The organism is Caballeronia glebae, assembly GCF_001545035.1.
GTDB classification, from domain to species: domain Bacteria; phylum Pseudomonadota; class Gammaproteobacteria; order Burkholderiales; family Burkholderiaceae; genus Caballeronia; species Caballeronia glebae.
This window is the reverse complement of sequence record NZ_FCOJ02000002.1, coordinates 1-57,671: the sequence shown is the minus strand read 5'-3', so window position 1 is coordinate 57,671 and position 57,671 is coordinate 1. Positions and strand designations below refer to the sequence as shown.

The window sequence follows — 57,671 nt, the reverse complement described above, 5'->3', positions numbered from 1 at the left end:
TGATGTCGTCACTTTCCGGGAAGTTGAGGTTGAGGCCCTTCGGCGGGATCGGGCTTTCGAACCACTTCTTGTAGATCTTGTCGGCGTCGCCCGACGTTTCGACCTTGGCGATCGCGTCGTCCACCACCTTCTTGAACTCGGGATCGTTCTTGCGGATCATGCAGCCGTACGCTTCATGCGATTGCGGCGCGCCGACGATCACGAAATCGTTCGGGTTGTTCGACTTGGCGCGCTCGCCGGCGAGCAGCGCATCGTCCATCATGAACGCGACGGCGCGGCCCGTCGACAGCGTCAGGAACGACTCGCCGTGATCCTTTGCGCTGATGATGTTCATGCCCATGTTCTTGTCCTGATTCATCTTGCGAAGCAGGCGCTCGGACGTGGTGCCGGCAGTCGTCACGACGGTCTTGCCCTTCAGGTCGGCCCAGTCCTTCACGCCCGAATCCTTCTTGGTCATGAGGCGCGTGCCGATCACGAAGATCGTGTTCGAGAAGGAAACTTGCTGCTGACGCTCGGCGTTGTTCGTGGTCGAGCCGCACTCGATATCCACCGTCCCGTTCTGCACGAGCGGAATGCGGTTCTGCGAGGTGATCGGCGTGAGCTTCACCTTCAGGTCCTGCATGCCGAGCTTCTGCTTGACCGCTTCCACGACCTTCAGCGAGAACTCGTGCGAGTAACCGACGACATTCTGCTTGTCGTCATAGTAGGAAAACGGAATGGACGATTCGCGATGCCCCAGCGAGATCACGCCCGTATCCTTGATCTTCTTCAGCGTGCCCGCGTCCTGAGCGTATGCGCCAGTGGCGAGAAACCCGAGCGCGGCGACGAGCAGCGCAGCCTTTTTAACCTTCATTTGTTCGATCTCCTGTGGCGAAAAACCGGGCCAAGTTTAGCAGGGTAATTATTCTGAAAGAAATGGCTGTTAACCCACGCCGTCTTATTTTTGACACTGGCAGTGCAACCCGGTTGCGACGCGCAGTGTAATGCAGTTTCAAAAAAAAGCGGGAGACATTCTTATGAATATCTCCCGTTTGTCCTATAGAGCACGAAGGCGGATTACGGCTGGCGATTCGCGCGCCTGCCAGGGCTCACTTGCTTGCCGCAACAACGAATGCTTCCACGCGCTCTGGAAGCAGCGCTGCCGCGATCAGCGCATTGCCGTTGACGCTAACGATTCCCGTGAAGGTCTGGCCGGCATTGGGACATTTGTCGTCGAAAGTAATCGCCGTGCCGTAGACGTTCCTCGCGTCGTAAACCTTCAAGTTGCCCGCGAAGGAGCAGCCGCTCGGCCCCGATCCGCGCACTTGGCCGTCGGCGCTGATAACGAACGTGACGGTCTCTTTACCGCGAAACGTTGCGCCCAGGCCGGTGTACGTTCCCGCGATCACACTGAGACTCAGCGGCGGTTCGTAAGGCGTGCTGTAGGCCATCGTGAATGAGGTGTTCCCATTGGCCACGGACGCGAACGTGCCGTTCAGATTCGAATGCGGAACGTAATTGGCCGCGATCGATCCGTGCATCGCGAGACTGCTGCTCGCCAGGAAGTCTGTGGCGTCAGAGGAACTGAACACGCCATGGGACGCTGTTGCCGTTCCCTGCACGAGACCGATCCTGTTCTCCGCCTGATTCACGTACACGAAGTAATACGTCCCGTTGTCCAGCACGACGCCGCTGACCGTGTCATTGTTCGAGTTGGTGCCGTTGTATATGCCCCGCGCATCGATATCGATATCGGCGGGCGGCGGTACAGTCGCGTTGTTCGCTGCTTTATCGCCATCGCTGCCGCCACCACCGCCGCATGCGGAAAGCACGAGTGCAGCCAGAACGCTCGATAAGACGATCTTCTTCATTTTCTCTTCCTCTTGATCACGCTCCTTGTCGAGGAGCAAGCTCTTCCCCGATCGGCATCGCGCTGAACGGCCTCGCCGGGAAATCCGCGCGGAGTATAAGGAAAGGAAGGAAAACGAAATGTCAGGATTTGTGGATCGTCAGCATGGACCGCACTTTGACGATTGCTTCGGGCAGCACGAATGCAAACAAGCGCGTGGCTCTCGCGAGCCACGCGCTCAATCACTGCTCACGCGCAACTGATTAGATCAGGGGTACAGCCCGCGCATCTCGCGCGCCTGCAAAATCCGCGTACACGCGACGATGAACGCCGCCGTGCGCACCGAAACCTTATGCTCGCTCGCGACCTGCCAGACGCCTGCGAACGCTTCGCGCATCACGCGTTCGAGTCGCTGATTGATCTCGTCCTCGGTCCAGAAGAAGCTCGAAAAGTCCTGCACCCACTCGAAGTACGACACGGTCACGCCGCCGGCATTCGCGATCACGTCCGGAATAACGAGAATGCCCTTGTCGTTCAGGATGTCGTCCGCCGCGGTCGTGGTCGGGCCGTTCGCGCCTTCGACGACGATCTTCGTGCGAATCTTCGACGCGTTCTTCTCGGTGATCTGGTTTTCCAGCGCGGCCGGAATCAGGATGTCGCTTTCGATCATCCAGAATTCTTCCGCCTGCACCGGGTCCGCGCCCGCGAAACCACCGACGCCGCCGTTCTTCGCGACGTGATCGAGCAGCGCGAAGGTATCGATGCCCTTCGAGTTATGAATCGTGCCCGTGTGATCCTGCACGGCGATGACCTTCGCGCCCGCTTCCTGGAACAGCTTGGCCGCGATGCCGCCGACGTTGCCGAAGCCCTGCACCGCGATACGCGCGCCTTCGATCTCCACGCCGATCCGCCGCGCCGCTTCCGTGCCGGCGACGAACACGCCGCGTCCGGTCGCTTCCTTGCGGCCGAGCGAGCCGCCGAGCGAGATCGGCTTGCCGGTCACGACGCCCGTTGCCGTCTGGCCCTGGTTCATGGAGTAGGTATCCATCATCCACGCCATGATCTGCTCGTTGGTGTTCACGTCGGGCGCGGGAATGTCCGTATTCGGCCCGATGATGATGCCGATCTCGCTGGTATAGCGACGCGTCACGCGCTCCAGTTCGCCTCGCGAGAGCGTGCGCGGGTCCACGCGGATGCCGCCCTTCGCGCCGCCGTAAGGCACGTTCACCGCCGCGTTCTTCACCGACATCCACGCGGACAGCGCCATCACTTCGGAAAGCGTCACGTCCTGGTGATAACGCACGCCGCCCTTGCCGGGGCCGCGCGACGTGTTGTGCTGCACGCGATAGCCTTCGAAATGCGCGACGGTGCCGTTATCCAGCTCGATCGGGCAATCGACGATGAGAATGCGCTTCGGGCGCTTGAGGGTTTCGAGCCAGCGGGAGAGAGAACCGAGATACGGGGCAACGCGATCGACCTGCTGCAGATAGTTTCCCCACGGACCGAGATCGTCGGCGTGGAGATACGACGGGATAGCGTGTTTTGCGTCCGGCGCTTGCACAGGTTGCTTCGAGGCAGACATTGATGCTCCAGCGGTGAAGGGATGCATGCATTGTCGAAAAACGCCGTTACCAAATCCAATGCCGTTTCCTTATCTCATCATGCAAATCCTGCATAACGTTGCGCAGCCTTACGGCGCAGGTCTCCCAGACGACGCATTCTGCAACTCTTCCCCGACCGCATTCCACAGCGCGCGCATCAATGCCTGACGCGGCTCTTCGCCAAGCGCGGCAAGCTTGTCGCGATAGAGGCGGATTTCCATCGTCAGCGTGAACTGACCGGCGGGCGTGCCCCGCGTTCCGCGATCGAGGCGAACGAGCCGCCCTTCCTCCACCGCGTCCTCCACCGCGCTGTGCGGCAGGAACGCGACGCCGTGGCCCGCGAGCGCCATCGCTTTCAGGCCTTCGGCCATGTCGGTTTCATAAACCTTGTCGAGATGCAGGCGCGTGGGCGCCGTCGCGATGATGACTTCCGTCATGCGCCCGAGATACGCGTTCGGCGTGTAAGACAGATACGGCACCGGCGATTCGGCCGTCGCGGGCAGCGTGAAGCGCGCGCGTCCGCCTTTGGTGACGGCGGAAAACGGGCTGATCGGCTCCGCGCCGAGCGTGAGCATGTCGTAACGCGCAGGATCGAGTGCGACCGGATGACTCGGATGGTGATAGCCCATCACGAGATCGCAGCCGCCTTCGACGAGCGAGAGAACCGCATCGTGGACGTTGAGCGCGCGCAGCCGCGTGCGGATGCGCCCAAGCCGCGCCTCGATGTGTTCGAGCCAGCGCGGAAAATAGGTGAGCGAAAGCGTGTGCGGCACGGCGAACTCGATGGTCGCCGACGGCACGCCGCCCTGCCCGCGCAAGAGCGTGCGCGCTTCGTGGAACTGCGAGAGCATCGTGAGCGCCTGCTCGTAGAACACGTTGCCGGCTTGCGTGAGCCGCGTCGGATACACCGATCGGTCGATGAGCTCCGTGCCGAGCCAGCCTTCGAGCGCCTGGATGCGCCGCGAGAACGCGGGCTGCGTGATGTGCCGAAGCTCAGCCGAGCGACTGAAGCTGCGCGTCTCCGCGAGCGACACGAAGTCTTCCAGCCATTTCAGTTCCATGCGTTTTCAGGCGCGCGCGGCGCTTCTTGGCAAAGAACGCATTCTAGCGGGCGCATGAACCGCGCGAAGGCGCAGCGCACCATTCGCATGCGGTCACGCACGGGCGCGGTGCCGGCGGCCCCGCGCATGAATGCCGGTCAGCAACGCTCGTGCATGCGCCCGAGCGCCGCGCCCACGCTCGCTCGCGCGATGCATCGATTAAATATGCATTCCATTGGCATGATGCTTGCAAATTTCGGGGCCGTCGCGTGCTCATTCGACGGCACGCGCATTCCCGGAACCCACAATGTCCAATCTGATCGCATCGCTCAAGAGCGGCAACTGGCGCTCGCTCGTCGCCTGCTTCCTCTACTTCGATACGGGTTTCACCGTCTGGGTGCTGTATGGGCCGCTCGCGCCATTCATCGGTCGCGACGTGACGATGTCGGCGGCGCAGCAAGGCTTCCTCGTCGCGGTTCCGGTGCTGGCCGCCGCCATTTTGCGCGTGACGCTCGGCAACCTCTATCAATCGACCGATGGACGGCGCGTCGCGCTGATGGGCGTTGTGCTCTCGTCGATTCCGTCGATCGTGCTGCCGCTTTTGCCCGGCGTGCCGTCGTATGCGTTGCTGCTCGTGCTCGGCGTGTTCCTCGGCATGGGCGGCGCGAGCTTCGCCGTGGCGCTGCCGATGGCCGGCAGCAACTATCCGCCGAAGGTGCAGGGTCTCGTGCTGGGTCTGGCCGCGGCCGGCAACATCGGCGCGGTGCTCGACGGCTTCCTGTTCCCGCATCTCGCCGATGCCTTCGGCTGGCAGGTATCGACCGCCGCCGCGCTGCCGTTGCTCGCCATCACGGGTGTCGCGCTCTTCGCGTGGGCGTCCGGTGCCGGCGTCAAGACCGGCAGCACCATGCGCGCGCTTTCGAGCTTCGCGATCACGCTCGCGAGCCTGATCGTGCTGGTGCTCGCGGTGAACGCCGGCGTGTTCGGCGGCGGCAAGGCAGGCGTGCTGCTCTTGCCGGTGATCGGCGCGCTCATCGCGATCGCCGTGCTGCCGCGGCATTATCGGTCGGTGCTCGGCGAGCGCGACACGTGGGTCATCATGCTGATCTACAGCATCACGTTCGGCGGGTTCGTCGGCATGTCGTCGTATGTGACGCTACTGCTCACGTCGCTTTATCAGATGCCGAAGCTCGAAGCCGGTCTCTTCATGTCGCTGCTCGCGTTTCTCGGCGCGATCGTGCGTCCGTTCGGCGGCTATGTCGCGGATCGCGTCACGGGTGTGCGCGCGCTGCTCGTGCTGCTCGCCGCGATCGCCGTCGGCGACTTCGCGTTCGCGATCTGGATGCCGCCGGTCGCGGGCGGTGTGGCGATCCTGATCTGCCTGTATATCGCGTTCGGTCTCGGCAATGGCTCGACGTTCCAGCTCGTGCCGCATCGCTGGAAGGGCAAGACGGGGTTGCTGTCGGGGATCGTCGGTGCGGCGGGCGGGATCGGCGGGTTCTATCTGCCGGTGATCATGGGCATCGCGAAGGAAAGCACGGGCAGCTATCAGATGGGCTTCGCCACTTTCGGCGTGCTCGCGACTTGCGCGTTCGGCGCGTTGTTCCTGCTGCGCGGTCAATGGCTGCGTTGGTCGTCGACGGCTTCGCAAGCGCACGATGGCGTCGCGATCGGCGGCGCGCACGCGATGGAGTGATGCCGTAGCTTATGACCGGCGGTCGCCGTCGATCGCCGGCCAGCGCACGAATGCAAAGACATACAACGCAATCAGCGACAGCGGCGACATGAACGCGAGTATCCACCATCCGGAACGCCCCGTTCGGCGGATAATTCGCACAAACGGGTAGATCATCAGGGCGAACGCCGCGACGGCAACGAGCAGGTCCTCAAAGGTGATATCGCTCATTCGCTTTCTCCGCATACTTACAAAGGAATCCGAATTTATCAGGAAGCGAAGAAGCGATTTGTTAAATTGAGCGCCATCGCGCCTGCTTACAACATGCGCGCAAACGCTCAAACCCCCGCCGTATCCCGCTGATCCCGCTGATCCCGCTCCGCTTCCTCCGCGCGCTGCTGCTGCAACGCCCACATCTGCGAGAACAACCCGCCCGCGCGCAGCAACTGCGCATGCGTTCCGCGCTCCACGATGCGCCCGTGATCCATCACGATGATCTGCTGCGCGTGCACGACCGTCGATAGCCGATGCGCGATGATGAGCGTCGTTCTCTCGCGCGCGATCGAGTCGAGTTCGTGCTGGATCGCGCGCTCCGATTTCGAATCGAGCGCGGACGTGGCTTCGTCGAAGATCAGAATGGGCGGGTTCTTCAGCAGCGTGCGCGCAATCGCGACGCGCTGCTTTTCGCCGCCCGACAACTTGAGGCCGCGCTCGCCGACCGCCGTGTCGTAACCCGCCGGCAACGTCTCGATGAAGTCGTGAATATGCGCCGCGCGCGCCGCCGCGATCACTTCGTCGCGGCTCGCCGAAGGCCGCCCATACGCGATGTTGTAGTAGATCGAATCGTTGAAGAGCACCGTGTCCTGCGGCACGATGCCGATCGCCGCGCGCAGCGAATCCTGCGTGACGTCGCGAATATCCTGCCCGTCGATTCGAATGCTTCCGCCCTGGGCGCGATCGAGATCGTAGAAGCGAAAGAGCAGCCGCCCGAGCGTCGATTTGCCCGAGCCGCTGTGCCCGACGACGGCCGTCGTCGTGCCCGCGGGAATCGTGAAATCTACGCCGTGCAGAATCGGCCGCGCCTTTTCGTACGCGAAGCTCACATTCTCGAAGCGCACTTCGCCGCCACGCACGGCGAGCGCTTGCGCGTCCGGCGCATCGGGCACTTCGCGGCCCGCGCCGAGCAGCGTGAACATGCGATCCATGTCGGTCAGCGCCTGCTTCAGTTCGCGATACACCACGCCGAGAAAATTCAGCGGAATGTAGAGCTGCAGCATGAACGTATTGATGAGCACGAGATCGCCGAGCGTCAGCCGCCCCGCCATCACGCCTTGCGTCGCGCGCCACAGAATGAAAACAAGCCCGAGCCCGATGATCGTTTGCTGCCCGAAGTTCAGCATCGACAGCGAGCGCTGCGACTTGATCGCGGCCGCGCGATAACGCCGGAGATTCTCGTCGTAACGACGCGTTTCCCACTCTTCGTTGCCGAAGTACTTCACGGTCTCGTAGTTGAGCAGCGAATCGATCGCGCGCGAGTTCGCCTTGGAATCGAGATCGTTCATCGTGCGGCGAAAGTGCGTGCGCCACTCCGTCACTTTCACCGTGAACACGATATACGTGACGAGCGCGATGAACGTGACGATCGCGTAATACGCCTCGTACTTCGTCACGAAGAACGCGAGCACGAGTCCAACCTCGACGAGCGTCGGCAAGATGCTGTAGAGCGAATAGGAAACGAGTTGCTGAATGCCGCGCGTGCCGCGTTCGATATCGCGCGACATGCCGCCCGTCTGCCGCTCCAGATGAAAGCGCAGCGACAGCGCGTGCAGATGGCGGAACACTTGCAGCGCGAGTTGCCGCACGGCGCTTTCCGTGACCTTGGCGAAAAGCAGTTCGCGCAGTTCGGTGAAGAGCGAGGTCGAGAGCCGCGCGAGCGCATACGCGATCACGAGCAGCCCGATGCCGCCGATCAGCACGACGCCCGGCGCGTCGTTCGCGCGTCCGAGCGCGGTGAGATGCTGCACGGATGCAAGACCATCGACGATGCGCTTCATCACGATCGGCACGCCGAGGTTCGCGACCTTCGCGCCGATCAGGCATGTCAGCGCGAACGCGACGCGCCATTTGTACGTGGTGAGATAAGGCAGCAGCGAGCGGATCGTCTGCCAGTCGTTGCGCGGGCCTTGCTGCACTGGCCCGGGCTCGGCGTTGGGAAAGCGGCGCATGAGTTCGTATCGTTCGAGCGCGACGCGCGAGCGGAGTCGGGCGCGGCGTGGGGCGTGTTTTTATCGGCTAAATGGGCGCACGTCTGGCTGCATGCTTTCCCGTACAATTTACTGCAAGCCCGGCGCGAGCGAGGTCTTTACCTCGTGCGCAATCGGGTGCATCCATAACTATGCATTGTCGCAGAAGGTTCGAGGGGCCGCTCGCGCCCGCCTGCCTTCTCCCCGCCTTGCAAACCGGAACTCCTTCCATGACCGACCATTCCAGTCTTCCCGAAAAGCACGTCGCGCTGCGCGTCGTGCCGCAGCCTGCCGACGCCAACGTCCACGGCGACGTCTTCGGCGGATGGATCATGGCGCAGGTCGATATCGCCGGCTCCATTCCGGCGAGCCGCCGCGCGAATGGCCGCGTCGCGACCGTCGCGGTGAACTCGTTCCTGTTCAAGCACCCGGTGTTCGTCGGCGATCTGCTGAGCTTCTACGCCGATATCGTCAAGACCGGCAATACGTCCATCACGGTGTCCGTCGAGGTCTGGGCCCAGCGCATGAACCTCGCCGAAGAAGTCGTCAAGGTGACGGAAGCGACGCTCACCTACGTCGCGACCGACCGCGACCGCCGCCCGCGCGTGCTGCCGTCGCTCGACTGACAGCGCGCGATCAGTGGGGCAGCACGCCCTGCTGCAGCAGTCCCGGAATCGCGTCGTGCGGCATCGGGCGCGAGAACAGATAGCCCTGCATTTCGTCGCAATCGCGCTCGCGCAGAAAGTCGTGCTGCGCGTGCGTTTCGACGCCCTCCGCGATCACCTGCAACTCCAGCGAATGCGCGAGCGCGATGATCGCCGACGTGATGGTTTCATCGTCGCCCGACGAACCGATATCCGCGACGAACGAGCGATCGATCTTCAGCCGATGCACCGGAAAGCGCTTGAGATACGACAGGCTCGAATAGCCCGTGCCGAAGTCGTCGATCGCAATGCCGATGCCGAGCGCCGATAGCTCCGAGAGCATCGTGATGGCTTCCTCGGCGTTGCGCATGATCGCGCTTTCCGTGAGTTCGAGTTCGAGATAGCGAGGTTCGAGCCCCGTCTCTTCAAGCACGGAAGTGACGAGCCGGGCGATGTCGCGCTGCTGGAAATGCCGCGCCGACAAATTCACCGACACGCGCGCCGGCGGCAATCCGGCATCCTGCCATGCCTTGTTCTGGCGGCACGCTTCGCGCAACACCCATTCCGACAGCGGCCCGATCAGCCCGCTCTCTTCCGCCACCGGAATGAACGACGACGGCGACACGAGCCCTTGCTCCGGATCGCTCCAGCGCACGAGCGCTTCGATGCCGACGATCTGGCGCGTCGACATATCGACCTGCGGCTGATAGTGCAGCAGGAATTCGCCGTCGCGCAGCGCGCGCCGCAAGCGCCTTTCGAGATTCATGCGCGCGCCGACGCTCGCGTTCATCTCCGGCTGATAGAACTGGTACGTATTGCGGCCCATGTCCTTCGCGCGATACATCGCGAGATCGGCCTTCTTCATCACGGTTTCAGCGTCGTCGCCGTCCTGCGGATAGAGGCTCGCGCCCATGCTGCAACCGACGTACAACTCCGTATCGTCGAGCCACACCGGTTCGGAAATCGCTGCGCGCGTGCGCTCCATCCACGCGATGAGCCCGGCTTCGTCCGTGAGATCGGGCAGCACGACGACGAACTCGTCGCCGCCGTGACGCGCGACCGTATCGCTGGAACGCGCCGAGCGCGCGAGCCGCTCCGCGATCACCGCGAGCAGGCGGTCGCCGACGCTGTGGCCGAGGCTGTCGTTGACGTTCTTGAAGCCGTCGAGATCCATGAACACGACGGCGATTCTCGTCTCGCGCCGCCGCGCGGTCTCGATCGCATGTTGCAGGCGGTCCTTCAGCAAGTTGCGATTCGGCAGACGCGTGAGCGTGTCGTAATTCGCCTGATATTCCAGTTCTTCCTGATAGCGCATCAGGTCGGTCACGTCGTTGATGATGCCGATGTGATGCGTCGTCATGCCCTGCGCGTTCGGCACCGGCGCGACGAAAAGCTGATTCCAGAAGAGCGCGCCGTCCTTGCGATAGTTGCGCACCACGACGCTCGCCTCCATGTTCGCGGAGAGCGCGCGGCGAATCGACGTGAGCCCTTCCTGCTCGCCGTCCGGCCCGTGCAGGAAGCGGCAATCCTGGCCGATCACCTCGCTCGGGTCGTAACCCGTGATGCGCTTGAACGCCGGATTCGCGTACTCGATCACGTTCGCGCCATCGACCACGCCCGTGATGAGAATCGCGTTCACGCTCGCGTCGAGCGCGCGGCTTTGCAGACGCAGCGCGAGTTCGGCGCGCTTGTGATCGGTGACGTCGTGATACGAACCGAGCACGCCGATGGTCTGCCCTTCGCCGTCGAGCAGCGGCAGCTTGCTCGTGACGACGGTGCGCAACTGGTCGCCCATCACGATGTCGCGCTCGTGATGCATCTTCGGCACGGTCGTGACGATGACCTCTTCGTCGTCCGCGCGCACGAGGTCCGCGAGCGCGCTCCACGGCAGCTCGAAATCCGTCTTGCCGATAACCTGCTCGTTGTACGCGAGACCCGCATCGCGCGCGAACGCGTTGTTGCAGCCGAGATAGCGCAACTCGCGGTCCTTCCAGAACACGCGCTGCGGAATGTTGTCGATGACCGCTTCGAGCATCTCGTTGGATCTGCGCGCCTCGGCCTCGGCGTTGATGCGGTCGGTCACGTCGTTCGCCAGCATGAAGATGCCCGGCCGGTTCGAATACGTGAGCGAATGATGCGACACGTCCGCGCCGACGATCGCGCCGTCTTTGCAGCGATAGCGCCACACGCCCGCCGAGCCCTGCCGCGCCGTCGCACGTTCGCCCGTCTCGCCGCCGCTGCGCGCGAGCCGTGCGGCGAAGCTGTCGAAGTCGTCCGCGTGATGCAGATCGCGCAGCGTCATGTTCATGAACTCCAGCTCGTTAAAGCCGAAGTGCTCGATCGCGGCCTGATTCACGGCGACGAAGCGCATCGTCTCGCGATCGACGATCCACATCGGCACGGGATGCGCCTCGAACATGCCGCGAAAGCGCTCGTTGCTGCGCTGTCGCTCGCGCACCGCGCCGAGCTTCTCGCGCGATTGCCGCTCGTGGCTCGCGAAGAGATAGATCAGCACGGCGCTGCCGGCGAGCATCGTGAAGACGAGCAGCAGCATCGCGCCGCCCGATGCCTGCGCCGAATGATCGAGCGCGTCGATCGTCGCGTCGTCGATGCGCGAGCGCACGGCCGCAAGCTCGTCGTCGACGCCTTGCTGGTCTTCGCCGAGCGTGACGAACGCGGCGTCGGCCCATGCGCGGGATTCGTCGGCGCTGGCGTTTTTCGCGTGCGCGAACGCGAGATCGTCGTCATGGCGCATGACCGCGGCGCTGGCGGCGAGCGCGTCGAATGCGCCTGTCATGCCGGGCTCCATCGCGATCTGCGCGCGCAGCCCGCTTTCGAGCGCGTCGAGATGCGCCAAGCGCGCCTGATGCAGCGCTTCGGTTTCCGCGACGCCGGTCGCTTCGAAGCGGCTCAGTTGAGTGAGCGATTCGCCGAGCGTGCTGCGATAAGCCGCGAGATCGCGCAAGAGGCTCATTGAGCGCAGCGTGCGCGCGTCGCTTTCGCGCAGACCGCCGATCTGTTCGCACGCGACGAACGCGTTCGCGCCGAGCGCGGCCAGTACCACGGCAATATTGACGAGCAAACCTCTGGAGAGGAACCGAGTCATGAAGAGCGGGCTTATCCCTTTGATGCGCGCCGGACGCACATCGAGAACAATGCGCGGCGTGGCAAACGGCTCCACGCCCGATTAATGGATAACGCCCATTAACGGCACCGCTCGCCCTACATTTAGGGTTGGCCCGCAAATAAACTGACTAAAGCGCCCGCTTAACGTTTGCGAGCCGCCCGCTCACTCAGCGAGTCCGAACTCTTTCATCGCGGGCAGGAAGTCGTGATTGACCTTGTCCGTGTTGCGCGAGAGCTTCGCGAGTGCGTAACGCTGAAAGCGGTCGAGCTTGCCCCAGCGATCGAGACTCGGCGCGCTGACCCCGGAAAGGCTGCTCTGACGGATCACGGTTTCGGGCACGGCGTCGGCGTGCATCCAGACCGGATCGGGATCGCGTTCGATTTTCTCGGGCGCGGCGTTGGCGTGCGTCTTCATCATCTCTTCGAGCGCGAGGTCGAAGTTCTTTTCGAGCTCGGCCTCTTCCTCGATCGGAAAGCGCGCCAGCAACGCGCGATCCTCGTAAGGAAGCTGCTGCCACTCGTCGAGCGAGATACGCATGCCGAAGCGGTCGAGATTGAAGCGCACGGCAAGCGGGATGAAGCGCAGATTGTCAGAGGATTCGACTTCGAATCCGAAGAGACGCGCGGCGTCGTAAAGTCCCATGGCGAAGCCTCGTTGGATTAAAGAGGCGTGCGCGACGCGCATCGCCCGCTTAAGTTATTGTAGGGCCTTGGATCTGGCTGGAACCATTGCAATCTAGCCGCTGTTCGCGTCGCGTTGCGTGCGAACAGTAACGATTGGCAGCAAGTCATATACCCGACTTTACTCGAAGTGAGCGGTCAGGAGCATTGAAGTGAATCAACTAGAAACCGATGATCAACCTGGCTTCGTCGAACGCCAGGTGCGCAGGCATCGCAAGAACGAAAGCACGATCGCCGCTGACAACGTCGGACAGGAATGGCCCGTCGCACTCGTGTACAACGGCATCTCGCACGCGGTCATGATGTGTACGCCGCGCGATCTCGAAGCCTTCGCCGTGGGCTTTTCGCTGACGGAAGGCATCGTCGCGCGCGGCAGCGACATCCACGACATCGAGGTTTATTTTCGCGACGACGGCGTCGCGTTGCCGCATGCCGAAGTGCATTTGCAGGTCGTGCAGGAGGCGTTCATGTCGCTGAAGGGCAAGCGGCGCGCGCTCGCCGGGCGCACCGGATGCGGCGTGTGCGGCATCGAAAGCATCGAACTGCTCGATCTTGAACCCGAACAGGTGCCGGACTCGGGCTTTCTCGCGCGCCTCGCGCCCGATGCAATCGAACGCGCCGCGCGCGAATTGCCCGCGCATCAAAAATTGACCAAGCTGACGGGCGGCCTGCACGCCGCCGCGTGGTGCGACGAAACCGGCGCCGTGCGCTACGCCTTCGAAGATGTCGGGCGACACAACGCGCTCGACAAGCTCATCGGCCAGTTGATCCTGCGTCGCGAAGACGCGACGCAAGGTTTCGTGTTCCTGTCGAGCCGCGCAAGCTATGAACTCGTGCGCAAATCGGCGCGCGTGGGCGTGCCGATGATCGCGACGATCTCCGCACCGACGTCGCTCGCCATCTCGATCGCGAAGCAGGCGGGCTTGCGGCTCGTCAGCTTCGCGCGCGAGAACAGCTTCGTCGAATACGACGTCCAATGATGCGCGCTAAGCGAACTTGCTGAAGTCCGGCTTGCGCTTCTCGAAGAACGCCTGGAACGCTTCGCGCGCTTCGGGCCCGACGAGCAACCGCGCGAAGTGCGCGGCTTCGTCTTCCATGCGCGCGCTCACTTCATGCGCCTGCCCGCCCTTCATGAGCGACTTGGTCACGCGCAGCGACGACGCCGGCAGCAACGCCAGCCGTTTCGCTTTCTCGAACGCGTAGCCGTCGAGTTCGGCGGCATCGATCGCGCCGTTGACGAAACCCATGCCGATCGCTTCGTTCACATCGAACGCTTCGCCGAGCAAGAGCTTTTCCGCCGCGCGCTGATAGCCCGCCGTGCGCGGCAGCAAAAGACTCGACGCCGCTTCTGGACACAAGCCGAGCTGCGAGAACGGCAGCGAAAACTTCGCGGCCGGACTCGCGTAGACGATGTCGCAATGCAAAAGCATCGTCGTGCCGATGCCGACCGCCGCGCCCGTCACCGCCGCGACGATCGGCTTCGGAAAACCGCTGATGCGCCGCAGGAACTGAAACACGGGCGCGTCGATTCCCGTCGGCGGAGCGTTCAGGAAGTCGTCAAGATCGTTGCCGGCGGAAAACGTCGTGCCGTTCGCGCGGATCAGCACCGCGCGCACGGTCGGGTCCATCTCGGCTTCGTAGAGGCCGTCGGCCATTTCCTGATACATCGCCGCGGTGATCGCGTTCTTCTTCTCCGGACGATTGAGCACGATGCTCAGCACGCCGTCCGCGCGTTCGATCTGAATGTCCATCCGCTGTCTCCTTCGTGGCGGTCCGCGAGCGACGACGCGCGCGGACCATCCGGGATCAAAGCCGCTCGATGATGCCCGCCGCGCCCATGCCGGTGCCGACGCACATCGTCACCATGCCGTACTTCAGCCCGCGCCGGCGCAAGCCGTGCACGACCGTCGATGCGCGGATCGCGCCCGTCGCGCCGAGCGGATGGCCGAGCGCGATCGCGCCGCCGAGCGGATTGATCTTCGATACATCGAGACCGAGATCGCCGATCACCGCGAGCGCCTGCGCCGCGAACGCTTCGTTCAGCTCGATCCAGTCGAGGTCGTCCTGCTTGAGCCCCGCCGCTTTCAACGCGGCCGGAATCGCTTCTTTCGGCCCGATGCCCATGATCTCGGGCGGCACGCCGCGCACGGCGAAGCTCACGAAGCGCGCGAGCGGCGTGAGGTTGAACTGCTTGAGAATCTTTTCCGACACGACGATCAACGCGCCCGCGCCGTCCGATGTCTGCGAGCTGTTGCCCGCCGTCACCGAGCCTTTGTTCGCGAAAACGGGACGCAACTTTGCGAGGCCTTCAATAGACGTCTCCGCGCGCGGACCTTCGTCGAGCGCGATCTCGCGCGCATTCACGCGCACTTCGCCCGATGCGAGATCGGGAAAGCGTTCGTTGAGCGTGTAGGCGGCGATCTCATCGGCGAATTCGCCCGCCTGTTGCGCCGCGAGCGCACGGCGATGCGACTCCACCGCGAACGCGTCCTGCGCCTCGCGGCTCACCTTCCATCGTTCCGCGACCCGCTCGGCCGTCAGCCCCATGCCATACGCGATGCCGACGTCTTCGTTGCGATCGAAGATATGCGGCGACAGCGACGGCTTGTTGCCCATCATCGGCACCATGCTCATCGACTCGCAGCCGCCCGCGATCATTGCATCGGCTTCACCGACGCGGATGCGGTCCGCCGCCATCGCGAGCGCCGTCAGCCCGGACGCGCAGAAGCGGTTCACCGTCACGCCGCCGACGGTATTCGGCAAGCCCGCGAGCAGCGCGCCCATGCGCGCGACGTTCAGCCCTTGCTCGGCTTCTGGAATCGCGCAACCGACGATCGCGTCTTCGATCACGCTCGTGTCGAGTCCCGGCACCTGGGCGACGGCCGATTTGATCGCGTGGACGAGCAGCTCGTCCGGGCGCGTGTTCCTGAACACGCCGCGAGGCGCCTTGCCGATCGGCGTGCGGCTCGCGGCGACGATGTATGCGTCTTGAACTTGTTTGCTCATGTTTTGCAGCTCCAATATGTCGCGCGCCTTAGTTGCGAACCGGCTTGCCGGTCTGCAACATGCCCATGATTCGCTCTTGCGTCTTCTGCGTGCCGAGCAGTTCGACGAACGCGCGCCGCTCCAGCGCCAGCAGCCATTCCTCGTCGACGAGACTGCCTGCCTCGATATCGCCGCCGCAGACTGCTTCCGCGATACGGCTCGCAATCAGAAAATCGTGATCGCTGATGAAGCGCCCGTCGCGCATGTTGACGAGCGACGCCTTGATCGTCGCGATAGCCGAGCGGCCCGCGACCGGCACCTGCTTCACGCGCAGCGGCGGACGATAACCCGATGCGCTCAACGCGCGCGCTTCGTTCTTCGCGATGTCGAGCAACTCGTGCACGTTGAAGACGATCGTGTCGGTCGGCTTCAGATAGCCCATCGCGCGGGCATCGAATGCGGAGGACGAGACTTTCGCCATCGCCGCGTTTTCGAAGGACTTCTGCAGGAACTTGAGCAGATCGCTGGTTGCGTTGACGGCGCTCGCCGCTTCCGCCGCGCGCAACGCCGCTTCCTTCAGGCCGCCGCCCGCCGGCACGAGACCGACGCCCACTTCCACGAGACCGATATAGCTCTCGACATGCACGACGCGTTTCGCCGAATGCAGCAGCAACTCGCAGCCGCCGCCGAGCGCGATGCCCGATACCGCCGACACCACGGGTACGCTCGCGTACTTCACGCGCATCATGCCTTGCTGAAACTTCTTCACGAACGGCTCGATGCCCTTCGCGCCGCCCATCATGAAGGCGGGCATTGCTTCTTCGAGATTGGCGCCCGCCGAGAACGGGCCGCCCGGCGCGCCGAGTTGCAGCGAAGTCGGCTGCCAGATCACGACGCCGCGATATGCCTTCTCCGCGAGTTCGATGGCTTGCGTGAGGCCGTCGATCACGCCCGGGCCGATGGTGTTCATCTTCGACTTGAACGAGACGATCACGACGTCGCCTTGATCGTCATCGAGCCACGCGCGCACGTTCTCGGTTTCGAAGAGCGTCTTGCCGAAGGTCTTCGGATCGGCGCCGGTGACGCCTTCGAGCGGCGCGCGGAAAACCTGCTTGTTGTAGACGGGCAGCTTCGAGCGCGGTTCGAAACGGTGAGCGGAAGGCGACCACGAGCCTTCGTTCGTGTGCACGCCGTTCTTCTCGGCGACCGGGCCGTCGAGCACCCACGCGGGCAGCGGCGCGTTCGAGAGCGCACGGCCCGCATCGATATCTTCCTGAACCCACTTCGCGATCTGCTGCCAGCCCGCCGCCTGCCAGCTTTCGAACGGTCCCTGATTCCAGCCGAAGCCCCAGCGAATCGCGAGATCGACATCGCGCGCGTTGTCCGCGATCGATTCCAGATGCACCGCGATGTAATGGAACACGTCGCGGAAGATCGCCCAGAGGAACTGCGCCTGCTTGTTGTCCGTTTCGCGCAGCAGCTTGAAACGCTCGGCCGGCGCACGCTTCAGAATGCGGCCGATGAGCTCGTCGGCTTTTGCGCCGCCATCGACATAAGAAGCCGTCTTCGGATCGAGAACCTTGATCGCGCGGCCTTCCTTGCGGTAGAAACCGGCGCCCGTCTTCTGGCCGAGCGCGCCGTTCTTGACCAAGGCTTCGAGCACCGGCGGCGTCTTGTAGACGGCGAAGAACGGATCGTCGGGCAGGTTGTCCTGCATCGTTTTGATGACGTGCGCCATCGTGTCGAGACCGACGACATCCGCCGTGCGGAACGTCGCCGACTTTGCACGGCCGAGGCGCGAACCGGTGAGATCGTCGACCTCGTCGAAGCGCAGGCCGAACTTTTCGGCTTCCGCGATCACCGCGAGAATCGAGAACACGCCGACGCGGTTCGCGATGAAGTTCGGCGTATCTTTCGCGCGCACGACGCCCTTGCCGATCACGCTCGTCAGGAACGTTTCGAGTTGATCGAGGATTTCGGGCTTCGTGGATTCGGTCGGGATCAGCTCGACCAGATGCATGTAGCGCGGCGGATTAAAGAAGTGCACGCCGCAGAAACGCGCCTTCAGTTCATCGGAGAAGCCGTTCGACAATTCCGTGATCGACAGGCCCGACGTGTTGCTCGCGAAGATCGCATGCGGCGCGATGTGCGGCGATACCTTCTTGTAGAGATCGTGCTTCCAGTCCATGCGCTCGGCGATGGCTTCGATCACGAGATCGCATTCCTTCAGCTTCTCGATGTCGTCGTCGTAATTCGCTGGCTCGATGAATTGCGCGTCGTCCTTCACGCCGAACGGCGCGGGCGACAGCTTCTTCAGGTTCTCGATGGCCTTGAGCGCGATACCGTTCTTCGGGCCTTCCTTCGCGGGAAGATCGAAGAGCAGGACGGGCACGCGCGCGTTGATCAGATGCGCGGCGATTTGCGCGCCCATCACGCCCGCGCCGAGCACGGCGACTTTGCGAATGTTGAGGGTGCTCACGGTTAAGCCTCCGGGGTTCAATTGGTGCGTTTTGTTAGTGCGCTAATTCGATTACTTGGGCTTTCGTTCATGAAATCCGGTGTCCGTGTCGATCTGTTTGCGCTGTGCGGAACGGCAGTCACATTCTTTGGCTAGAAGCAATTGCCGAAGGCCGGTTTCCCTTGCATACCCGGCGGCAGCGCGTAGCGCTGTGCCGAAGCTGTTTGGTGCTGAACCGGCGCGCTAAAACGACTAGCTTGTCAGACCGTGCGCGAGCCAAGCCCGGTAATTCCTATGAGGGCGACACTTAGGCGAGTGCCGCCTTGAACGAGAAAAGTGGCCAACGTGCGTATGACCGCGGGCGTGACGAGCTGCTTTCTTTGGTTACTTTCTTTGCTGCTGCAAAGAAAGTGACTGCCGCCCCGCACAGGGGCAGCGCCAATAGACCGACACGAAAACGGAATCCGGCGAAAGGCCCAACCCAAGATCAGAACAACGCTTCGTCGTAATCCATCATAGGCTTGGCTCCGGCACGAGCGGCACGAATCGTCGAAGCGGTCTCGGGCAGCAGCTTGGCGAAATAAAACCGCGCGGTGGCCAGCTTGGCCTTATAGAACGCATCGCCAGAATCGGCACGATCCAGAGCGACACGCGCCATACGCGCCCAAAAGTACGAGAACACGAGATGCCCCACGGTACGCAGATACGGCACCGCCGCCGCGCCCACTTCATCGGGATTCTGCATGGCCTTCATGCCGATCTCCATCGTGAGCTTCTGCACCTTCTCGCCGATATCCGCGAGCGGATTGATGAACTCCTGCATCTCCGGCTTCACGCCTTCCTGCTCGACGAAGTCGGAAACCAGCTTGCCGAAGCGCTTAAGCTTCGCGCCCATGTCGCCGAGAATCTTGCGGCCAAGCAGATCGAGCGCCTGAATGGAATTCGTGCCCTCGTAGATCATGTTGATGCGCGCATCGCGAACGTACTGCTCCATGCCCCATTCGGAGATGAAGCCGTGCCCGCCATAGATCTGCATCCCCATGTTGGCGCCTTCGAACGCGTTGTCCGTCAGGAAGGCCTTGATGACCGGCGTCAGCAGCGCGACGAAGTCGGCGGCTTCGGCGCGCACGGCCTCATCCGCGTGCGACAGCTCCTTGTCGATATTCAAAGCCGCCCAGTACGTGAACGCGCGGCCGGCTTCGGCATACGCCTTCTGCGTGAGCAGCATGCGGCGCACATCCGGATGCACGATGATCGGATCGGCGGCCTTCTCCGGCGCCTTCGGTCCGGTGAGCGAGCGCATCTGCAGCCGCTCCTTCGCGTACACGAGCGAATTCTGATACGCGACTTCAGTCAGCCCGAGACCCTGCATGCCGACGCCCAGACGCGCCGCGTTCATCATCACGAACATGGCGTTCAAGCCCTTGTTCGCCTCGCCGACGAGCCAGCCCTTCGCGCCGTCTAGATTGATCACGCAGGTCGCATTGCCGTGGATGCCCATCTTGTGCTCGATCGAGCCGCACTTGACGTCGTTGCGCGCGCCGATCGCGCCGTTCGCATCGGGCACGAACTTCGGCACGATGAAGAGCGAGATGCCCTTCGTGCCCATCGGCGCGCCCGGCAAACGCGCGAGCACCAGATGAACGATGTTCTCGGCCATGTCGTGCTCGCCGCTCGAAATGAAGATCTTCATTCCGGTGAGCGCGTAGGAGCCGTCGGGATTCGGCTCGGCCTTCGTGCGCAGAATGCCGAGGTCCGTTCCGCAATGCGGCTCCGTGAGGCACATCGTGCCGGTCCACTCGCCCGAGACGAGTTTCGAGAGATACGTCGACTTCTGTTCCGGCGTGCCGTGCGCGTGCAGGCATTCGTACGCGCCGTGCGACAAGCCCGGATACATCGTCCAGGCCTGATTCGCCGAGTTGAGCATTTCGTAAAGCGCGTTGTTCACGAACGCTGGCAAGCCCTGTCCGCCGTACTCGGGATCGCATCCGAGCGCCGGCCATCCCGCATCGATGTACTGGCGGTAAGCCTCTTTGAAGCCGGCGGGCGTCTTCACGACGCCATCGCCCTCGTAAGTGCAGCCTTCGCGGTCGCCGCTCTGATTGAGCGGAAACACGACTTCGGAGCAGAATTTGCCCGCTTCTTCGAGCACTTGATTGATGGTGTCGGCGTCGAGATCGGCATGCTTCGGCATGCTCTTCAATTCGGCTTCGACGTTCAGCACTTCGTGCAGCACGAATTGCATGTCGCGAAGGGGGGCGGCGTACTGTCCCATGAGTCTCTCCAGTTTCTTCAAGCTTCTGGTTGCGCGCCGCCGAACCCTTTTTTTCGATTCGAACGGCGCCGCTAACGGCTGTCGGTTTGTTGCGATGTCAGATTCGTGGTCGCGGCCGGAGTCGGTTGCGAGGCATTTCCATTCGCGCCCGCATTCGACGTCTGATACGACTGAATCGTCTTTTCCAGCGCGTCCCGCGTCAGTTGCACGGCTTCCGGCAGATGCAGAAAGCGCGCGTCGTGATGCAGGCCGAGCGTAAAGCTGTACAACTCGAAAAGCATCAGATGCGGATCGGTCTCCGCCTTCAGATGCCCTTCGTCCTTCGACTGGCGGATCGCGCGCAACAACGCCTCGCGCCACATGCTCACGCTATGCACGAGCTGCTCGCGCACGGCGCTCGCGGCGCGGTCGTCGTACTCCACCGCCCCGCTGATATAGATACAACCCGTGGTCACTTCCTGGATGCGTTTCTCCATCCAGCGATTCATCATTGCTCGCAATCGCGGCAGACCGCGCCCTTCGCGCAAGCTCGGAAAGAACACCTCATCTTCGAAGCGCCTGTGGTACTCGCGCACCACCTCGACCTGCAAGTCCTCGCGTGAACCGAAATGCGCAAACACACCGCTCTTGCTCATTTGCATCCGCTCGGCCAGCAGGCCGATCGTCAGCCCTTCCAGCCCGTCTCGACTTGCCAACTCCAGCGCTGCGTCGAGAATCGCGGCCCGCGTCTGTTCGCCTTTTCGCATGATGTCCCTACCGTTCTTATGTGACCCGTAAAATCGAACGGCCGTTCTATTATTGTGGCCGAACGCTAGTGATACAAGCAAATTTTTAGATACGCGTTTCTAAAACGCCAAGACATGTATATAGGATAAATCTCAACAATGTCCGGGCCCATTGTCGCGTTTTATGTACGGACTGCCTGTAAGTGACTGCCCGAGTTACCGGATCGTGGGGAGCCTTGTCCGGCGATGGTTGCCGACCTGTATTCTTGCGCAATCGCTGCTAAATGGCAGGTTAATCGTATTGCCCGATGGTGATCACCTTCATCATCACTCGGTACGTGTTATAAGCCAGCCAATTAAGCATTCGCTCCGTTATAGGCCGCGACGCATAGTGTTTTTCATCGATCGGGCGGCCTTCGTCAAACGCCTGAAGAATGGCGTCGTGCAGTCCGGCGATTTCGGGATGATTGACGAGCACCATATTGGCCTCGTTGTTGAGCACGAGCGAGAGCGCATCGAGATTGGATGAGCCGATGGTGGCCCAGTCCGCATCCACCACCGCAACCTTGCCGTGAAGCATCGTCTTCTCGTATTCGGCGATTCTCACGCCGTGCTTCAGCAGGTTGCCGTAGAGGAACGGCGTGGCGTAGTCCAATGCTACGAATTCCTTACGACCTATCAGGAGCGACACGCGCACGCCGCGCTCGGCCGCGTTGACGAGCGCGCGCCTCAACTTGCGCCCCGGCATGAAATAAGGATTGGCGAGCAACACTTCGCTCTCGGCGTGGGCGATTGCCCGTAGATACGCCTTTTCGATCGCGCGGCGATTGAGCAGGTTATCGCGCGCGACGAATGCAACGCACGGGCGCTCGACCGCGTGAATCTCGCCGAGACGCGCGCGCCGCCGCGCCAGCATCGCGCGTCGCGCGTTCCATCGGCTGGGCGCGCGTTCGCGGTCTTGCGCTTCACAGCCCGGCTGCGACGGCTGACGCGGCTTCACACCGAGCCGGATGCGTTGCCATTGCAGGTCGAACGCTTCACGCACGTCCTTGACGACGGGGCCTTGCGCCTCCATCGCATAATCCCAGCGCGGCCGTTCGAGGCGCGCGCCATTTTGCTCGTAGTCGTCGACGATATTGATGCCGCCACAAAACGCAAAGGTCTCGTCGATCAGCGCGAGCTTGCGATGCGTGCGCGACCAGCCTTGCGGCCCGAACAGCAGATGCGGGTTATAGATGCGATGCTCGACGCCGCGTTCCTGCCAGAGCTTGAACATCGGCAGATTGCTTTCCGTGCCGATGCCATCTGTGATCACGCGCACCGCGACGCCGCGTTCGGCCGCGCGCACGAGCGCATCGGAGACGGCGCGGCCGATGTCGTCGTTGGCGAAGATATACGTTTCGAGCGACACCGATTTACGCGCCTTGTCGATACGCTCGATCAATGCCGGGAAGAACTGCACGCCGCCCTTGAAGAGCCGCACGCGATTGTCGGTCGTGAAGCAGAAGCGCGGCGGCCGGCGGCCCGAGGACAGCGCCTGGCGCAGCCGTTTGAAACTGCGCTGCGGCCGCAGTCCGATCATCGGCTATGCGCCGCGAGGCGTTCGGGCAATTGCAGGATCGCTTCCCGGTTCGACCACGAGAAGCAGCGGTCGGCGGCCTCGCGAAACGGCAGCCACAGATTCGCGGTGTGCTCGCGCGGCGCGAGCGTCACTTCGAGGTAATGCGGCACGAGCAGGCTGAACTGATGCTCCGTGTTGCGCGTGATGCCTTCGGCATAGCGGTGCCGCCATTGCGGGTAGATCTCGTACTGAATGCTGTGATGCCAGTCGAGCAGCGCGTTCCCGGGCACGAGCGCGCTGCCGATCACGATGCCAGTCTCTTCGCGCACCTCGCGCGCGGCGGTCTCGGAGAGCGGCTCGTCGATGTGATCCTTCGAGCCCGTCACCGATTGCCAGAACCCTTTGTGATCCGCCCGTTCGATGATGAGCACGTCGAGTTCGGGCGTATGAATGACGACAAGCACGGATTCGGGAATTTTGGGCGGCTTCTGCATGAGCTTTGAACGGGCGTTTCTTTATCTGTTTATGCCCAAAGACTGTAACGCAAAAAATGAAAAAGGCGCACTCGGCGCCTTTTTCATCACATCGACCACGAAAGCTGCTTAGTGCGGCTTCTGTTCCGGCTGACGCAGACGAATGTGCAACTCGCGCAACTGGCGCTCGTCCACTTCGCTCGGCGCCTGCGTAAGCAGATCCTGCGCGCGCTGCGTCTTCGGGAACGCGATGGTGTCGCGAATCGAATCGGCGCCGGACATCAGCGTGACGACGCGGTCCAGACCGAACGCGATACCACCGTGCGGCGGCGCGCCGTACTGCAGCGCATCGAGCAGGAAGCCGAACTTCAGACGAGCTTCTTCGGCGCTGATCTTGAGCGCGCGGAACACCTTGCTCTGCACGTCTTCCTGGAAGATACGCACCGAGCCGCCGCCGATTTCCCAGCCGTTCAGCACCATGTCATACGCCTTCGCGAGGCAGCGGCCCGGGTCCGTTTCCAGATATTCGAGGTGCTCGTCCTTCGGGCTCGTGAACGGATGATGCGCGGCCACGTAGCGGTTCTCTTCCTCGTCGAACTCGAACATCGGGAAGTCGATAACCCACAGCGGCTTCCAGCCGGTTTCGAGCAGACCGGTCGACTTGCCGAATTCCGAATGACCGATCTTCAGACGCAGCGCGCCGAGACTGTCGTTCACGACCTTCGCGCGATCCGCCGCGAAGAAGATGATGTCGCCGTCTTGCGCCGCCGTGCGCTCCAGGATCGCCGCGATCGCCGCGTCGTGCAGGTTCTTCACGATCGGGCTTTGCAGGCCGTCGCGACCTTTGGTCTTGTCGTTGATCTTGATCCACGCGAGACCCTTCGCGCCGTAGATGCGCACGAATTCCGTGTAACCGTCGATGTCGCCGCGCGACAGCTCGCCGCCCTTCGGCACGCGCAGCGCCGCGACACGGCCGTCTTTCGAGTTCGCCGGCATGCTGAACACCTTGAAGTCGACGTCCTTCACGGCATCGGTGAGGTCGGCGAATTCGAGCTTCACGCGCAGGTCGGGCTTGTCCGAGCCGAAGCGACGCATCGCTTCCGAGTACAGCATGACCGGGAATTTCTCTGGCAGCGCGACGTCCATCGTCTCCTTGAAGACGTGACGGATCATCGCTTCGAACAGATCGCGGATTTCCTGTTCGGTGAGGAACGAGGTTTCGCAGTCGATCTGCGTGAATTCCGGCTGACGGTCGGCGCGCAGGTCTTCGTCACGGAAACACTTGGTGATCTGGTAGTAACGGTCGAAGTTCGCGACCATCAGCAGCTGCTTGAACAGTTGCGGCGACTGCGGCAGCGCGAAGAACTGGCCCGCGTTCACGCGCGACGGCACGAGGTAATCGCGCGCGCCTTCCGGCGTGCTCTTGGTCAGCATCGGCGTTTCGATGTCGATGAAGCCTTGCGCGTCGAGATACTTGCGCACTTCCATCGCGACGCGATAGCGCAGGCGCAGATTCTTCTGCATTTGCGGACGGCGCAGGTCGAGCACGCGATGCGTGAGGCGCGTGGTTTCGGACAGGTTGTCGTCGTCGAGCTGGAACGGAGGCGTCACCGAGGCGTTCAGCACCACGAGTTCGTGGCACAGCACTTCGATCTTGCCGCTTGTGAGGTTCGCGTTGACCGTGCCTTCGGGACGGTTGCGCACGACGCCTTTGACCTGCACGCAGAACTCGTTGCGCACGCCTTCGGCCACCTTGAACATCTCGGCGCGGTCCGGGTCGCAGACGACCTGAACGAGGCCTTCGCGATCGCGCAAGTCGATGAAGATAACGCCGCCATGATCGCGGCGGCGATGCACCCAGCCGCACAGCGAGACGGTTTCGCCCAGTCGGGCTTCGGTCACCAGACCGCAGTATTCAGATCGCATCGACATGATGTTGTGTCTTTCGTTGTTCGTTGATCAACGGCTCGCGCGCCCGGGTCAAGCTCTCTCGCGGCTGACTCTCGCTGCGCGCGCGCCGGCATTACATCGGCGGCTCGGTGGGGCGGCGTGCTGGCGCGACCGGCGCCGACGCGCTCGGCGAAGGGGCCACCACGCCCATCGAGACGATGTACTTCAGTGCGGCGTCGACGGTCATGTCCAATTCGACGACTTCGCTTTTCGGCATCATCAGGAAGAAGCCGGACGTCGGGTTCGGCGTAGTCGGCACGTAGACGCTCACGTGCTCCCCGTCGAGGTGATTCAGCACGTCGCCGCCCGGAATGCCCGTCAGAAAACCGATGGTGTACGAGCCTTTACGCGGATACTCGATCAGGAGCGCTTTGCGAAACGCGTTGCCGCTCGACGAGAGCAACGTGTCCGACACTTGTTTCACGCTCGTGTACAGCGGACCGACCACCGGAATGTGACGCAGGATGGCGTCCCACCATTTCACGAGCTTCTGGCCGACGAAGTTCTGCGTCAACAGCCCGACGATGAAGATGAACGCGAGCGTGAGCACCGCGCCCACGCCCGGCAGATGGAAGCCGACGACCCGCTCGGGCTGCCACGATTGCGGCAACAGGAGCAGCGTCTGGTCCATCGTTCCGATGACGAGCCCAAGCACCCACAGGGTGATGGCGAGCGGCACCAGCACGAGCAGGCCGGTGAGGAACACGGTTTTCAGCGTAGTCTTTTTCGTCGTCATTTACACGGGGAGAAGGCTGCGCCGGCTCTCGACTGCTTGGGAGATTCGGCTTGGCAGGCGGGCCGCGCCCGGCTGAGCGCGGTCTACGAGGTCATGGGCGAGGCATGTGGCCGCACGCGCCGGCCGTCTTGCGCTCAGGCGGCGCTCGATGACGATGATGCGGACCCGCCCGCGGCGGGCTTGGCGGCATCCGACGAAGACGTGCTGGCCGGCTTCGCGCTCTCGCTCGAATTCGAGCTGGCGGAACTGGCATCGTCCGATTTCGCCGCCGATACGTCCGACGCGTTCGACGCGGCGGTGCTGCCGCTATCGTCGCTGTTGGCGCTCTTGCCGCTCTTGCTATTCCCGCCACGGAAATCGGTGACATACCAGCCCGAGCCCTTCAGCTGGAATCCGGCGGCGGTCACTTGCTTCGAGAAAGCGCTCTTCCCGCAGGCGGGACACTGCGTGAGCGGCGCATCGCTCAGTTTCTGAAGCACGTCTTTTTCGTGGCCGCAGTCGGCGCAACGGTACGCGTAAATCGGCATGGGACTCTTCCTACAATGATCTGTCGACGCTTGCAAAGCCTTGAATTATAGCCGCAAACCAATAATGACCCGCGATTTTCGGGTTCGCGGATACAAGATCGATCACGCAATATTTCGGGGCGTCGGCGGCGGATTTCAAGCCGGCCGGCTCAGATTCGCCGCCAGGTCAGCCAGCGCTCGCGGCCGGCGAAGACAGGAATCGAATTGCTCACCTCGCGCTCTTCGATCAGTTCGAAGTGCGGCGCCAACAGCGCATCCAGTTCGCTGCGTTCGATTCCGAAGGGCGGTCCTTTCGGCGTCGATCCGAAGAAAAAAAAGCCCGCCAGCAGCGCGCCGGGCGTAAGCAACGCCGCCATCCGGTCGGCGTAGTCTTGCCAGCGGTTTTTCGGCAGCGCGCAGAGAAAAGCGCGCTCATAGACCCAGTCAGCGGAAAACGGCGGCGTGTACGCGAAGAAATCCGCTTCTTCGACGACGCCCGCATGAGCACCGAGTTGCGCGCGCGCAGCTTCGACGGCGCCGGCGGAGAAGTCGATCGCGCGCACCGGCCAGCCGCGTTCGGCAAGATAAAGCGCTTCGTACGCGCTGCCGCACCCGGGAATCAGCACGTTTTGCACAGTGCGCGACGCGACGAAGGTCTCGAACATCTCCGGTACGCCCGCCTGATCCCACGGCGTGAAATGCTGGCCGAAACGCTCGTCCCAGAAACCCGGCGAATTCGGATCGCGGTTCTCGAAATCGGGAACGTCTGAGTTCGTCGGATCGCTCATGTCGTGCGCCTTCAGTGATGGAGCCAGAACTGCGCGATCACGAAGCCCGCGCCCGCCATCGCGACGATTCCGCCGACAATCACGGTCGCGAGCAGGCGGTTCGTGCGCTTCTGCTCGGCGAGGAGCATTCGCATCAGGTCGTCGCTGCCGCTTTTCGGCGAGTCGTGGTGTTCCGCCAGAATATGGTGAATCAGCCGCGGCAGTTGCGGAATCGTCTTGCTCCACTGCGGCGCTTCCATCTGCAGGCGCTCGTACCAGCCACGCCAGCCAATCTGCTCGTTCATCCAGCGTTCGAGATACGGCTTGGCCGTTTTCCACAGATCGAGTTCCGGGTCGAGCGAGCGCCCGAGCCCTTCGACATTGAGCATGGTCTTTTGCAGCAGCACGAGTTGCGGCTGGATCTCGACGTTGAAGCGGCGCGACGTCGAGAAAAGGCGCATCAGCACCTGCCCGAGCGAGATGTCTTTCAGCGCGCGGTCGAAATACGGCTCGCACACCGCGCGAATCGAGCTTTCCAGTTCCTCGACGCGCGTGCTAGGCGGCACCCAGCCGGATTCGAGGTGCAGCGTTGCGACGCGGTGATAGTCGCGCTTGAAGAACGCGAGGAAGTTCTGCGCGAGATAGTTCTTGTCGAAGTCCGACAGCGCGCCGACGATGCCGAAATCCAGCGCGATATAGCGCCCGAAGGTCGCCGGATCGAGGCTCACCTGAATGTTGCCGGGGTGCATGTCGGCGTGGAAGAAGCCGTCGCGAAACACTTGCGTGAAGAAAATTTCGACGCCTTCGCGCGCGAGCTTCGGAATGTCGACGCCCGCCGCGCGCAGGGTAGCGACCTGGCTGATCGGCACGCCCACCATGCGCTCCATTACGAGCACCGTCGGCGCGGACAAGTCCCAGTACATCTCCGGCACGAGCAGCAGATCGAGCCCCTGAAAATTGCGCCGCAACTGGCTGCCGTTCGCGGCCTCGCGCATCAGATCGAGTTCGTCGTGCAGATATTTGTCGAATTCCGCGACCACTTCGCGCGGTTTCAGACGCCGGCCGTCCGCCCACAGCCGTTCGGCCCACGTCGCGATGTCGCGCAGCAGCGCGAGGTCGGAGTCGATCACGGGCAGCATGCCCGGGCGCAACACCTTCACCGCGACGGACTTGCCCGCGTGATCGCCATTCTTGATCTTCGCGAAATGCACCTGCGCGATCGAGGCGCTTGCGACCGGCACGCGCTCGAAATCGTCAAACAATTCGTCGATGGGCGCGCCGAGCGATTTCTCGATGATCGACACGGCCACTGCCGAATCGAACGGCGGGACCTGGTCCTGAAGCTTCGCCAGTTCGTCGGCGACATCGACGGGCAGCAGATCGCGCCGCGTCGACAGCACTTGCCCGAACTTCACGAAAATAGGCCCGAGGCTTTCCAGCGCGAGCCGCAGGCGGATCCCGCGCTCGATGTCGAACCTGCGGCCGAATGTCGTGATGCGCATGAGATAGCGCACGCGACGATCGTCGATGCCGCTCATCACCAGCTCATCGAGCCCGAAGCGGACGATCGTGAAAAAAATCTTGAGAAAACGCAGAAAACGCATGGTTCGAATTCGCTTCAGCTCGTTATTCGTGCGAGTCGCGCACAGACTCGCCGCCGGATCGCGCTGAGGCGCCGCTCGCCGGCCGGGACTGCTCGGATTGGCGCTCGATTCTCTCGATGCGCTTCTCGACGCGCGCGAGAGCATCGCGCGCCTTCGAAAGCTCGGCGTTGAACACGTCGAGCGCGCTCTTGCGCACGAGTTGCGGGCGCTCGTCGAGGAAATATTCAGTGAATGTGTCCAGCAGATTTCGTCCGGTGCGCAGTGCTTGCTCCTGCACCGCGCGCGCGATAAGGCCTGCGCGGTGCGCGGGCGCGTCGCCGATCACGCGCGCGAGGTCCTCTTCCGGATCCCAGCGCAGATGTTCCGCGAGCTTGGCAAGGGTCGTCGCCAATTCGGCGTCGCCCTCGATGCGAACGTGTTTCATCACCGCCGCCTGGCCGCCTTGCAGGAACGCGGGCAGCGCGTCGAGCGGCACGGCGATGGTCACGTCGAATGCGCCGGCTTGCGCCTCGGTGGTCGCCGCGAAAAGACCGTCGGGTTGCACGACGAGCGCTATCGAAACCGGCGCGCACGACAGCTTCACGCGCTTGCCTGCGTATGGTTTCAGGCGCTCGATCGCCCACGGCTCGCGCGCGAGCAGATGATTCACGGCGGCCGCGAACCCACTGGATGCGGTCTTCAAGGCGGGATTTGCTGCGGGACGGGCGGATTCGTCTGCGTTCGTCATCGGGTCTGAGATGAAAAAACCCGCGCGGGACACTTCTCGCGCGGGTTTCTATTCTACCTTCGCAACCGCTGATCACACTGACGGTTGCCAGCGCCTTGGCCATTCGGCCAAGGGCACGTTCGGGCTCAACTGACCTGCTGAATCCCTGCCAGCAGCCATCCTTCCTCGCCCGACTTCTGCTTCGACAGGTTCCAGACCTCGACGAACGGCTCCGCCGCCGCACCTTCCGACTCGCGGATCAGGCCGTGGAAGCGCACGCTCGCGAGATACTCGGCCGGGCGATCCTCGACGCCGAGCAAATCGGCGTTGAGCTGCACCACGTCCGTACGGTTCGGCGCGCTGCCGCGCGCGTCGACGTCGAGTTTCACTTCGGCGAACATTTCGGGCGTCGTGAACTCGCGGATGTCGTTGACGTTGCCACGATCCCACGCGTCCTGCAGACGCACGAAGTAGACCTTCGCGTTACGCACGAATGCTTCGGTATCGAAGCCCGCCGGCACATTCGGATTCACGGCCGCTTGCGGCGCCGGAGAATCGATGTAGTTCGCGCCGAAGCCGGTCGGCTGCTGCGGCACTTGCGGCGGGTCCTGGTTCAGGCTTTGGCGCGCGGTGGCACCGTAAGGCGAACCCGAAGCCGACCCGGCGCCCGCGTAGGCCGGCGTATTGCTGTTGCCCTGGCGCTTGCGCATGATAAAGCGGAACAGCATGACGGCCGCGAGCACGATCAAGGCGATCATGATCATGTTGGCCATCGCGCCGGCGAACGCTTCGCCGAGCCCGAAGTGCGACAGCAGCGCCGCGATACCCAGACCGGCCGCCAGACCGGCGATCGGTCCCAGCCAGCGGTTGCGCGCGGGTTGCGCCGCGGCCGGTGTAGCCGGTGCGGGCTGCGCGCGCTGGGCTTGCGCGGCCTGACCTGCCTGTCCCTGCTGCATGGATTGCGACGGCGGCGTCGTTTGATGCTGCTGCGTCGCCGTGGCCGACTGACGGCCCATGCTGCGGCCGCCGCCCATGCGCCGGGCTTCAGCCGATTCAGCGAAGATTGCGCCAGCCGCAATAACGCCAGCCAGCGCCAAGATTCCGGCCTTCCTGAAGAAGAGGTTCAGGAAACCCCGGGAGTGGGGTTTGCGCGAATCGAACATATCGAATCCTTTTGAGAGTGGAACATCAAAATTTTGTCCCGACGTGTAACGCTACCACGCCACCTGACAAATTGTAATATTCGACTCGATCCAGGCCCGCTTGTTCCATCATTGTTTTCAAAGTTTCCTGGTCCGGGTGCATGCGGATGGATTCGGCCAAGTACCGATAGCTCTCCGCATCTTTCGCCACTTTTTCGCCAATCCACGGCAAAATCTTGAAACTGTAGACATCGTACGGCTTCTTCAGCGGTTCCCACACTTTCGAGAACTCCAGCACGAGCAACTTGCCGCCCGGTTTCAGCACGCGCGTCATTTCGGCCAGCGCCAGGTCCTTGTGCGTCATATTACGTAGGCCGAATGCAACCGTAACCACATTGAAATAATTGTCCGGGAACGGAATCTTCTCGGCGTCACAGAGCAGCGCGGGCGTGAGCACGCCCTTGTCGATCAACCGGTCGCGGCCGACGCGCAGCATCGACTCGTTGATGTCCGTGTGCCAGACTTCGCCCGTCTCGCCTGCCTGCCTGGCAAAGGCCATCGCCAGGTCGCCCGTGCCGCCCGCGATGTCCAGCACCTTGTAGCCTGGCCGCACCTTTGCCTGCCCGATCGTGAAGTGCTTCCAGATCCGATGCAGTCCGCCGGACATCAGGTCGTTCATCAAGTCGTAGTTGCTCGCGACGGAGTGAAACACGCCCGCCACTTTCTTCGCCTTGTCCTGCTCGTCGACCGTTTCGTATCCGAAGTGGGTCTTGCTCATCGCGCTTTTTCCTCGCCTGTTGTTCGTTCTTTGTGTGCGCAATAGTCGCGCCGGCCGTGCGGCTTTATGCCGCGGCCTTTTTGCTCAGTGACAGTGGCCGCCGGATGGTTTCGCGGCCATCGGTGTGTCGCGGTCCATGCCGGCGGCTTCGAGTTTCGTCAGATACTCGCGCCACAATTCGTCCTGACGCGTCGCCAGATGGTGCAGGATGTCCCAAGAATAGATGCCGGTATTGTGCCCGTCCGAAAAATTGAGTTGCAGCGCGTAGTGCCCGACCGGATCGATGCCGATGATCGTCACCTCGCGTTTGCCGGTCTGCAGCGTTTCCTGTCCTGGGCCGTGGCCCTGCACTTCGGCGGAAGGCGAATAGACGCGCAGAAGCTCGAACGGCACGCGATACGACACGTCGCCGTACTGCAGTTCCAGCACGCGGGATTTCGAATGCACGACGACGCCGGAGGGAATCGGCGTCGTGGAAGTGAGTCCGCTCATGATCTCGTCTTATTGATGACCGAACGCCTGGTTCAGTTCGTTGCGCACCTGCTCGCGCAAGAGCGTCGCCTGGGCGCGGCGCTTCGATAGCTGCGACTCGGAAACCGTGCGCTGGCGCGGCGCCCAGATCGGCAAAGGGAAGCGGGAATCGTTGGAGAAACGTGGAATGACGTGCCAGTGGACGTGCGGCACCTGATTGCCGAGGCTCGCCAGATTGATCTTTTCGGGCACGAGCACGCGTCGCATCGCGCGCTCGACGCCGTTGACGGCGGTCATCACGCGCGCGCGATCGCCGTCCGGCAAATCGGACATTTCGGCGACATGCGCGCCCCAAACCACGCGGCACAGGCCGGGCCAGTCGGGCTCATCGGCGAGGACGACGCGCAACGCGTCGTCCGACCACAGCACTTCGCCGCCGTCTTCACGGCAAAACACACAGTCCATCTCATACCTCTAGCGAATCAAGCCACGATTTCGCTATTACACCAGCACGCGCTCGATACCGCCATTGTTCGCGTGTTCGACGTACTGTTCCATCCAGTTCTCGCCGAGCACCTTGCGCGCCATTTCCACGACGATATAGTCCGCCTCGACGTTGGCGTCCTCGTTGTAGCGCGACAAACCTTGCAGGCAGGACGGGCAGCTCGTCAGGATTTTCACGTCCTGACCGTTCGGCTGAGGACCGTCGCCCGCCTTGAGCACGGAACCCGGTTGCGCACCCGCCGCGCCGGCCGCCGCGTTCCCCATGTTGATAGCGTTCGCGCCCGCTTCCGCGACGAGCGGAATGCCGCGCAGCTTGGCCGCGCCCTTGCGAATCTCTTCTTCCTTGCGAAAGCGCACTTGCGTCGAAATGTCCGGGCGCGTGACCGCGAGCGTGCCCGATTCGCCGCAGCATCGATCGTTCTTCTCGATCTTGTAGCCGTCGTGTTCCGAACCCATCAGTTCGTTCACTAGCTTGACCGGGTCCATCGTCTTGATCGGCGAGTGACACGGATCGTGATACATGTAGCGCGTGCCGGTCACGCCGTCGAGCTTGATGTTCTTTTCGAGCAGGAACTCGTGAATGTCGATGATCCGGCAGCCAGGGAAGATCTTCTCGAATTCATAGCCCGCGAGCTGGTCATAGCACGTTCCGCACGACACGACGACGGTCTTGATATCGAGATAGTTCAGCGTATTCGCGACGCGGTGGAACAGCACGCGATTATCCGTGACGATCTTCTCGGCCTTGTCGTACTGACCGGAGCCGCGCTGCGGATAGCCGCAGCACAGATAGCCCGGCGGCAGCACGGTCTGCACGCCCGCTTCCCACAACATGGCTTGCGTGGCGAGTCCGACTTGCGAGAACAAACGCTCCGAGCCGCAGCCGGGGAAATAGAACACCGCTTCCGAATCGACGGTGGTCGTTTTCGGATTGCGGATGATCGGAACGATCTTGTTGTCCTCGATATCCAGCAGCGCGCGCGCCGTCTTCTTCGGCAGATTGCCCGGCATCTTCTTGTTCATGAAGTGGATCACCTGCGTGACCACAGGCGGCTTGCCGACCGTCGCGGGCGGTTTCGCCGTCTGCTTCTTCGCGAATTTCTTCAGGATGTCGTTGCCGAGGCGCTGTGCCTTGTAGCCGACGCCCATCATTGCGGTGCGCGCGAGGTTGATCGTCTGCGGATTGGTCGCGTTCAGGAAGAACATGCCGGCCGCGTTGCCCGCGTTGAACTTCTTCTTGCCCATCTTGCGCAAGAGGTTGCGCATGTTCATCGTGACATCGCCGAAATCGATCTTCACCGGGCACGGCGTCACGCACTTGTGGCAAACCGTGCAGTGATCGGCGACGTCGTTGAATTCGTCCCAATGCTTGATCGACACGCCGCGGCGCGTCTGCTCTTCGTACAGGAACGCTTCGACCAGCAGCGATGTCGCGAGAATCTTGTTGCGCGGGCTGTAGAGCAGGTTCGCGCGCGGCACGTGCGTCGCGCAGACCGGCTTGCACTTGCCGCAGCGCAAACAGTCCTTGATGGACTCGGAGATCGCGCCAATATCCGACTGCTGCATGATGAGCGACTCGTAGCCCATCAGTCCGAACGACGGCGTGTACGCGTTGCGCAGGTCCGCGCCGTCGAACAGCTTGCCCTTGTTGAAGCGGCCGTGCGGATCGACGCGCTGCTTGTAGGCGCGGAACTCGCTGATTTCGTCTTCGGTCAGGAATTCCAGCTTCGTGATGCCGATGCCGTGCTCGCCCGAGATCACGCCATCGAGCGATCGCGCGAGTTTCATGATGCGCGCGACCGCATGATGCGCGTCCTGCAGCATCTCGTAGTTGTCGGAGTTGACGGGAATGTTCGTGTGCACATTGCCATCGCCCGCGTGCATGTGCAGCGCCACGAACACGCGGCCACGCAACACCTGCTTGTGGATGGCCTGCGCTTCGTCGAGGATCGGCTTGAATTCGCCGCCGTTGAAGATCTGGCGCAGTTCCGCGCGAATCTCCTGCTTCCACGAGATGCGCACCGTGCGGTCTTGCGCGACGTGGAACACGTTGACGGCCGGCTGCATGTCGACGCGATCCGCGAACTTCTCCGCGAGCGCTTCGTAGCCGAGATTGACGAGATAGTGCTGCGCCTCGCGCAAGGGCATGTCGAGCTTGTCGCCGACGAACGTCCAGCGCGCGCGCACGCGCTTCAAGAGATCGAGCGCCTGTTGCACGCGATCTTCGAGCAGCTCGGCGCTGGGGATTTCGTTCGCGTCGTCGGTCTTGCCGAGCGGCAGCTTGCCGGTGCGGAAGAACGCTTCGAGCGCATCGACGAGTTGCAGCTTGTTCTTCAGCGACAACTCGATGTTGATGCGCTCGATCCCGTCCGTGTACTCGCCCATGCGATTGAGCGGAATCACGACGTCTTCGTTGATCTTGAACGCGTTCGTGTGCTTGGCGATCGCGGCCGTGCGCGAGCGGTCGAGCCAAAAGCGCTTGCGCGCCTCGGCATTCACCGCGACGAAGCCTTCGCCGCTCTTGCCGTTCGCCATGCGCACGACTTCGGAGGTCGCGGCGGCGACGGCATCGGCGTCATTACCGACGATATCGCCGATGAGCACCATCTTCGGGAACGCGTTGCGCTTGCTCTTGGTCGCGTAGCCGACCGCGCGCAGATAGCGTTCGTCCAGATGCTCCAGGCCGGCGAGGATCGCGCCGCCCTGCTTCGACGTTTCGAACAGATAGTCCTTGATTTCGACGATGCTCGGAATCGCATCGCGCGCCTGGCCGAAGAATTCGAGGCAGACGGTGCGCGTGTGCGCGGGCATCTTGTGCAGAATCCAGCGCGCCGACGTGATAAGGCCGTCGCAGCCTTCCTTCTGCACGCCAGGCAGACCCGCGAGGAATTTATCCGTGACGTCCTTGCCGAGCCCTTCCTTGCGGAACGTGCGCCCGGCGATATCCAGATTCTCCGTGCGCAGCAGCTTCTCGCCCGGCGGACGATTGCCGTCGAACCAGTCGAGACGGAAACGCGCCACTTCGATGTCGTGAATCTTGCCGCAGTTGTGATCAAGACGCGTGACTTCGAGCCAGTTGCCTTCCGGATCGACCATGCGCCACCACGCGAGATTGTCGAGCGCCGTGCCCCACAACACCGCCTTTTTGCCGCCCGCGTTCATCGCGACATTGCCGCCGACGCACGATGCATCGAGCGAAGTCGGATCGACGGCGAACACGAAGCCCGCCTGTTCCGCCGCTTCTGTGACGCGCCGTGTGACCACGCCCGCGCCGGAGAAGATCGTCGCGACCTTGTGATCGACGCCCGGCAGATCCGTCATTTCGACGGGACCGAGCTGCTCCAGCTTTTCCGTGTTGATGACGGCCGAGAACGGCGTAAGCGGAATCGCGCCGCCCGTATAGCCGGTGCCGCCGCCGCGCGGAATCACGGTGAGTCCGAGTTCGAAGCACGCCTTGATCAGTCCGGCGATCTCGGCTTCGGTATCCGGCGTCAGCACGACGAACGGATATTCCACGCGCCAGTCGGTCGCGTCGGTGACGTGCGAGACGCGCGACAGGCCGTCGAACTTGATGTTGTCCTTCTGCGTTTCCTTGCCCAAGACGCGCGATGCACGTCGGCGCAACTCGGCCATGCCGCCGAACTCGGCGGCGAAGTCGTCGACGGCGCGACGCGCGGCGGCGATCAGCAATTGCACGCGCCCGGCGCGCTCGCGGCTGCCGGCTTCGTCGCTGTGCGCGGTGAGGTCGGCGCTGCGGCGCTTTTCGATTTCCGAGAGACGGTGATTCAGCGCCTCGACCAGCAGCGCGCGGCGCTTCGGGTTGTCGAGCAGGTCGTCCTGCAAATACGGATTGCGCCTCACGACCCAGATATCACCGAGCACTTCGTACAGCATGCGCGCCGAACGTCCGGTGCGGCGCTCGTTGCGCAGTTCGTCGAGCACGGCCCAGGCTTCGTCGCCCAGGAGCCGCATCACGATTTCACGATCGGAGAAAGACGTGTAGTTATAGGGAATTTCGCGCAGACGCGGCTCGTTATCGAGCGCCAAGGCGGCATGGGCGCCATTCGGATCGAAGGCTTGGGGTGCGTTCATGTTCGACGGTTCGGTATGCCGGCGCTCGCGCTATGAAAAGCGGAAAGGCCGACGATGCGCGTGGGGGCGCAAATTTTCGAATGAAACTTGTCTTGGCGAAGGCCGCCGGGCTCGTCACGGCGCCTTCGGTGTGCCCTGGATCAACGCCACGATCGCGCGTGACGCGCATGCCTTTCTGCCGCGGGATGCGACTCGCGGGAAACATGCGCCAGAAAATCGATCCGAAGCTGCCGGTGCATCTGCCGATCCTGATTGCTGATTCGTAAAAAGAAATTCTAACCCATCGCAGAGGCGCGCGTTCGCGGGCGCTAGCAGCGAGAAGGGGCTTTTGCGAGCGAATTCGCGACGCGTTAATGTCATTTTCGACGCTTTTTTGCACGACCGTCCGGACGGTCGAAACGCACTGCGCGCCCGGAAAACGCGCAGTTGGCGCTATCATTGACGCTTTCGCCCTCAAAAACCCGCGCGCACCGCTGCCGCGTGACGATTCCTCGCATGACACATCCCGACTACCTGAAAAAAGTGCTGACCGCGCGTGTGTACGACGTCGCGCGCGAAAGCGAGCTCGAACCCGCGCGCAACCTGTCCGCGCGCCTGCACAACCCGGTGTTCCTCAAGCGCGAGGACAATCAGCCGGTTTTCTCGTTCAAGATTCGCGGCGCCTACAACAAGATGGCGAACCTGCCCGCCGATGTGCTCGCGCGCGGCGTGATCACGGCGTCGGCGGGCAATCACGCGCAGGGCGTCGCGTTGTCGGCGGCGCGCCTCGGCTGCCGCGCGGTCATCGCCGTGCCAACGACGACGCCGCAAGTGAAGATCGACGCGATTCGCACGCACGGCGGCCCGACGGTCGAAGTGGTGCTCGCCGGCGAGTCGTACAGCGACGCCTACGCGCGCGCCGTGCAGCTTCAGGAAGAGCGCGGCCTGACCTTCGTGCATCCGTTCGACGATCCGGACGTGATCGCCGGACAAGGCACGGTGGCGATGGAAATTTTGCGCCAGCATCAGGGCCCGATCCACGCGGTCTTCTGCCCGATCGGCGGCGGCGGACTGGCTGCGGGCGTCGCGGCGTACATCAAGGCGGTGCGCCCCGAGATCAAGGTGATCGGCGTGCAGACCGAGGATTCCTGCGCGATGGCGAAGTCCATCGCGGCGGGCGAGCGCGTCACGTTGAGCGAAGTCGGCCTGTTCTCGGACGGCACCGCGGTGAAGCTCGTCGGCGAGGAAACGTTCCGCCTCTGCAACGAGTTGCTCGATGAAGTCATCACCGTCGATACCGATGCGCTCTGCGCGGCGATCAAGGACGTGTTTCAGGACACGCGTTCCGTGCTCGAACCGGCCGGCTCGCTCGCCGTCGCGGGCGCGAAGCTGTATGCGGAGCGCGAAGGCATCGAAGGCAAGACGCTCATCGCGGTAACTTCCGGCGCGAACATGAACTTCGACCGCATGCGCTTCGTCGCGGAGCGCGCGGAAGTCGGCGAAGCGCGCGAGGCCGTGTTCGCCGTGACGATTCCCGAGGAACGCGGCAGCTTCCGGCGCTTTTGCGAGCTGGTCGGCACACGCAGCGTGACGGAGTTCAACTACCGCATCGCCGATGAAAAAGCCGCGCATATCTTCGTCGGCGTGCAGATCAAGGCGCGCAAGGAAACGGCGCAGATGATGTCGGCGTTCATCGAGCACGGTTTCGCGACGGTGGATTTGTCGCACGATGAACTCTCGAAGCAGCACATCCGCTATATGGTCGGCGGACATTCGCCGCTCGCGCGCGACGAGCGTCTGCTGCGCTTCGAATTCCCGGAACGCCCGGGCGCGCTGATGAAGTTCCTTTCGTCGATGGCGCCGGACTGGAACATCAGCCTGTTCCACTATCGGAATCAGGGCGCGGACTACAGCTCGATTCTCGTCGGCATTCAGGTGCCGCAGTCGGACAACGCTGAGTTCGAGCGCTTTCTCGCGACGCTCGGCTATCCGTGGTGGGACGAAGGCGCGAATCCCGTCTACAAGCTTTTTCTGGCGTAGGAAGCAATGCCGAAGTTCACGCTCGAAGACAAGCTCGTCGTCGCGATTTCGTCGCGCGCGCTGTTCGATTTCGAGGAAGAGAATCGCGTCTTCGAAACCGGCGATCTCGCGCAATACGAAGCGTTGCAACGCTCCCGGCTGGACGAATCCGCGAAACCGGGCGTCGCGTTCGGGCTGATCCGCAAGCTGCTCGCGTTGAATGCGGATGAACAGCGCGTCGAAGTCGTGATCCTGTCGCGCAGCGATCCGATCAGCGGCTTGCGCGCGTTTCATTCGTGCCGCGAACATGGCCTCGCGATCGAGCGCGGCGTGTTCACGCGCGGCCGCTCGCCGTTCGCGTATTTGAAGCCGTTGCGCGCGTCGCTGTTTTTGTCGGCGAATCCGGACGATGTGCGCGACGCGCTCGCCGCCGGCTTTCCCGCCGCGCGCGTTTTGCCGGAAACGCCGCGCGCCGCGAGCCGTAACGCGGACGAGATTCGCATCGCGTTCGATGGCGACGCCGTGCTCTTTTCCGACGAAGCCGAGCGCGTGTTTCAGAGCGAGGGTTTGCGCGCGTTCGTTGGGCACGAGACGGATAAACGCCAGTCGCCGCTTCCCGGTGGTCCGCTCAAACCGCTGCTCGCGGCTTTGAACAAGCTTCAACGCATCGCCGACGACAGCGCGAGCAAATCGTCGATGCATATCCGCACGGCGCTCGTCACCGCGCGCTCCGCGCCCGCGCACGAACGCGCGATCCGCACGCTGATGGCCTGGGACATCGAGATCGACGAAGCGATGTTCCTCGGCGGACTCGACAAGGGCGAATTCCTGCGCGAATTCGAGCCCGACTTTTTCTTCGACGATCAAATTCGCCACTGCGAATCCGCTCGCGTCGTCACGGCGACGGGGCATGTTCTCAGCGGCATATCGAACGCATCATGACACCCGATCAATCTCCGCTCGGCAAGCCCGTCCACTACACCGAACAGTACGATGCGTCGTTGCTGTTTCCGATCGACCGCAAGCGCGCGCGCGACGCGATCGCCGTGCCCGAACGCCTGCCGTTCTTCGGCACGGATATCTGGAACGCATACGAGCTTTCGTGGCTGAACAAACGCGGCAAGCCGCAGATCGCGGTCGCGACGTTCTTCGTGCCGGCAGATTCGCCGAATATCGTGGAGTCGAAGTCGTTCAAGCTCTACCTCGGCTCGTTCGCGCAGACGCAGTTCGATTCGATCGATGACGTGCGCGCCGCCATCAAGCGCGATGTGTCCGCCGTGTGCGGCGCGACGGTTTCGGTGCAGCTCGCGGCGCCCGCCGATTTCGGCAAGCTCGCGATGGAAGAGTTCGATGGTTTGTCGCTCGACCGGCTCGATCTCGATTGCGACGTGTTCTCGCCCGATCCTTCGCTCTTGAAAGCCACGCACGACGAGGCGCCGGTCGATGAGACGCTGTTTTCGAATCTGTTGAAATCGAATTGCCCCGTGACGGGACAGCCGGATTGGGGCAGCGTGCAAATCCGCTATTACGGCGGGCAGATCGATCACGCGGGGTTGCTGCGGTATATCGTTTCTTTCCGCGAACATACGGGCTTTCATGAACAATGCGTCGAGCGCATGTTCATGGACATCATGCGGGAATGCAAACCGGAACGGCTCGCGGTGTATGCGCGCTATACGCGGCGCGGCGGGCTGGATATCAACCCGTTTAGAACGAACTTCAATTTGCCGATGCCGGATAATGCGAGATTGGCGCGGCAGTGAATGACGCGGCTCCGCTTCCCACGAATCAGAGCCGCAATCGCATTTACGCCTTCTTATAAGCCACGCAGTCCACTTCGACCTTGCAGTCGATCACCATCGACGACACGACACACGCGCGCGCCGGCGGATTCGCGCCGAAGTACTCCTTGAACACCTTGTTGAACGACGCGAAATCGCGCGGATCGTCCAGCCACACGCCGCAGCGCACGACGTGCTCGGTGCCGTAGCCCGCTTCCTTCAGAATCGCGATCACGTTCTGAATCGCCTTGTGCGTTTGTTCGACGATACCGCCGTTGATCACCTCGCCGTTTTCCATCGGCGTCTGACCCGATACGAACAGCCAGCCATCGGCCTCGACCGCGCGCGCGAACGGCATATGCGCGCCGCCTTGTCCCTTGCCACCTTCCACACCATAACGCTTCATCTTTCCAACTCCTTTTCCTGACTCAAACCCGTTCTCAAAACGCGCCCTGCGCATCCAGTTTCGATGCCGAACCGCGCGCCACAAAACGTCCCGCGCGCGCGCCGGTCACGGCTTGCTCGCGATACGTCAAAACGCCATTCACCCACACCGCGTCGATGCCGTCCGCCGCCTGCTGCGGCTCGGCGAACGTCGCGGCATCGCGCACGCGCTCCGGATCGAACACGACCAGATCCGCGTAATAACCGACCTTCACTTCGCCACGCTCCGTCAAGCCGAACCGTCGCGCCGACAAACTCGTCATCTTGCGCACCGCTTCTTCGAGTGGGATCAGCGCCGTGTCGCGCGCATAGTGGCCGAGCACGCGCGGAAACGCGCCCCACAAGCGCGGATGCGGCAGCGGATCGTTCGGCAAGCCGTCCGAACCCACCATCGTCGCGGGATGCGAGAGGATGCGCCGCACGTCGTCTTCCGACATGTTGTGATACACCGCGCCCGCCGGTTGCAGACGCTTACCCGCTTCCTGTTGCGTCACCTTCCATTCATCGGCGACTTCGCGGATCAGCTTGCCCGCCATCTCCGGATGCGGCGTCGACCACGTGATCGTGATGTCGATGTCGCCCGTCACCTGCTTCAGATCCAGCGTCGACGAACTGCGGTTATACGGATAACAGTCGCAGCCGACCGGCTGACCGTCGCGCGTCGCTTCGATCGACTTCAGCACTTCCGTGCTGCGCCCCCAGTTCGACGGCCCCGCGCACTTCAGATGCGAAATCACCACCGGCACGCGCGCATGACGCCCGACGCGATACGCCTCGTCCATCGCGTCGAGAATCGCGTCGAACTCGGTGCGCATGTGAGTCGTGTAGAGCGCGCCCGCTTTCGCGAGCGGTTCCGCGAGCGCCTGCAATTCCTCGGGCGGCGCGTTGAACGCCGATCCATACGCAAGCCCGCTCGACAATCCGAGTGCGCCGTTGTTCAGCGCCTCTTCGAGTTGCGCGCGCATTCCGGCGATTTCATCCGGACTGGCGCCACGATCCAGCCGGTCCATATGATTGTTGCGCAGCGCCGTATGGCCGATCAGCGCGCCGACATTCACCGTCGGACGCGCCTCGTTCACCGCGTCGACATACGCCGCGAAGGTCGGATATTTGAACGCGGCGGCGTCGCCGAGCAGGTTCATCGGATCGGGCGGATCGCCCTTGAGCGTCACCGGCGACGCGCTGATCCCGCAATTGCCGACAATCACTGTCGTTACACCCTGCGTGATCTTCGGCATCATCTGCGGCGAACGAATCACGTGCGTGTCGTCGTGCGTATGAACGTCGATGAAACCGGGCGCGAGCACGCGGCCTTGCGCGTCGAACGTTTGGTCGGCGCTCCAGCCCGCCAAACCGCCCGGCGCCTCGATCGCGACGATGCGCCCGTCGCGCACGGCGACATCGCGTTCCACGGCGGGCGCGCCCGTGCCGTCGATCACGCGCGCGCCGACGATCAGCGTGTCGGCCTTCAACGATTCCATGATCAGTCTCCCAGGGGTTGACGCTCGCCGCCGCCGCGATGCGAATCGAGCGCGTGCTTCATGCGGCGCAACAGTTCGCGGCTGTGGTCGGCCTGCTTGACGGCCAGTTCGGTGACGAGCAAATCGAGCGCCATCATCATCGCGTAGCGCGACGACGACGGCTTGTAGATGAAGTCCGTTTCGATCGCGATGACCGGAATCAACCAGTCCGCGAGCGCGCCGAGCGGCGACGCAGGCGCGGTCAGCGCGATCACGCGAGCGCCGTACTGTTTCGCGAGCCGGCAGCTTTCGACGATTTCGGGCGTCTGCCCCGTCACCGAAAGCGCGACCACGACATGCTCCTTCGACAACGTCGACGCCACCATGCGCTGCAGCAGCCCGTCCTGATACGACGCGACCGGCCGCCCGAGCCGCACGAGGCGAAAACGCATTTCGTCCGCAAGTGCGGTCGAGCCGCCGCCCATGCCGAACGCGTAGATCATCGAAGCCTGCGCGAGCGCATCGGCCGCCTGCGCGATGGGCGCGGCGGCGAGCGCGCCCTGATTCTGCGCGAGCGTCGCCTGCACTTCTTCGAAAATGCGCGCGGCGAGCGAATCGGGCACGGCATCCGGATCGCGCCTGAAAAAGCGCTGCCCGACGCCCGCCGCCTGCGCGAGCCGCAGCTTCAGTTCGCGCACGTCCTCGCAGCCGACCGCTTTCGCGAAACGCGTGACGGTCGCGACGCTGACTTCGGCTTTGTCCGCCAGCGCGCCGATGCTCGCGCGCGACGCGCTCACGATGTCGTCGAGAATCAGCGCGGCGACCTTGCGCTCGGCCCCGCGCAACTCGGGCGCGCGCTCCGCGATGCGTGCGACGATATCGAAACTGAGCGTGTCGGCGTGGCCGTTCATGATGGTTGCGAGGGTTTACGAGAAGCCTATGTTACTAAATAACATTTCCTTCCCGGATGCTACTTTGATTAACATAACACCGTCAACCTTGACGCACCTCGGATCGCGCACAGGGTTTATTTAAACGGACGATGGAGTGGCAGCACATGAAAGTTACAAACTATCAGAACGCGACGATCGACCCGTTCGGCAAGGGTCTCGGCATGGTGCCGGGCACGAGCATCCAGTTGAACGACGCGTCGCGCCTGCAATGGAGTCTGCTCGAAGAGGACGTGAGCCTGCCCGCCGCCGTGCTCTATTCCGATCGCATCGAACACAATCTGAAGTGGATGCAGGCGTTCGTCGGCGAGTACGGCGTGAAGCTCGCGCCGCACGGCAAGACGACGATGGCGCCGCAACTCTTTCGCCGCCAGCTCGACGCCGGCGCGTGGGGCATCACGCTCGCGACCGCGCATCAGGTGCGCGCGGCGTACCGCGGCGGCGTGCATCGCATCCTGATGGCGAATCAGCTCGTCGGCAAACGCAACATGGGCATGATCGCCGAGCTGCTGACGGACGCGAGTTTCGAGTTTTTCTGTCTGGTCGATTCAGCCGATGGCGTCGATCAGCTTGGCGAATTCTTCAGCTCGGTGCGCAAGAAGCTGAACGTGCTGATCGAGCTCGGCGTGCCGGGCGGACGCACCGGCGTGCGTGACGACGCGCAGCGCGATGCGGTCCTCGCCGCGATCGCGCGCTGGCAGGGCACGATCGAACTCGCGGGCATCGAGTTGTACGAAGGCGTGCTGCAGGACGAAACGAAGGTGCGCGACTTCCTGAAAAGCGCAGTCGATGTCACGCGCAAGCTGATCGGCGAAGGCAAGATCGCGCGCAAGCCGGCGATTCTCTCGGGCGCGGGATCGGCCTGGTACGACGTCGTCGCCGATGAGTTCGCGAAGGCGAACAGCGATGCGATCGAGGTCGTGCTGCGCCCGGGCTGCTATCTGACGCACGACGTCGGCATCTACAAGAAAGCGCAGAACGAGATTTTCGCGCGCAATCCGATCGCGAAAAAGATGGGGCAAGGTCTGAAGCCCGCGCTGCAATTGTGGGCTTACGTGCAGTCGATTCCGGAACCGGATCGCGCGATCATCGGGCTCGGCAAGCGGGATTCCGCCTTCGATGCCGGCATGCCGGAGCCGGCGAAGCACTATCGTCCGGGCAACGAAGCGCCGCGCGATGTGTCGCCCGACGAAGGCTGGGAAATCTTCGGCCTGATGGATCAGCACGCGTATCTGCGTATCAAGCCGGGCGACGACGTGAAAGTCGGCGACATGATCGCGTTCGATATCTCGCACCCGTGTCTGACCTTCGACAAGTGGCGTCAGATTCTCGTCGTCGATCCGAAGTATCGCGTCACCGAAGTGATCGAAACGTTCTTTTAAGCCTTCACCTCGACGGCGGCCAAAGCGGCATTCGCGGCCGCCACTTGCTGGATGCGTCCCTCGAACATGTGCAGCGCGCTCGACAAGGCCTCGATGGCCTCGTCGGGCAACGAAGCCAACGTGTCGCGCAGGAACGCATTGCGTCGCGGCAAACCTTCTTCGGCGATGCTGCGCCCTTGCGCCGTCAGCGCGACGTTCGATACGCGATTGTCGCGCGCGTCGACGCTGCGCACGATCCAGCCCAGTCCTTCCAGCGTCTTCAGTTGACGCGTCAGCGCGCCCGGGTCCACCTTCAAACGCTCGACGAGCCGCTTTTGCGACAACACGCCCGCGTGCTCATGCAACGCGAGCAGGATGCGCCAACGCGGCATCGGCTGACCGACGGCGACCTCGAAGGCCGACATGAACGCGCGATATGTGCGCCCGAATTGCTGCACCACGGCGATACGGTCCTGTTCATTCATGCTTCGATTTCCCTGATCATTCGGCGAGGATGACCGGCTCTTGCGGCCCTTTCAGGCGCACCGGCGGCACGCGTCGCGACTGCCACAACGACACCACCGCGACCACCGCCGCCAGCGCGAGCCCGATGTGAATCGCGGCCACGAGCGCCTCGCGCGCGGCTTCGAGCAGCATCGCGCCGTCATGGCCCGCCGCGCCCAGTTGCGAAAGCAGCGCCTCTTGACCTTCGCGATTGATGAGGATTTGCGGATCGGAGAGATCGCCGGCCCAACGCATCGCGTGATCTTTTTCGAGCGCGAGATTCACGCCGCTCGCATAGAGATGGGCGATGAGCGTGCCGGTGAGCGCCGTGCCGATCATCCCGCCGATCATGCGCAGCGATTGCAGCAGCGCGGTCGCGATACCGAGATGCGCGCGGCCCGCGGTCTGCTGCGCGAACACGGTGAGATTCGGCATCACGAAACCGAGGCCGAGTCCGCCAAGCAGCATGATCACGAGCAGCAGCGAGCGCGGCATGTTGTGCGTCGCGACGACGATGCCCAGACACGACACGGCGAGCAACGCGAAACCGCCGTAGAGCATCAGATTGGCGTTTTTCAGGCGCGTGACGATGCGCCCGTTCACGATGCTCCCGATCGTGATGAACACGACGAGCGGCGTGATCATCATGCCCGCGTCTTTCGGCGACATCCCGAAGCCGCCCTGGAACAGCAGCGGCGCGTAGAAGAGCAGCGAGAACATGGTGAAGCCGCCGAGAATCGCAAGCGTGAAGAGCGCGGCGAGCGCCTTGTTGCGAAACATATCGACGGGCAGGATCGCGTATTCGCAGCGCATTTCCCACTTCCACAGCGCAAACCCGGCGGCGACGCTCATCGCGAGCACCGCGACGGTTTCTGCGCCGAAGCCGTGCTTCGGCAGCATTTCGACGAACAATTGCAGCGCGCCGAGCGCCACCGCGATCAGCACGGCTCCGGGCCAGTCGAGACGCATCTTGCCTTCGTGCTCGACGTGCCGCAGATGCGGCAGGAAACGCCACACGAAATAGAGCGACACGATACCGACCGGCAAATTGACGTAGAACACCGAGCGCCAGCCGTAATATTGCGTGAGAATGCCGCCGAGCGACGGCCCGACCGCATTCGCGATGCCGAACGCGGAGCTCATCAGCACTTGCCAGCGCAGGCGCACGACGTTGTCGGGAAAGAGATCGGCGATGCACGCGAACGCCGTGCCGACGAGCATCCCGCCGCCGATGCCCTGCAGCCCGCGCGCGAGCACGAGGAACATCATGCTGTTGGCGCGCCCACACAGCACGGAGGCGACGGTGAACACGACGATCGACGCGATCACGAACGGCTTGCGGCCGTAGTAATCGCCGAGCCGACCAAAAATCGGCACGGTGACGACGGAAGTCAGAAGATACGACGTGGCGACCCACGCGTAGAGATCGAAGCCCTTGAGTTCGGCGACGATCGTCGGAAGCGCGGTGCCGACGACGGTCTGATCGAGCGCGACGAGCATCGCGACGAACGAAATGCCCAGCATCGCCATGAGCGATTCGCGGAACGGCAGAACCTGTCCGCTGGAATGATGCTCGGCTGTGTGAACGGCCATCTTTTGTAGGCGCAATGATTGACTAGTCAACGGAAATAGAATCATAGCACGGGCGCACACTCTAATTCTGCGTGTTCACTCACCTTTCCCCGGATAGAACCAACGCATGGAACCGACGCCGATCATCACCTCGCCGCTCACGACCGAAGATTTCGCGGCCTTGGCGCACGCGAAGGAATTGCTGGAAAGCCCGTCGCTCACGATGAAGCTGGCGAGCGTCGTCGGCGCGCCCATCGAGAAGCTGATGGGCCGCCTGCCGGCCGCCGCGCAGGTAAAAGTCGACGACGCGACGCAGCTCGCGCTGAAGAAAAGTCTTCAGGTCGCGTTGCGCACGCTCGGCAAAAGCGCGCCGTCCAACTCGCTACTCGCGCCGCCTCCCGACAAGCCGCACAACCTGATGCACAAACTCGCCGTCGCGACGACCGGCGCGGCGGGCGGCGCATTCGGATTGTTCGCGCTGCCGGTCGAGTTGCCGGTCACGACCACGCTGATGTTCCGCTCGATCTGCGACATCGCGCGCAGTGAAGGCGAGGACGTGCATCGCGTGGAAGCGCAATTGCAATGCATGATGGTGCTCGGCATGGGCGGCGCCAAGGCCAGCGACGACAACGCCGATCTCGGCTATTTCATCGTGCGCGGCGCGCTCGCGCAGTCGGTGTCGCGCGCGACGAACGAGATCGCCGCCAAGGGATTGAGCAGTCATGGCTCGACGGCGCTGCTCAAGTTCCTGCAGACGATCGCTTCGCGGTTTTCGGTGCAGGTCAGCGAGCAGGTCGCGGCCAAATCGATTCCGGCGATCGGCGCGGTGCTCGGCGCGATGGTCAACACCGTGTTCATCGACCATTTTCAGCAGATGGCGCATGGGCACTTCACCGTGCGCAGGCTGGAGCGGCGATACGGCGCGTCGGCCGTCGAGCGCGCTTATCAGACGATCGAGGTCCTCGGCGGGCGATGAGTCTGCGACGCCGATGTCGCCGCCTCGATGAACACGGCGGCGCGCGCGAGCGCGTCGCGCGCCTCGGGCATGAACGGCGTCCAGATCTGAAAGATGTGCGGAACATTGCGCCAGATTTCCAGCTCGACGCGCACGCCGGCCGCGCGCGCTTTGGTCGCCACGCGAGCGGCGTCGTCGAGCAGCAGTTCCGTGTCACCGACCTGAATGAACAAGGGCGGCAAACCTTCGAAGTCGCCGAACACGGGCGACGCGTAGGGATTGCGCGCGTCCGCCGTGCCGAGATACTGCGCGGCCACTTTCGGAAACACGGACGCGCGATACATCGGATCGCGGCCGTCGTTGGTGCGCATCGACTCGCCCGTGCAGGTCAGATCCGTCCACGGCGAGAAGAGTACGGCCGCGGCCGGAAGCGGATCGCCGGCATCGCGCAGAGCGAGAAGCGTCGCGAGCGCGAGGCCGCCGCCGGCCGAATCGCCCGCGATGACGATCGACTGTCCGGGCACATCGTTTTCAAGCAGCCGACGGTATGCCGCGACGCTATCGTCGAGCGCCGCAGGAAAGCGATGCTCGGGCGCAAGCCGGTAGTCCAGCGAGAAAACGCTGGCGTTCGCGCGGGTCGCCAATCCGAACGTAATCGCTCGATGACTGCGTGGAGAACAAAAGTAAAAACCGCCGCCATGAAGGTAGAGAACCGTTACGCGTGGCGGCGTCGGTGGCGTGAGCCATTCGCCGCGCAACGGGGCGTCGCCGCTCGTCTCGCGGATGTCGAGCCGCCAGCCTTTTGGCACGCGCGGCGTCCAGAGCCGGCGCGAAGCATAGCGGCGCGCGAGTTCGACATCGAGCGTGGGCTTCGCGCTGTGCGGGCGCATGCGTCTGCTGACGACCCAGCACGCGAAGGCACTTTGCCAACTCATCGGCGGCCGACGTCAATCGGCAGGCACCACCTGACCGCGTAGCTCGCCGGTCGGGTTCTCCTGCGTGTGAATGTTGAAATACCACTGACCTGCCATGAGATCGGTTACTTGCGGGTCGGTCAGCGTGGCTTGTCCTTTCATCGGGCTCGCGAGCGCTTTCTTGTCGACGGGCACTTGAACCTTGGCGTTCTGTCCGACCGGCGCGGGACCGTGGAAATGCGCCATCGTCACCGGCCCGGACAACTCCGCGTAAGTCGCGGTCCAGGTGAGCACTTTGGTGTCGGTGTCGAAGGTGGCGTCGAGGATGCCATGTCCTTTGCTCACGCGCGGCGGGACTTCGCTCGAAGGCTGGAGGTTTGCTTTCAGCGCGACTGTATCGGCATGCGCCATGCTCGCGGCGAGCGTCGTGAGGATCAGAACGGCTATCCAGCGGACATGTGGTCTGCATGTCGAGATCATTTTTGCTCTCCTGTTTGGCGGACAGGGCGTCTTTTGGGACGATGGCCGCCTCGCCATGGTAGAGCATCCGAATGCGGGGTGCATTTCGCCTCGCTGAAGTGGACGCCAATGCGAAAAGGGCGCCTTGCGGCGCCCTTCTCTAACTAGCTAAAGCTCGGTACTGCCTACACCACTTTAGAAGCGGTGACGGATACCGGTGTTGACCAACACTTGACGGTTGCTCGACGACGGACCGAATGCACCGTTGTTGTTGGCAATGGAAGCATACATCGGGGCGCCATCTGCTCCGCCGCCGGCGATCTGAGCCACGGCTTCGACGTGGAAGTCCGTACGCTTGGACAACGCGTACTCGGCCTGCAGACCGAACTGGTGGAAGTGGACCGACTCGGTCGGCTGATCGAACTGGGTGGTAGCCTTACCGAACGAGTACGTGTATGCAGCGCCCAGTGCCAGAGCCGGGGTCAGCGCATAACGGCCGTTGACTTCAACGTTGTTGATGTGCGCCGACTGGTTGTGGATCAGGGCGTCACCCGAATCGTTGTCCATGCGCGATTGCGTCCACAATGCGCCGAAGGTCATCGCGTCATACGAGTAGCTGGCGCCCGCGCCGAACGTGCGCTGACGCTGCGAAGCAATCGACACCGGGACGCCTTGTGAACCGATCGGGCGGAACTCGTTTGCGAACTGGTCGTTCGTCACCGAGCCGTTACCGTTGGTGATCGAGTTCACGCCGTTTGCTTGCATATATGCAGCACCGACCTTGAGCGGGCCATTCGCATAGCCTGCGCCAAACGAGTACGCGCGATTGTTGCTGAAGCCGCCAGCCTGGTTCGAGAAGCCGTACATGCCGCTGAACGAGAAGCCGGCGTAGTCCGCGCTCCTGTACTTGACAGCGTTAGCGATGCTGAAGTCGCTGTTCAAGTTATCGTTGCCGGCGAAGTGGCCGAAGTACGTGCCGCCCCAAGTGCCTGCGGCGCTCAACGGAGCGAGGTAGTCAACGACGCCATCGTACTGACGACCCAGGGTCACCGTGCCGTATTGCGACGACAGACCCACGAATGCCTGGCGGCCGAACATACCGTTCGACTCGCGGCCGTTATTGAGGTCGAAACCGCTTTCCAAAGTGAAGATAGCCTTCAAACCGCCACCCAGGTCCTCGGCACCACGCAGGCCCCAACGGCTTTCCTGCTCGTTACCGCTGGTCAGAGCGTGCAGATTCGACTTCCTGACGGGGTCGTTCAAAGGATTGGCGACGTTGTTCACGAACGTGAAACCCGTATCGAGCAAACCATACAGCGTGACACTGCTTTGCGCGTTGGCAGCGCCTGCGAACGATGCGGCCAAAGCTGCGATGGCCGTGACGATTAGATTCTTTTTCATACGTGTTCCTTTGCTGAGCCGTAAGGCTCGATGGGTTGCTTCAGGCCGAACGTCCGTTGAGTTCCGACTCGCGTACTCGCTCGTCTTGTCCAGCACCGATATTCGGCAGGACAAAGTTTATTGCCCGGTCTTTTTGAGAAGCCGACAAAGGAAGCACAAAAGCCTTTTCGAATAATTCGAAAGGTTTAATTTCAGGATGAATTAATGCTTACGTGGCATAGACTTACGTGCCGTTTGATTCGCGCTTCCCGCTCGTGCCCACAGGCTTCAGTTGCATTCATGCCACAGTGGTCACACCGCGACACCTGTCTCAGATCAGAACGCTCCGATTCCCCGGCATCTCATCGCACACTAAGATCGCGCACGCGAGGCGGCTTTCCAACCGCTTTCATCAATTCGCATATCAAAGCGTTCAAAAGCGCTTCTCACCTGAGCTTTCAATGAATCAACTTCAAGCGATGCGCGTCTTTCTGAAGGTGGCGGAAACCGAATCGTTCGGCCGCGCCGCCACCGCGCTGGATCTCTCCAACGCCGTAATAACACGCTACGTCTCGTTGCTCGAAGCGCATCTCAACACGCGCCTGCTGAACCGGACGACGCGCAGCGTCTCGCTAACCGAGGCCGGGCGCGCCTACGCAGATGGCTGCCGTGCGGTGCTTGAGCAGATCGAGGTAATCGAAGCATCGGTGGGGAACAGTTCGGTCGATCCTTCGGGTTCGCTCAAGCTCGTGGCCGCGGCGTCGTTTTCAATGCTTAGACTCACGCCAATGCTGGTCGGATTTCGTGAGCTATACCCGAAAGTGAAGCTGCGCCTGACGCTACTGCATCGCCCGGTCGATCTCGTCGCGGAAGGCTTCGACGTCGGCATCGTCGTGCCGCATCTCGTCAACAGCGGCACGCTGATCAACCGCCCGCTGGTCAGCGTTGCGGCGACGCTCGTCGCAGCGCCGGCCTACCTTGCGCGGCGTCACGCGCCCGCCCGGCCCACGTCGCTGACATCGCACGAGTTTCTCGCGCCGTCCGCGGACATACATGGGTCGACCTGGTCTTTCATCGGACCGTCGGGCGAGACGGAAACCGTCGAGCTCGATCCGACCTACATCGTGAACAGTTCGCACATGTTGAGGCAAGCGGCGCTTTGCGGAATGGGAATCGCAGTGCTGCCCGAGAGCTACGTGGCGCAAGATGTCGAGGCAGGTTTGCTTGTGCGTCTGTTGCCGGGCTATACGCTCAAGGATGCGAATAAGGAAGTATCGATCGTCTATCCCGGACGCCGGCATGTGTCGGCCAAGACGCGCTGTTTCGTGGATTTCGCGCTCGCCTATTTCCGCGATCGCGAACTCGCCGATGCGAATCCCGCGGCGCTTGCGGAATAAGAACGAACGCGAACGCATCGCGCGATTAATGAATGGCGGCGCCTTGCGCGTGAATACGCTCGACGAGTTGTTCGCATCGCGCGAGCAGAGCAAGTCCATCGCGATGGCGCACGTCGCGCGATTTCACGTGCAGATCGCGACGAAAATCCTCCAGTGCGCCAAGCAGCGGCCGATACTGCAACACGCTGGCCGCCCCGGTGACACGATGATGCCAATCGCGCAGATCATCGACCGTACCGCGATCGAGCAATCGCCGAAGCGCCACGAGATCGTCGCGGAACGACGACACGAACGCGTCCAGCAACGCCTTCACGGTGGCTTCGCTGCCCCACAGTTTCGCCATTGCGTCCAGATCGAGTTCGTCATCGTCGCGAGGCGGCACGATGGTCTCTTGCGCCGACTGCGCAGCGGACTCGGATGCGGGGTGATTGCTCACCCACCAGCGGTTCAGATGCTCACGCAAGGTGGCGAGCCGGGTGGGTTTCACGAGACAGTCATCCATGCCCGCCTCGCGGCACTTGCTCAACTCCTCGGGCGCCGTGCTTGCCGTGATGCCGAGAATCGGCAGGCGGCGCGCCGTGCCGGTTTCATTCGACCGGATGCGGCGCGCCAGTTCGTAGCCGGTCATGTTCGGCATGTGGCAGTCGGTAATCAGGAAGCCATAGCGCGTGTGGGCCAGCGCCGCGAACGCTTCGGCGCCATCGTGCACGACGTCGCAGGCGAAGCCCAGCAGCGAAAGCTGATTTCGGATCAGTTCCTGGTTCACCGGATGATCCTCGGCGACGAGCACGAGCTTGCCGCTGCGCAGGGCGGCTTCCCGCTCGGGCGCCGCCATCTTCTTTTCGCGGGAAAGCGTAGCGCCCGATGCGACTTGCGGCATGCCCGTTAATGCGGCGACGCAGGCCGCGCCGAGGCCGCGCCATGAAATCGGATTGACGCTCACGCGGATATCGTCTTCGAGAATGCGGTATCCGGTCGGCTTCGGCTTCTCGGTTACGTGAATCACACGCGAACTCAGCGGCGAAGCACGCGTGTGCGTATCGCTCAGAAAGACGATCTCGATGTCTTCGAGCGATTCGTGTTCCGATTGCGCGAGTTCGTCGGCCGTGCAGCGTTGCAATCGCAGACCGAGCGCCTCGCCATAGTGCATGAGCGCCGCCGCCACGCGGTCGTCCTCGATCGCCACGACGCCTCGCTTGCCGCGCAATCCATCGATCTGATAGTTCAAGGTCTCGATGGGCATCGTGAGACGAACGGTCATCGCCGTGCCGACGCCAATCGCGCTTTCCAGACTCATCGCGCCGCCCATCAACTCGACGAGACGATTGCAGATCGTCAGCCCGAGTCCGGTGCCGCCGAAGCGCCGCGTCGTGGAAGTCTCCGCCTGCATGAACGGCTCGAAGAGGCTCCGTTGAGCCTCCGGCGCAATTCCGATGCCGGTGTCTTTCACGCACAGTTCGATCACTTGCGCCGACTCGGTTTGCTCGACTGCGCGCACGTTGAGCGTGACATCGCCCTTGATCGTGAACTTGATCGCGTTGCTCATCAGATTGAAAAGAACCTGCCTGAGCCGCACGCTGTCGCCTTTGACTGTCGCGGCCACTTCCGGCGCCACGTCGACACGCACGCGCAGGCCCTTTTCATGCGCCCTTGCGGCGAGCAGGCCGACCGCGCCGTCAACGAGCTCGCGCAAATCGATCGGCGTCGACTCGATTGTCAGCCGGCCGGCCTCGATCTTCGAATAGTCGAGAAGGTCGTCCAGGATTTGCAAGAGCGCGCTCGCGGAATCCTGGATCATGCCGAGCATCTGCGACTGGTCGGGATTGAGCGGCGTATTTTCGAGTACTTCGACAAGACCGAGCACGCCGTTCATCGGCGTGCGGATTTCGTGACTCATCATCGCCAGGAAGTCGTCCTTCGTGCGCGATGCGGCTTCGGCGGCATCGCGCGCGCGCGCCAGCTCGTCGGAGCGGGCATGCTCCACGCTCGCGTCGGCCCAATAGCCGCTCCAGACCACGGCGCCGTCGTCTTCAGTGTGAGCGACGAGATCCGCGCGAATCCAGCGGTGAACGCCTTCCACCGTCGAGCGAAACTCGGTATGCAGCGGTTCGAGCGTTCTGGCCGAGGCTTCGATTTCCGCAAGCAGACGAGCGCTGTCTTCGTCGTGGACGTGTGTCAGCGCGTGAATCGGATCGCCGGTCAGGGCGACGACGTCCAGACCCAGCAACTGCCGGGTATCGCCGCCGATGTAGGGAAGGCTGTACGCGCCGTCGCTCGCACGGCGCAACTGGAACACGACCGCGGGCAGCGATCGCGTCACGTCGTGAAGACGCCGCTCGGTCTGCCGCGCGTGCATTTCGGCGTCGCGAATATCCGTGATGTCGATCATCGTGCCGACGACGCCCGCCCGCTCCCCGTTCGACGCGTTGAACGCGCCCGTCCAGAAAAGGCCGTAGCGCGGGTGACCGCGGTCGCCGGCAAACTCCGCTTCGACTTCCTGACGTTGACCGGTAATAAGCGTCTTGTGAGTCAACTCGTGAAGCAGGCGGCTATGCGTGTCGCCCCACGCCGTCGCATCGAGACTCGTGCGCCCGAGAACGTCTTCGCGCCTCACGTCGAGCGCTTCCTCGAAGGCGCGATTCACCGCGACGTAGCGGTTTTGCATGTCTTTCGCGACAAGCGGATACGGCACCACCTCCATCATGGTTTGCTGGAAGCTGAGTTGCGTAGCGAGACGCTGCTCGGTCTCCATGCGCCGGGCCATCTCCTGCTGCAATCGGACAAACGCGCGCAGCGTCACGAACAACACGGCCACAACGCCGATGAGCGCGGGCAGCAGACGCAACGCCGGTATGTTCCAGGTCGTCGATGCCTGCGCCTCGGCTCGCTCGAACGCCCGACGGACCAACAGATCGAGCGGCTGCGGCTCGGAATGCATCGCATATTGAGAGGTTCCGGGCGCGCTCGGCGCGACGACCTTTTCGATTTCGCGATGTTGAAACGCCGATGTAGCCTCAGGCCCGTCGTTGAATCGCTTCGGTTCGAAGGTGACGCCGAGCGACTTCCCGATCTTTGCAAGCGCGACGTCCGTCGTTTGAAGCGACTGATCCGAGGCGTCTCCCGCCGCTTCGATCACACTGACGACGACCGGCTTCAACGCGCGCAAATAACCGCGCTCGGGCTCATCGAGCCTGAAGGCGGTTTGGAGGGCGCTGGTAGCTTGGACACGCGGTTCGGCCGCATGACTGGACGCTGGCGCAATCAGGTTGAAAAGAAGCGAAAGCGAACAAAGCGCGAGCAAAAATCTCAAATCGAACCCCTCGGATGCGAGCCGGCGCGTGCAACGACCGTTTCGCCGACTGAGCAAGACCATGAGGACGCCAATCCACAGCTTTATACGGCGGAGTGTCCCCGCGCTTCGTACTTGCCTATCGAGCGCAAAGGTCTTAAGTCTGACGCGCTACGCATCGGGATCGAATCAGAACCGTCCCAATTTGCTCCGAAGGTTGAAGATCGACGACCGCCACGCCGCTTCAGACCAGGCCGACCTGCTGAAGGTAGGCGACCAACTCCTCTTCGCTATCGAGTCCCAGCTTGCGCATGCCGGCACGCTTCTGTGTGGCGATCGTCTTGCGGCTTCGCCCGAAGCGCTCCGCGATCTCGTGAACGAGCAAGCCGCGCGCGTAGAGTTGGAACACCTCCCATTCGCGTCGGCTCAACACGCCCGCGCGCGCCGCCGACGTAGCCGGCAAACGGCTCACCGCCTCCTCCACGCATGGCGAAAGGAAGCAGCCGCCCGCTTCCGCCACGGCTATCGCGTCGCGCAAGCATTCGATGCCGTCGCGCTTGTCGACCACGCCGTCCATGCCGAGCTGAACGAGGCCGGCCAGCATTCGCGTCTGAGAGATCATCGTGAGCACGATTACCTTCGGCCGGTTTTCCTGCCAGGACAAACGCTTGAGAAAAGCGATCGAACTGCTTTCCCCGTCGATGCCGCGCATGCCAATGTCCGAGAACACAAGGTCACACGGCGTGGTATCGATCGCTTCGGCAAGCTCCAGCGTGTCTCGGGCGGTGGCGACCACGCGTATCGCGCCGTCTCGTTCCAGGAAGCTTTGAATACCCTTGACGACGACTGGATGGTCGTCCGCAACGATGGCTCGTTTCGGCATTTTTGTTTTCATTCTTTTGTGCGCTCTGTGGAGATCGTCCGGCACGCAACAGTCGTCGAATGGACTGCGCGTTGTCTCCATGCCGGCCTCTGGAGATTGCGCGGCGTGCACGCTGGTCGATGTGTCTAGATCAAGCCTCTGTCCGCGATAAATCGATACAAGTCGGCGTCTGTGGATAGATCGAGCTTTCGCATGGCCGCGCATTTTTGTGCGCTGATGGTCTTCACGCTACGGTCGAGTTCCTTTGCAATCTCGGTGACGTTCGCGCCTCGCGCATAGCGCTCGATTACTTCCAGTTCGCGGGTCGTGAGCCTCTGGCGAAGAAACCGCGCGTGCCCTTCGGAATCCGCGAGCGCCAGCGTGCGGCGTATAGCCGGCCCAAGGTAAGTCTCATTGGCGATGACCGAAACAATGGCGACGTAAATCAGCTCAAGCCGGTCCTCCTTGCTCAGGAATGCATGGGCTCCCGCTTCAAGCGCCCGTTTGACGAGCGCGGCGTCGTCGCTGCGCGACATGACGATGATGCGAACCTTGGGATACAGATTCGCGACATGCTCGATCAGTTCGATGCCGTCACCGTAGCGGCCGCCCGGCATGAAGTAGTCGAGGATGACGACATCGCACTCGCCGCGAGCGAGCGACTCTTCGAGCTGTGTCGAATTCGCGTGACGACTCACCACCTCTACATTAGGAAAATTCCCGGCAAGCCGCTCGATTGCCAGGATGACGAGTGGATGGTCATCCGCTATCGCCAGCCTCATCCGTTTAGCGTGCGAGAACACCTGGCTCTCGTTCCTGAACTTCATTGGCTCAGACCCCTTCCCGTCCTGCGGACTCGAATTCACATTAAAAAATAGACACTCAAGCATCGGGCATCGAATGATTTAGATACATAAGATGCATCTGAAACTAATTTCTCAAACCCTGATAATTATCCTAAACCGCGCGCGCGAACGAACGCGAATAGCCCCGGATCGTTTCTTACTCCGAGCTTATTCATCGCCTCGCGTTTCTGCCGGCTGATGGTGCGGACATCGCGATCGAGTTCTTGCGCGATTTCCGAAATCGAATGACCTTTGGCAAACAGACGGACGACTTCGATCTCTCGCAGCGAGAGATTTGGCCCCTCGGAAGCGAACTCCGTTTCCGTGCCCGCCTCCGCAAGCGCGGCGACGAACGAGGCGCTCACGAAGCGACGTCCGACGCTCGCATGTCTCACGGCGGTCGCCACGAGTTCGATCGGCTCGGCCTTGTTGACGAGGCTCATCGCGCCGGCATTCAAGATGGAACGCAAGATCGCGACGTTGCTTACGCTGGTGAGCACCACAATGCAGATGTTCGCGAAATCCTGCCGCACCCGGCGAATGAGACGAAGGCCGTCATTCGCGTCCATGCCCGGCTCGGGCATGGCGAAGTCCGTGACGAGCACATCGCACCGCTTGATCGCAAGTTCCGCCAGCAAAGTGCTCGCGCTATTCGCCTCACCGACGACTTCCAGTCCATCGGCGGCGGAAAAAATGGCTCTCATCCCTAGGAGAACGAAAGGATGATCGTCAGCCAATACTATTCGAAGCTTCAACAGGCCCCCCGGTTATTGTTGGTCTTGGCGATTCGCTTGGGGGAGCAACAACGCGCGACGGATTAATCCGAGGCGGCATGATTGACTACGCTTTTTTGCCTCTTTTGAATTCAGAGTGGGTGTTTGTGCGGGTCAAGGGCGGGCGGGAGCCCGGCGCAGCGAACCCTTGAGGCG

General features: G+C 62.7%; 48 protein-coding genes (1 of these 48 running past the window's edge). 10 read left to right on the top strand and 38 right to left on the bottom strand.

Annotation, left to right across the window (positions count from 1 at the left end):
- The 4 genes from AWB82_RS01870 to AWB82_RS01855 form a co-directional block, all read right to left on the bottom strand.
- Positions 1-853 carry the 5' portion of a glutamate/aspartate ABC transporter substrate-binding protein gene (locus AWB82_RS01870; protein ID WP_086965292.1) on the bottom strand. 41 nt of this gene lie to the left of the window's left edge, so 853 of the gene's 894 nt are visible here — the first part of the coding sequence; its start codon is at positions 851-853; the stop codon falls past the left edge of the window.
- A gap of 235 nt (positions 854-1,088) precedes the next feature.
- Positions 1,089-1,850 carry a hypothetical protein gene (locus tag AWB82_RS01865; RefSeq protein WP_143756671.1) on the bottom strand — a complete coding sequence of 254 codons (762 nt, stop codon included), beginning with the start codon at positions 1,848-1,850 and terminating at the stop codon, positions 1,089-1,091.
- A gap of 246 nt (positions 1,851-2,096) precedes the next feature.
- Positions 2,097-3,410: a Glu/Leu/Phe/Val family dehydrogenase gene (locus AWB82_RS01860; protein ID WP_086965288.1), complete on the bottom strand. Its 1,314-nt coding sequence runs from the start codon at positions 3,408-3,410 to the stop codon at positions 2,097-2,099.
- Positions 3,411-3,518: 108 nt separating this feature from the next.
- Positions 3,519-4,490, bottom strand: a complete 972-nt coding sequence (locus AWB82_RS01855; protein ID WP_086965286.1) for a LysR substrate-binding domain-containing protein — start codon at positions 4,488-4,490, stop codon at positions 3,519-3,521.
- A 286-nt stretch (positions 4,491-4,776) separates the two neighbouring features.
- Between AWB82_RS01855 and AWB82_RS01850 the strand changes: the two genes are divergently transcribed.
- Positions 4,777-6,165: an MFS transporter gene (locus AWB82_RS01850; RefSeq protein WP_086965284.1), complete on the top strand. Its 1,389-nt coding sequence runs from the start codon at positions 4,777-4,779 to the stop codon at positions 6,163-6,165.
- Positions 6,166-6,174: 9 nt separating this feature from the next.
- On the opposite strand, the gene AWB82_RS01845 is transcribed toward AWB82_RS01850, so the two are convergent.
- Positions 6,175-6,375, bottom strand: coding sequence for a hypothetical protein (locus tag AWB82_RS01845; RefSeq protein ID WP_086965282.1), 201 nt, complete (start codon positions 6,373-6,375; stop codon positions 6,175-6,177).
- Positions 6,376-6,482: 107 nt separating this feature from the next.
- On the bottom strand, positions 6,483-8,369 hold the full coding sequence (locus AWB82_RS01840; protein ID WP_086965280.1) for an ABCB family ABC transporter ATP-binding protein/permease: 1,887 nt from the start codon (positions 8,367-8,369) through the stop codon (positions 6,483-6,485).
- A 248-nt stretch (positions 8,370-8,617) separates the two neighbouring features.
- Between AWB82_RS01840 and AWB82_RS01835 the strand changes: the two genes are divergently transcribed.
- Entirely contained in the window at positions 8,618-9,013 is a 396-nt protein-coding gene (locus AWB82_RS01835; protein ID WP_086965278.1) for an acyl-CoA thioesterase, read from the top strand.
- A gap of 10 nt (positions 9,014-9,023) precedes the next feature.
- Here AWB82_RS01835 and AWB82_RS01830 read toward each other — a convergent pair whose 3' ends face one another.
- Positions 9,024-12,137, bottom strand: coding sequence for a sensor domain-containing protein (locus AWB82_RS01830; RefSeq protein WP_086965591.1), 3,114 nt, complete (start codon positions 12,135-12,137; stop codon positions 9,024-9,026).
- Between the two features lie 183 nt (positions 12,138-12,320).
- Entirely contained in the window at positions 12,321-12,800 is a 480-nt protein-coding gene (locus AWB82_RS01825) for a nitrate reductase associated protein (RefSeq protein WP_086965276.1), read from the bottom strand.
- A gap of 190 nt (positions 12,801-12,990) precedes the next feature.
- On the opposite strand from AWB82_RS01825, the gene fdhD reads away from it, so the two are divergent.
- Complete coding sequence (gene fdhD, locus AWB82_RS01820; protein WP_086965274.1) at positions 12,991-13,818, top strand: formate dehydrogenase accessory sulfurtransferase FdhD; 828 nt, start codon at positions 12,991-12,993, stop codon at positions 13,816-13,818.
- Between the two features lie 6 nt (positions 13,819-13,824).
- Here the strand turns inward: fdhD and AWB82_RS01815 are convergent, their stop codons facing one another.
- From AWB82_RS01815 to AWB82_RS01730, 18 genes are all read right to left on the bottom strand, one after another.
- Positions 13,825-14,589: an enoyl-CoA hydratase gene (locus AWB82_RS01815; protein ID WP_086965272.1), complete on the bottom strand. Its 765-nt coding sequence runs from the start codon at positions 14,587-14,589 to the stop codon at positions 13,825-13,827.
- 55 nt (positions 14,590-14,644) lie between these two features.
- Positions 14,645-15,844 (bottom strand): acetyl-CoA C-acyltransferase, encoded by a 1,200-nt coding sequence (locus AWB82_RS01810; protein ID WP_086965270.1) that lies wholly within the window; start codon positions 15,842-15,844, stop codon positions 14,645-14,647.
- 28 nt (positions 15,845-15,872) lie between these two features.
- The gene (locus tag AWB82_RS01805) at positions 15,873-18,302 is read right to left on the bottom strand and encodes a 3-hydroxyacyl-CoA dehydrogenase/enoyl-CoA hydratase family protein (RefSeq protein ID WP_086965268.1); all 2,430 of its coding nucleotides are present in this window, start codon (positions 18,300-18,302) and stop codon (positions 15,873-15,875) included.
- Positions 18,303-18,768: 466 nt separating this feature from the next.
- Positions 18,769-20,556 (bottom strand): acyl-CoA dehydrogenase C-terminal domain-containing protein, encoded by a 1,788-nt coding sequence (locus tag AWB82_RS01800; RefSeq protein WP_086965266.1) that lies wholly within the window; start codon positions 20,554-20,556, stop codon positions 18,769-18,771.
- A gap of 71 nt (positions 20,557-20,627) precedes the next feature.
- Positions 20,628-21,302, bottom strand: coding sequence for a TetR/AcrR family transcriptional regulator (locus AWB82_RS01795; protein WP_086965264.1), 675 nt, complete (start codon positions 21,300-21,302; stop codon positions 20,628-20,630).
- Positions 21,303-21,573: 271 nt separating this feature from the next.
- Entirely contained in the window at positions 21,574-22,863 is a 1,290-nt protein-coding gene (locus tag AWB82_RS01790) for a phospholipase D-like domain-containing protein (RefSeq protein WP_086965262.1), read from the bottom strand.
- On the bottom strand, positions 22,860-23,336 hold the full coding sequence (gene nudB, locus AWB82_RS01785) for a dihydroneopterin triphosphate diphosphatase (protein ID WP_086965260.1): 477 nt from the start codon (positions 23,334-23,336) through the stop codon (positions 22,860-22,862). Before nudB ends, AWB82_RS01790 begins: the two co-directional genes overlap by 4 nt.
- A 108-nt stretch (positions 23,337-23,444) precedes the next feature.
- Complete coding sequence (aspS, locus tag AWB82_RS01780) at positions 23,445-25,247, bottom strand: aspartate--tRNA ligase (protein WP_086965258.1); 1,803 nt, start codon at positions 25,245-25,247, stop codon at positions 23,445-23,447.
- A 91-nt stretch (positions 25,248-25,338) separates the two neighbouring features.
- Positions 25,339-26,001, bottom strand: a complete 663-nt coding sequence (locus tag AWB82_RS01775) for a DUF502 domain-containing protein (protein ID WP_086965257.1) — start codon at positions 25,999-26,001, stop codon at positions 25,339-25,341.
- Positions 26,002-26,135: 134 nt separating this feature from the next.
- The gene (locus tag AWB82_RS01770) at positions 26,136-26,528 is read right to left on the bottom strand and encodes an FmdB family zinc ribbon protein (RefSeq protein ID WP_086965255.1); all 393 of its coding nucleotides are present in this window, start codon (positions 26,526-26,528) and stop codon (positions 26,136-26,138) included.
- A gap of 149 nt (positions 26,529-26,677) precedes the next feature.
- Complete coding sequence (locus AWB82_RS01765; RefSeq protein ID WP_086965253.1) at positions 26,678-27,295, bottom strand: methyltransferase; 618 nt, start codon at positions 27,293-27,295, stop codon at positions 26,678-26,680.
- Positions 27,296-27,306: 11 nt separating this feature from the next.
- A complete protein-coding gene (ubiB, locus tag AWB82_RS01760; protein ID WP_086965251.1) occupies positions 27,307-28,878 on the bottom strand; it encodes a ubiquinone biosynthesis regulatory protein kinase UbiB in 1,572 nt (523 codons plus the stop codon).
- 22 nt (positions 28,879-28,900) lie between these two features.
- Positions 28,901-29,560 carry a ubiquinone biosynthesis accessory factor UbiJ gene (locus AWB82_RS01755; RefSeq protein WP_086965589.1) on the bottom strand — a complete coding sequence of 220 codons (660 nt, stop codon included), beginning with the start codon at positions 29,558-29,560 and terminating at the stop codon, positions 28,901-28,903.
- Positions 29,561-29,730: 170 nt separating this feature from the next.
- A complete protein-coding gene (locus AWB82_RS01750; RefSeq protein ID WP_086965250.1) occupies positions 29,731-30,747 on the bottom strand; it encodes a Tim44 domain-containing protein in 1,017 nt (338 codons plus the stop codon).
- Between the two features lie 25 nt (positions 30,748-30,772).
- Positions 30,773-31,504, bottom strand: a complete 732-nt coding sequence (ubiE, locus tag AWB82_RS01745) for a bifunctional demethylmenaquinone methyltransferase/2-methoxy-6-polyprenyl-1,4-benzoquinol methylase UbiE (RefSeq protein ID WP_086965248.1) — start codon at positions 31,502-31,504, stop codon at positions 30,773-30,775.
- 84 nt (positions 31,505-31,588) lie between these two features.
- Complete coding sequence (locus AWB82_RS01740) at positions 31,589-31,996, bottom strand: gamma-butyrobetaine hydroxylase-like domain-containing protein (protein ID WP_086965247.1); 408 nt, start codon at positions 31,994-31,996, stop codon at positions 31,589-31,591.
- A 9-nt stretch (positions 31,997-32,005) separates the two neighbouring features.
- Positions 32,006-32,440 carry an HIT family protein gene (locus AWB82_RS01735; protein WP_086965245.1) on the bottom strand — a complete coding sequence of 145 codons (435 nt, stop codon included), beginning with the start codon at positions 32,438-32,440 and terminating at the stop codon, positions 32,006-32,008.
- Positions 32,441-32,476: 36 nt separating this feature from the next.
- Entirely contained in the window at positions 32,477-36,571 is a 4,095-nt protein-coding gene (locus AWB82_RS01730; RefSeq protein ID WP_086965243.1) for a DUF3683 domain-containing protein, read from the bottom strand.
- A gap of 92 nt (positions 36,572-36,663) precedes the next feature.
- On the opposite strand from AWB82_RS01730, the gene AWB82_RS37555 reads away from it, so the two are divergent.
- The 4 genes from AWB82_RS37555 (at position 36,664) to queF (ending at position 40,332) form a co-directional block, all read left to right on the top strand.
- On the top strand, positions 36,664-36,837 hold the full coding sequence (locus AWB82_RS37555; protein WP_159462550.1) for a hypothetical protein: 174 nt from the start codon (positions 36,664-36,666) through the stop codon (positions 36,835-36,837).
- 229 nt (positions 36,838-37,066) lie between these two features.
- Entirely contained in the window at positions 37,067-38,590 is a 1,524-nt protein-coding gene (gene ilvA / locus AWB82_RS01720) for a threonine ammonia-lyase, biosynthetic (protein ID WP_086965239.1), read from the top strand.
- Between the two features lie 6 nt (positions 38,591-38,596).
- Positions 38,597-39,511, top strand: coding sequence for a 5'-nucleotidase (locus tag AWB82_RS01715; RefSeq protein WP_086965237.1), 915 nt, complete (start codon positions 38,597-38,599; stop codon positions 39,509-39,511).
- Positions 39,508-40,332: an NADPH-dependent 7-cyano-7-deazaguanine reductase QueF gene (gene queF, locus AWB82_RS01710; protein ID WP_086965235.1), complete on the top strand. Its 825-nt coding sequence runs from the start codon at positions 39,508-39,510 to the stop codon at positions 40,330-40,332. Before AWB82_RS01715 ends, queF begins: the two co-directional genes overlap by 4 nt.
- Positions 40,333-40,375: 43 nt before the next feature.
- On the opposite strand, the gene AWB82_RS01705 is transcribed toward queF, so the two are convergent.
- From AWB82_RS01705 to AWB82_RS01695, 3 genes are read right to left on the bottom strand one after another with little or no spacing between them, the layout of a single operon-like run.
- Positions 40,376-40,756 (bottom strand): RidA family protein, encoded by a 381-nt coding sequence (locus AWB82_RS01705; RefSeq protein ID WP_086965233.1) that lies wholly within the window; start codon positions 40,754-40,756, stop codon positions 40,376-40,378.
- A gap of 34 nt (positions 40,757-40,790) precedes the next feature.
- Positions 40,791-42,275, bottom strand: coding sequence for an N-acyl-D-amino-acid deacylase family protein (locus AWB82_RS01700; protein WP_086965231.1), 1,485 nt, complete (start codon positions 42,273-42,275; stop codon positions 40,791-40,793).
- Between the two features lie 2 nt (positions 42,276-42,277).
- Complete coding sequence (locus AWB82_RS01695; protein WP_086965229.1) at positions 42,278-43,165, bottom strand: MurR/RpiR family transcriptional regulator; 888 nt, start codon at positions 43,163-43,165, stop codon at positions 42,278-42,280.
- A 146-nt stretch (positions 43,166-43,311) separates the two neighbouring features.
- Here AWB82_RS01695 and AWB82_RS01690 point away from each other — a divergent pair, with 146 nt between their 5' ends.
- The gene (locus AWB82_RS01690; protein WP_086965587.1) at positions 43,312-44,586 is read left to right on the top strand and encodes an amino acid deaminase; all 1,275 of its coding nucleotides are present in this window, start codon (positions 43,312-43,314) and stop codon (positions 44,584-44,586) included.
- Here the strand turns inward: AWB82_RS01690 and AWB82_RS01685 are convergent.
- Together AWB82_RS01685 and AWB82_RS01680 are read right to left on the bottom strand one after the other, a co-directional pair.
- A complete protein-coding gene (locus AWB82_RS01685) occupies positions 44,583-45,050 on the bottom strand; it encodes a MarR family winged helix-turn-helix transcriptional regulator (protein ID WP_086965227.1) in 468 nt (155 codons plus the stop codon). The genes AWB82_RS01690 and AWB82_RS01685 overlap by 4 nt on opposite strands.
- Positions 45,051-45,066: 16 nt before the next feature.
- Complete coding sequence (locus AWB82_RS01680) at positions 45,067-46,662, bottom strand: MFS transporter (protein WP_086965225.1); 1,596 nt, start codon at positions 46,660-46,662, stop codon at positions 45,067-45,069.
- Between the two features lie 106 nt (positions 46,663-46,768).
- Here AWB82_RS01680 and AWB82_RS01675 point away from each other — a divergent pair, with 106 nt between their 5' ends.
- Positions 46,769-47,617 (top strand): EcsC family protein, encoded by an 849-nt coding sequence (locus AWB82_RS01675; RefSeq protein WP_086965223.1) that lies wholly within the window; start codon positions 46,769-46,771, stop codon positions 47,615-47,617.
- Here the strand turns inward: AWB82_RS01675 and AWB82_RS01670 are convergent.
- From AWB82_RS01670 to AWB82_RS01660, 3 genes are all read right to left on the bottom strand, one after another.
- Positions 47,587-48,531, bottom strand: a complete 945-nt coding sequence (locus tag AWB82_RS01670) for an alpha/beta hydrolase (RefSeq protein ID WP_086965221.1) — start codon at positions 48,529-48,531, stop codon at positions 47,587-47,589. The two genes, AWB82_RS01675 and AWB82_RS01670, sit on opposite strands and share 31 nt — an antisense overlap.
- Before the next feature lie 12 nt (positions 48,532-48,543).
- Positions 48,544-48,921: a CHRD domain-containing protein gene (locus AWB82_RS01665; RefSeq protein WP_407642966.1), complete on the bottom strand. Its 378-nt coding sequence runs from the start codon at positions 48,919-48,921 to the stop codon at positions 48,544-48,546.
- Positions 48,922-49,164: 243 nt separating this feature from the next.
- The gene (locus AWB82_RS01660; protein WP_086965217.1) at positions 49,165-50,370 is read right to left on the bottom strand and encodes a porin; all 1,206 of its coding nucleotides are present in this window, start codon (positions 50,368-50,370) and stop codon (positions 49,165-49,167) included.
- 440 nt (positions 50,371-50,810) lie between these two features.
- Between AWB82_RS01660 and AWB82_RS01655 the strand changes: the two genes are divergently transcribed.
- Positions 50,811-51,746: a LysR family transcriptional regulator gene (locus tag AWB82_RS01655; RefSeq protein WP_086965215.1), complete on the top strand. Its 936-nt coding sequence runs from the start codon at positions 50,811-50,813 to the stop codon at positions 51,744-51,746.
- A gap of 25 nt (positions 51,747-51,771) precedes the next feature.
- Here AWB82_RS01655 and AWB82_RS01650 read toward each other — a convergent pair whose 3' ends face one another.
- From AWB82_RS01650 to AWB82_RS01635, 4 genes are all read right to left on the bottom strand, one after another.
- Complete coding sequence (locus tag AWB82_RS01650; RefSeq protein ID WP_086965585.1) at positions 51,772-54,912, bottom strand: ATP-binding protein; 3,141 nt, start codon at positions 54,910-54,912, stop codon at positions 51,772-51,774.
- Positions 54,913-55,279: 367 nt separating this feature from the next.
- Positions 55,280-55,930: a response regulator gene (locus AWB82_RS01645; RefSeq protein WP_086965213.1), complete on the bottom strand. Its 651-nt coding sequence runs from the start codon at positions 55,928-55,930 to the stop codon at positions 55,280-55,282.
- A gap of 113 nt (positions 55,931-56,043) precedes the next feature.
- The gene (locus AWB82_RS01640) at positions 56,044-56,763 is read right to left on the bottom strand and encodes a response regulator transcription factor (protein WP_235023135.1); all 720 of its coding nucleotides are present in this window, start codon (positions 56,761-56,763) and stop codon (positions 56,044-56,046) included.
- 86 nt (positions 56,764-56,849) lie between these two features.
- Positions 56,850-57,485 carry a response regulator transcription factor gene (locus AWB82_RS01635; RefSeq protein ID WP_086965584.1) on the bottom strand — a complete coding sequence of 212 codons (636 nt, stop codon included), beginning with the start codon at positions 57,483-57,485 and terminating at the stop codon, positions 56,850-56,852.
- Positions 57,486-57,671: the final 186 nt, after the last annotated feature.

What these genes read in the sequence shown, in the direction of transcription:
- AWB82_RS01800 (WP_086965266.1), bottom strand. Translation starts at nt 20,556, where the DNA reads ATGGGACAGTACGCCGCCCCCCTTCGCGACATGCAATTCGTGCTGCAC.
- AWB82_RS01865 (WP_143756671.1), bottom strand. Translation starts at nt 1,850, where the DNA reads ATGAAGAAGATCGTCTTATCGAGCGTTCTGGCTGCACTCGTGCTTTCC.
- AWB82_RS01835 (WP_086965278.1), top strand. Translation starts at nt 8,618, where the DNA reads ATGACCGACCATTCCAGTCTTCCCGAAAAGCACGTCGCGCTGCGCGTC.
- AWB82_RS01845 (WP_086965282.1), bottom strand. Translation starts at nt 6,375, where the DNA reads ATGAGCGATATCACCTTTGAGGACCTGCTCGTTGCCGTCGCGGCGTTC.
- AWB82_RS01695 (WP_086965229.1), bottom strand. Translation starts at nt 43,165, where the DNA reads ATGAACGGCCACGCCGACACGCTCAGTTTCGATATCGTCGCACGCATC.
- AWB82_RS01850 (WP_086965284.1), top strand. Translation starts at nt 4,777, where the DNA reads ATGTCCAATCTGATCGCATCGCTCAAGAGCGGCAACTGGCGCTCGCTC.
- AWB82_RS01655 (WP_086965215.1), top strand. Translation starts at nt 50,811, where the DNA reads ATGAATCAACTTCAAGCGATGCGCGTCTTTCTGAAGGTGGCGGAAACC.
- AWB82_RS01690 (WP_086965587.1), top strand. Translation starts at nt 43,312, where the DNA reads ATGAAAGTTACAAACTATCAGAACGCGACGATCGACCCGTTCGGCAAG.
- AWB82_RS01670 (WP_086965221.1), bottom strand. Translation starts at nt 48,531, where the DNA reads ATGAGTTGGCAAAGTGCCTTCGCGTGCTGGGTCGTCAGCAGACGCATG.
- AWB82_RS01740 (WP_086965247.1), bottom strand. Translation starts at nt 31,996, where the DNA reads ATGAGCGGACTCACTTCCACGACGCCGATTCCCTCCGGCGTCGTCGTG.
- aspS (WP_086965258.1), bottom strand. Translation starts at nt 25,247, where the DNA reads ATGTCGATGCGATCTGAATACTGCGGTCTGGTGACCGAAGCCCGACTG.
- AWB82_RS01840 (WP_086965280.1), bottom strand. Translation starts at nt 8,369, where the DNA reads ATGCGCCGCTTTCCCAACGCCGAGCCCGGGCCAGTGCAGCAAGGCCCG.
- AWB82_RS01750 (WP_086965250.1), bottom strand. Translation starts at nt 30,747, where the DNA reads ATGTTCGATTCGCGCAAACCCCACTCCCGGGGTTTCCTGAACCTCTTC.
- queF (WP_086965235.1), top strand. Translation starts at nt 39,508, where the DNA reads ATGACACCCGATCAATCTCCGCTCGGCAAGCCCGTCCACTACACCGAA.
- AWB82_RS01790 (WP_086965262.1), bottom strand. Translation starts at nt 22,863, where the DNA reads ATGATCGGACTGCGGCCGCAGCGCAGTTTCAAACGGCTGCGCCAGGCG.
- ilvA (WP_086965239.1), top strand. Translation starts at nt 37,067, where the DNA reads ATGACACATCCCGACTACCTGAAAAAAGTGCTGACCGCGCGTGTGTAC.
- AWB82_RS01730 (WP_086965243.1), bottom strand. Translation starts at nt 36,571, where the DNA reads ATGAACGCACCCCAAGCCTTCGATCCGAATGGCGCCCATGCCGCCTTG.
- AWB82_RS01765 (WP_086965253.1), bottom strand. Translation starts at nt 27,295, where the DNA reads ATGAGCGATCCGACGAACTCAGACGTTCCCGATTTCGAGAACCGCGAT.
- nudB (WP_086965260.1), bottom strand. Translation starts at nt 23,336, where the DNA reads ATGCAGAAGCCGCCCAAAATTCCCGAATCCGTGCTTGTCGTCATTCAT.
- AWB82_RS01645 (WP_086965213.1), bottom strand. Translation starts at nt 55,930, where the DNA reads ATGAAAACAAAAATGCCGAAACGAGCCATCGTTGCGGACGACCATCCA.
- AWB82_RS01860 (WP_086965288.1), bottom strand. Translation starts at nt 3,410, where the DNA reads ATGTCTGCCTCGAAGCAACCTGTGCAAGCGCCGGACGCAAAACACGCT.
- ubiE (WP_086965248.1), bottom strand. Translation starts at nt 31,504, where the DNA reads ATGAGCAAGACCCACTTCGGATACGAAACGGTCGACGAGCAGGACAAG.
- AWB82_RS01795 (WP_086965264.1), bottom strand. Translation starts at nt 21,302, where the DNA reads ATGCGAAAAGGCGAACAGACGCGGGCCGCGATTCTCGACGCAGCGCTG.
- AWB82_RS01660 (WP_086965217.1), bottom strand. Translation starts at nt 50,370, where the DNA reads ATGAAAAAGAATCTAATCGTCACGGCCATCGCAGCTTTGGCCGCATCG.
- AWB82_RS01735 (WP_086965245.1), bottom strand. Translation starts at nt 32,440, where the DNA reads ATGGACTGTGTGTTTTGCCGTGAAGACGGCGGCGAAGTGCTGTGGTCG.
- AWB82_RS01825 (WP_086965276.1), bottom strand. Translation starts at nt 12,800, where the DNA reads ATGGGACTTTACGACGCCGCGCGTCTCTTCGGATTCGAAGTCGAATCC.
- AWB82_RS01715 (WP_086965237.1), top strand. Translation starts at nt 38,597, where the DNA reads ATGCCGAAGTTCACGCTCGAAGACAAGCTCGTCGTCGCGATTTCGTCG.
- AWB82_RS01810 (WP_086965270.1), bottom strand. Translation starts at nt 15,844, where the DNA reads ATGAGCAAACAAGTTCAAGACGCATACATCGTCGCCGCGAGCCGCACG.
- AWB82_RS01855 (WP_086965286.1), bottom strand. Translation starts at nt 4,490, where the DNA reads ATGGAACTGAAATGGCTGGAAGACTTCGTGTCGCTCGCGGAGACGCGC.
- AWB82_RS01665 (WP_407642966.1), bottom strand. Translation starts at nt 48,921, where the DNA reads ATGGCGCATGCCGATACAGTCGCGCTGAAAGCAAACCTCCAGCCTTCG.
- AWB82_RS01705 (WP_086965233.1), bottom strand. Translation starts at nt 40,756, where the DNA reads ATGAAGCGTTATGGTGTGGAAGGTGGCAAGGGACAAGGCGGCGCGCAT.
- AWB82_RS01700 (WP_086965231.1), bottom strand. Translation starts at nt 42,275, where the DNA reads ATGGAATCGTTGAAGGCCGACACGCTGATCGTCGGCGCGCGCGTGATC.
- AWB82_RS01680 (WP_086965225.1), bottom strand. Translation starts at nt 46,662, where the DNA reads ATGGCCGTTCACACAGCCGAGCATCATTCCAGCGGACAGGTTCTGCCG.
- ubiB (WP_086965251.1), bottom strand. Translation starts at nt 28,878, where the DNA reads ATGCGTTTTCTGCGTTTTCTCAAGATTTTTTTCACGATCGTCCGCTTC.
- AWB82_RS01675 (WP_086965223.1), top strand. Translation starts at nt 46,769, where the DNA reads ATGGAACCGACGCCGATCATCACCTCGCCGCTCACGACCGAAGATTTC.
- AWB82_RS01775 (WP_086965257.1), bottom strand. Translation starts at nt 26,001, where the DNA reads ATGACGACGAAAAAGACTACGCTGAAAACCGTGTTCCTCACCGGCCTG.
- AWB82_RS01815 (WP_086965272.1), bottom strand. Translation starts at nt 14,589, where the DNA reads ATGGACATTCAGATCGAACGCGCGGACGGCGTGCTGAGCATCGTGCTC.
- AWB82_RS01685 (WP_086965227.1), bottom strand. Translation starts at nt 45,050, where the DNA reads ATGAATGAACAGGACCGTATCGCCGTGGTGCAGCAATTCGGGCGCACA.
- AWB82_RS01830 (WP_086965591.1), bottom strand. Translation starts at nt 12,137, where the DNA reads ATGACTCGGTTCCTCTCCAGAGGTTTGCTCGTCAATATTGCCGTGGTA.
- AWB82_RS01770 (WP_086965255.1), bottom strand. Translation starts at nt 26,528, where the DNA reads ATGCCGATTTACGCGTACCGTTGCGCCGACTGCGGCCACGAAAAAGAC.